The sequence below is a fragment of the Methylobacterium mesophilicum genome (genome assembly GCF_022179445.1).
Taxonomy (GTDB): Bacteria; Pseudomonadota; Alphaproteobacteria; order Rhizobiales; family Beijerinckiaceae; genus Methylobacterium; species Methylobacterium mesophilicum.
This window is the reverse complement of record NZ_BPQU01000014.1, coordinates 100,588-143,628: the sequence shown is the minus strand read 5'-3', so window position 1 is coordinate 143,628 and position 43,041 is coordinate 100,588. Positions and strand designations below refer to the sequence as shown.

Here is a 43,041-nt window from a genome sequence, read left to right as displayed (position 1 = left end):
GTGAATCACGCAAAAGGCAACACCGAAATCCATTCCTTTCAAGCGATCGCCCTGCCCGTCGGGGGCGGGCGGCTTGCGTACAACCCAGCTGTACGCCAGATTTGGCGCATGTCGTTCGACACCATGCACACGTTGCGCCGCGCCCCCGAGGCCACGCCGCTTTTCCCCGAGCTGAGCGTGGTCGTAACCCTGTGTGATACGGTGACGGACGATGGGCTTCCCGTTGCCGCCGGATCGCGTGGAACCATCGTCGAGGTCTATGCCGGTGGCGAGGCCTATGAGGTCGAGTTCGCACGCCCGGTCATCGGCAACGCAACGATTCGGGCCGAAGCTCTCAAGGCAGCCTGACCCGATGCCACTTCCGGGCGGCCGGGTGCCGGTACCCTGTATCCCGGACGCCAAGATCGGCGGCTATCTCCTCGACGTGGGACATGCCGAAGGTGGGCCGAAAGCCGAGTTTTTTCTCGCCCGCGGTTTTGCACGCGAGGATCCCCGTCCCTTCATCGCCGCGCTCCTCGATCACGGACGAAGCGACTATTTTTCCCGTGCAGCCGAAAATAGGTTTGTCACCAAATACATATACGAAGGGGCGATGCAGATGCCTGACGGATCGAGTCATCGAATCAGATCCGTCTGGAAGCTTGTCGACGATGGTGCCTTCATGGCGCTCGTGACCGCATACCCGATCTGAGCTTGAGACTTCGCGGCTGAGCGGACGTCCAACGTTATCTGCGCATCCTTCCAGGACGGACCGCTCAAAAACAGGCCCGCTAGGCTTATGAATCCGTCCGTCTGATCCAGCCGCCCACCCACGCCCGCCGCGACGAAGGCGGCATCGCCCATCGAGGCGGCACGAGCCCCAGAGGACGAAGCCGGCAGCGATTTTTGCGGCACCGCGGGAGCTTCGCCGTTGCCGGCACGTTCACTGGACGCTCCCCGCACCGGCACGTGGCCGTGCGGGTCGCGTTCCGGAGTGTCCATGTCCGATTCCCGACGTCCTGCTTCACAAGCCCGCGCGACCCGCACGCGCATCCAGGAAGGCCAACCCTATCCGCTCGGCGCCACCTGGGACGGGCTGGGCGTCAACTTCGCCCTGTTCTCGGCCCACGCCACCAAGGTCGAACTCTGCCTGTTCGACGACCAGGGCGAGCGCGAGATCGAGCGGATCGAGCTCCCCGAATACACGGACGAGATCTGGCACGGCTACCTGCCGGATGCGCGGCCCGGCACGATCTACGGCTACCGGGTCCACGGCCCCTACGAGCCGAAGGCCGGCCACCGGTTCAACCACAACAAGCTCCTGATCGACCCTTACGCCAAGGGACTGGTGGGCTCGATCACCTGGAACCCGGCCCTGTTCGGCTACCAGATGGAATCGGGCGACGACCTGACCTTCGACGAGCGAGACAGCGCGCCGTTCAACCGCCGCTCGCGGGTGATCGACCCGGCCTTCACCTGGGGCCGGCACCGCAAGCCCAACGTGCCGTGGGAGAAGACGATCTTCTACGAGGCCCACGTGAAGGGCATGACCAAGCTCGACCCGCGGGTGCCCGAGAAGCTGCGCGGCACCTATGCCGGCCTCGGCACGCCCGACGTGCTCGACTACATCAAGAGCCTCGGCGTCACCTCGGTGGAGCTGCTGCCGGTGCATTCCTTCGTGCAGGACGACTACCTGCAGCAGAAGAACCTGGTGAATTACTGGGGCTACAACACGATCTCGTTCTTCACCCCCGCCCGGCGCTACGCGGCGGTGCCGGACTTCGCCTTCTCCGAGTTCAAGGAGATGGTCTCGCGCTTCCACGGCGCCGGCCTCGAGGTGATCCTCGACGTGGTCTACAACCACACCGCCGAGGGCAACGAGAAGGGCCCGACCCTGTCGTTCAAGGGCGTCGACAACGCCTCCTACTACCGGCTGCTGCCGGGCGAGCCGCGCTACTACATCAACGACACCGGCACCGGGAACACCTTCAACCTGTCGCACCCGCGGGTGCTGCAGCTGGTGACCGATTCCCTGCGCTACTGGGCCACCGAGATGCGGGTCGACGGATTCCGGTTCGACCTGGCCACGATCCTCGGCCGCGAGCCCTACGGCTTCGACGAGGGCGGCGGCTTCCTCGACACCTGCCGGCAGGACCCGGTGCTCAACGGCGTCAAGCTGATCGCCGAGCCGTGGGATTGCGGCCCCGGCGGCTATCAGGTCGGCGGCTTCCCACCGGGCTGGGCCGAGTGGAACGACCGGTTCCGCGACGACGTGCGCGCCTATTGGCGGGGCGATCCCGGCCTGCTGCCGGACCTCGCCGCCCGGGTCTCGGGCTCGGCCGACAAGTTCGACAAGCGCGGCCGCAAGCCCTGGGCCTCGGTGAACTTCCTCACCGCCCATGACGGCTTCACCCTGCACGACACGGTGGCCTACAACGAGAAGCACAACGAGGCGAACGGCGAAGGCAACCGCGACGGCCACTCGCACAACCTCTCGTACAATTACGGCGCCGAGGGCCCGACCGAGGACCCGGCGATCCGGGCCGTGCGTCTGCGCCAGATGCGCAACATGCTGGCGACCCTGTTCCTGTCGCGCGGCACCCCGATGCTGCTCGCCGGCGACGAGTTCGCCCGCACCCAGAACGGCAACAACAACGCCTATTGCCAGGACAACGAGGTCTCCTGGCTCGACTGGGGGGCGATCGGCGACGAGGAGCGGGATCTGGCCGAGTTCACCCAGCGCCTGATCATCCTGCGCAACGCCCTGCCGATCCTCAGCCGCGGACGCTTCCTCACCGGGCAGTACGACGAGGAGTTCGGCCTCAAGGACGTGACCTGGCTGCGCCCGGACGGGGGCGAGATGGCCAGCGAGAACTGGTCCGAGGGGGAGGCGAAGGCCTTCGCGGTCCAGCTCGACGGCCGCGCCCAGGCCACCGGCCTGCACCGCCGGGGCGGCGACGCCACGCTGCTGATCATGTTCAACGCCCACCACGACCTGGTGACGTTCACGCTGCCCGAATCGCCCAACGGCATCGCCTGGACCCGGCTGCTCGACACCAACCTGCCCGACAGCCAGGACGTGGAGAGTTTTTCGTTCGGCAAAGGCTACGCCGTGACCGGGCGCTCGCTCCTGATGTTCGTGCTCAAGCCCGAGGACACCCCGGGCGACGACGCCACCGAGATGGAGCGCTCCTACCAGCACGTGATGCAGGCGTTCGAGCGCGCCAACGTGGAGAGCGTGCACTTCCACCTCGACCCGGAGGCGTAAAACACCCGGGCGGGACGGTTTTCGTCCCGCCCGGGCCCCACTGCCTTGCGCCCGGCGGCGCACCCGGCTAACAGCACCCCACCGCGCGGCCCTGGTCGCGCCCGGCGCCGCGGCGCCCGGGCGCCCTGTCCGCGGCCGGAGGGGTGGCCGAGTGGTTGAAGGCGCACGCCTGGAAAGTGTGTATACGGGAAACCGTATCGCGGGTTCGAATCCCGCTCCCTCCGCCAGACTTCAGCCAGCCTGTATTGCTTATTAATCAGAGCGACTTACGCGACCGGCTACAGGTTGTGTCCCTGACTGTGTCCCCCAAAACCATAGATCGCGTCAGGCCGGCTGCCTAGAGCTATTTTTCCACTGTCAAGCCGTTGAACGCAGTTTAGTGCATGACCACCTGTCGAGTCCTTCGACAATGGAGTGCTAGTAGCGCCGACAGGACCGACCATGCTTCCAATCCCCACAGAAGAACTCACCACCTTAGCCGCCACACCGCTTGGCCAGTTGGCTCTCGGCGTCGTCGGCAGCGCAGCCTGGGATGGTATCAAGGGAAGCGCGGCGAAACTCGGTAGCCTGTTCGACCGCGTTGCAGCCCAGCGCCCGGAGTTGAACAGGGCCGCAGCGGACGCGCAGGCGAACGAAGACGTTGAGGCAGCTCGACGCATCGCGCAGGAAGCCACTGAGGCCGTTCTCGTCATGGCCAACGCGGGCACCATCGACATCCAAGGAGCGGAGATCACGGCGCTCCGTTCGGTCGATTTCGATCACATGCAAGGTGTGATCCGGGCCTCCGATTTCGTGGTCCGCAGCGCGGGTATGATTAGCGTGGGCGGTGCGGGCAACGCGACGGGGAGCACCCATCTAGAGGGCGGCAAGTTGGGCTCGTCGCTGCGCACCCGAGGAGCCGGCATCGACATGGGCTCCGGTACTTCGATCAAGATATCCGGGAACGCGGGAATCAAGATCACCTGATGGGCTCGTGAGCCGCTGGAGCACCGCGCCTGAGTGCGGTGTTACCAGTATGTCGCAACATCAGCGGCATACCTTACTCCAGGAGCAGACAACCTCAGCAGGGGGATACAGCAGGCTGTGGTGGAGCCGCTGCGCAATCGTGTGGGGCTCGGGAGGCTGAGGTGCCGCTGACCTTGATCAAACTCGCCTGAGGATCAAACGGAACGGTATCTGGCCCGCGCCGGGGCATGGCCTTCGCCATCGGCAACATGGCCAAGAGACCACAGACTTGGCAGCTCCTCGGTATGCTACGCCTCGACGAAGTCCTACAAAGCTCCCTTGCGCTCTGACATCAGCTCCCAGCTCTGCCGTGTCCGGGCCTGATCCAAATGCCCGGTGATGCGCAGGAAGAAGCCCGCGAGGTGTGGGAGAGCCTATCGGTTTGGCTGGCGCCGGCCGAGTTCAAGGCGATTGTAGAGGACCCTGATCGCACTCGGTCGAGGCCCGATCCCGCGCCCGCTCCCGCTCAGCGGCGTGCCGGCGATCCCGCCGCCGATCGAAGTCGAGGTGTCGCTTATCCCACGAATATCCGGATGACGTCTGCGCAGGCGATGGCCAACAGCAGCACCACCCCCCAGCTCAAGGCGCGGATCTGGCGCTGCGCCTCGGAGGCCTTCGTTTCCAGCGTACCGACGCGCAGTCGCATCCACTGGACCTCCTCTTCGAGGTTCATTTTGAGCTCCATCGCTGGGGTCGCAACGTCCGATGCTGGGCGGCGCGGGCCCGCTGTCCATCCATCCCGGCGGTGCCAGTCTGTCCAGTCCATCATCGGACGCAGGCGCCACGTTGGCGACTCGGTCGGCCGAAGGCTCGCCTAGCTGGGTCGGGCTACGTTTCTCGTAGGGGTACGCGTCTGCTGCGTACCCTCGGCATCCAGGCCCGCCCTTATGCCTAAAGGGGGGGATAGGCTCGGGCGGGCGTGGACGGCCGGAGACCAATCCGACCTCGGAGTGAATGCAAAATGCATGCGACTCCTCGCGAACGCAGCTCGCGCATCCCGTGCGGGCTCACCCCTTCGCGGCACACACCGTGATCGCCGAGGCGCCAGCGAAGGGCCGGCCAGCATCGGCGATCGCCAAGGCCGATCGCCCCTATGCCGAAGCCTCCGCCATTACCGTGTGCGTGGCCAAGGGATAGGCCTGCACGGCCTGCGCTCCAACGCGTGCCGGGCCCTCCGCCCGGCGTTCGACCGCGGCGTCCTCAGGCCCGATCCGATCATGCCGGGATGGGTCGGCAGCGCCTCCGAGCGGATGGCGCACGTCAATTGCGAACACCGGCATTTGACCCGATCATTTGAAAGCCCGCAGATAAATAAATATTCGTTGCCGAAATCGACACATCTATTTAATATCTTCCGAACCGGATGCAGCATTCGGGCGCGTGCAGTGATTCGTCCGGGCCGCTGACACCTTCCGAAGGTGCCCTGTCGGCTGCCGGCGAACGGGCCGCACAGGGAGGTCATCATGCGGCGGAAACACGCTCCATTTGTATCGCTGGTCACACAGGGACCGGTCCTGCTCTGCGCAGCGCTCCTCTGCGCCACGGCCGCGCTGGCCGAGGACATGCCCCGGCAGGGCGAGTTCCGCATCACCTACACGTCGACCACGCCGGTGGCGCCGAAGCCGGTCATGATCGGCAACAACCGCACGGCCTCGGCGACGATCAACATGATGACCGCCGTCAACGAGTCGAACGGGAAGCTCCTGCACAACATGGCCGGCCGCTGCACCTCGGCGCCGACCGTGGACAACGACGCCAAGACCTTCGAGAACCACGGCTATTGCGACTATGTCGATGCCGATGGCGACCACGTCTTCGAGAAGTGGGACTATCCCGTCCAGCCGATGGCCGCGGCCACCGAAGGCACCGGCGAATGGATCGGCGGCACCGGCAAGTTCGCGGGGCTGACAGGCGCCATGAAGATCCGCTCCCGGCGGCTGACCACCCTCACCGAGGGGGCCGTGCAGGTCACCGGCGAGAAGCTCGGCAGCTACAGCTTCCAGAACACCGTCGCGGACGCGAAGTAGGCCGCTACTACGCCGCGACGACCCGCGTCGTGGCCGCCTCCCAATCCGCACCCCAGTCCTGCACCACGTGGCCCGGGGAGACCTCCCGGTACAGCCGCTCCGGCGGCACGTAGTCCGGCGCCCGGATCGGGCTGCGGATCTCGTCGTCCGGCAGGGCGTGGCGGGCCCGGCGGCGGGCCGGGTCGGGGACCGGGACGGCGGCCAGCAGCTTCTTCGTGTAGGGGTGCTGTGGGTCCCCGAACACGGCCGCGCGCGGGCCGATCTCCACGATCTCGCCGAGATACATCACGGCGACCCGGTGGCTGACCCGCTCGACCACGGCCATGTCGTGGGAGATGAACAGGTAGGCCAGCCCCATCTCGGCCTGCAGGTCGAGCATCAGGTTCACCACCTGCGCCTTCACCGAGACGTCGAGCGCCGAGACCGCCTCGTCGGCCACGATCAGGCGGGGGCGCAGAGCCAGCGCCCGGGCGATGCAGATCCGCTGGCGCTGGCCGCCGGAGAACTCGTGCGGGAAGCGCCCGGCGGCCTCGGCCGGCAGGCCGACCCGGGTCAGCAGCGCCTCCGCCCGCGCGCGCGCCTCGCGGCCCGTGGCGAGGCGGTTGATCAGCAGGGGCTCGGCCACCGCGGCGCCGACGCTCATGCGCGGGTCGAGGCTGGCGAACGGGTCCTGGAAGATCATCTGCATCCGCTGGCGGCGCGTGCGCAGGGTTTTGGCATCGAGGCCGATCAGGTCCTCGCCGTCGAGCAGGACCGAGCCGGAGAGCGGCTCGACCAGGCGCAGGATCGAGCGGCCGGTGGTGGACTTGCCGCAGCCGGATTCGCCGACCAGCGCCAGGGTCTCGCCCGCCGCCAGGCTGAACGAGACCCGCTCCACCGCGTGGACGCGGCCGGTCACCCGGCCGAACAGGCCGGAGCGGATCTCGAACCGGGTGGTCAGGTCGCGGACCTCCAGGACCGGGCGCTCGGCCGCCTTGACGGTGTCGGGGGTCTCGGGCGTCGGCTCGGCGACGCCGGTGGCGCGGTCGATCACGGGGAAGCGCATCGGCCGGGCCCGGCCCGCCATGGCGCCGAGCCGCGGCACGGCCGCCAGCAGGGCCCGGGTGTAGGGATCCTCGGGCGCGGAAAAGATCCGTGCGGTGGGGCCGGCCTCCACGGCGCGGCCGCGATACATCACCACCGTGCGGTCGGCGATCTCGGCGACCACGCCCATGTCGTGGGTGATGAACAGGACCGACATGCCCTCCTCGTCCTGGAGGCTCTTGATCAGGTCGAGGATCTGGGCCTGGATCGTCACGTCGAGCGCCGTGGTCGGCTCGTCGGCGATCAGGAGTTTGGGCCGGCAGGCCAGCGCCATGGCGATCATCACCCGCTGGCGCATGCCGCCGGAGAACAGGTGCGGGTATTGATGGATCCGCGACCGGGCGCCCGGGATCCGTACCTTGTCGAGCAGCCGGACCACCTCGGCCTCGGCGGCGGCCCGCGACAGGCCCCGGTGCCGGATCAGCGCCTCGGCGATCTGGAAGCCGACGGTCAGGACCGGGTTCAGGGAGGTCATCGGCTCCTGGAAGATCATGGCGATGGCGTCGCCCCGGACCTGGCGCATCTCGGCCTCGGAGGCGGTGAGCAGCTCCCGGCCCTCGAACCGCACGCTGCCGCCGACGCGGCTGGCGTCCCGGGCGAGCAGCCGCATGATCGACATCGCGGTGACGCTCTTGCCGGAGCCGGATTCGCCCACCAGCGCCACGGTCTCCCGCGGGCCGATATCGAACGCAACGCCGTGCACCACCTCGCGCCAGCGCCCGTCGGAGCGGAAGGCGGCGGTGAGGTCGCGCACCGAGAGGATCGGGTCCGTCACGGGCATTTTTCCTCACCCATCCGCGTTTCAAGCTGCGCCGCGCGTCCCACCCGCACCCTTATCCCATGCGGATGCCAGCACCGTTGCGGGCTGGGACGGGCGGGAGACGACCCGCGCATCTCCCTTCCCCCTCTGCGGGCTACGACGTTCAGACATCGGCACTCATAGGGCGCGACGAACCCCCTCTCCCGCACGGGAGAGGGGACCTGCGCCTGATCCTGCAACCGTTTTGCCCAGCCCGATCTGTGAATCCGGCAGCCTCTGCGGGGGAGGGTGGCCCCCGAAGGGAGGCCGGCCGGTACGAAGTCGCGCAAGAGGGAAGCGACGGGGCAGAACAGGGCTTGGCCCGTCTTGCCAGTCGCGCACTTTGCTGAACCCGGGCTCCCCTCTCCCGACCCCTGCTGACGCAGGGGCCACCCTCCCCCGCAGAGGGGGGAGGGAAGGCGCACGGCGATCTGGCCGCTCTCGAAGCTGCGCCGCCCCACCTCAAAAAACCCGGCGCGGGTCGAGGGCGTCGCGCAGGCCGTCGCCGATGAAGTTGATCGACAGGACCGTCAAAAAGATCGCGCCGCCGGGGAACAGCGCCCAGTGCGGGGCGACGTCGAGATGGTCCTTGGCGTCGAACAGCAGCCGGCCCCAGGTCGGGATGTCCGGGGGGAAGCCCAGCCCCAGGAACGAGAGGGTCGATTCCGCGATGATCGCCGCCGAGACCTCGATGGAGGCGGCCACGATCACCGGCCCGAGCGCGTTCGGCAGGATGTGGCGGCGCACGAGGTGCCCGGTGGTGGCGCCCTGCGAGCGGGCCGCCTCGACGAACTCCTTCTCGCGGAGCGTCAGGAACTGCGCCCGCACCAGCCGGGCGACCGGCATCCAGCGCAGGCCGCCGATCACCGCGACGATCATGAAGAAGACGCCGCCCTGGACCCCGAACACGGCCTTCAGGCTGTCGCGGAACAGGTAGATCACCAGGAGCAGCAGGGGCAGTTGCGGCAGCGACAGGAACAGGTCGGTGAGCCACATCAGGGCCGGGTCGAGCAGGCGGCGCGACATGCCGGCCAGCGCCCCGACCACGACCCCGATCAGGCTCGCCACCGCCATGGCGGCGAAGCCCACCGCGAGCGAGATCCGGCCGCCGTAGATCATCCGGGCGAGCAGGTCCTGGCCGAGGTCGTCGGTGCCGAACGGGTGCGCCCAGGACGGCCCCTGGAGCTGGGCCGAGAAGTCGATGTCGTCGATGGCCAGCGGCCAGATCAGGCCGCCGAACAGCACGCCGCCGACCAGCACCGCCAGCACGGCGACGCTGGCCAGCGCCAGCCGGTGCCGGCGGAAGCGCCGCCAGGTCTCCCGCCCGGGCGAGGCCGGGGCGCGGGCGAGGGGTGGCGCCTCAACGGAGGGCGATGCGAGGGTCGAGCCAGCCATAGAGCAGGTCCGCGACGAGGTTGAACAGGACGACGAGGCCGGCGAACACGAAGGTCACGGCCATCACCACCGGGGTGTCGTTGGCCAGCATCGCGTCGATCAGCAGGGAGCCGATGCCGGGGATCCGGAAGATCTGCTCGGTGACGATGGCGCCGCCGAACACCGCCGGGATCTGGAGGGCGACGAGCGTCACCACCGGGATCAGCGCGTTGCGGGCGATGTGCCGGCGGGTCACCGTGCCCTCGGTCAGCCCCTTGGCCCGGGCCGTGGTGACGTAGTCGAGGCGGGCGACGTCCAGCGCCGAGGCGCGCACGTACCGGGTGTAGGAGGCGGCCTGGAAGAAGCCCAGCACCGCCACCGGCATGATCGCCTGCCGCACGCTCTCCCAGGCCCAGGCCAGCCCGGTGCCGGGCAGGTCGGCCTGGTAGACGAAGGGCAGCCAGCCGAGCTTGATCGAGAACAGCAGGATGAACAGCAGGCCGGTGAAGAAGGTCGGCAGCGAGAAGCCCACGAAGGCCAGGGTGTTGGCGACCTGGTCGGCCAGCGAGTAGGGCCGGCGGGCGGCGTAGAGGCCGACCGGGACCGCCACCAGCAGGGCCAGGACCTGCGAGGACCCGACCACGAACAGGGTGGTCGGCAGCCGCTGCAGGATCAGCGTGTCGACGTTCACCCGGCTGGCGAAGGAGAAGCCCCAGTCGCCGTGCAGCATCGCCCAGAGCCAGCGCAGGTAGCGGGTGAAGATCGGGTCATCGAGCCCGAACTTGAGCCGCAGGGCCGCGCGCACCTCCGGGGGCACGTTCGGGTTGGCGGCGAGTTCGCCGAACGGGTCGCCCGGCGCGAGCGCCAGGACGACGAACAGGATCAGGCTGATCCCGAGCAGGCTCGGGATCGCGATCAAGAGCCTGCGCAGGATGTAGGCGCCCATTGGTGTGCCTCGACTCTCGGCGCGCGTCTCCCGCTCAGGCCTCCCGGCTCCATTCGGGCAGGAACGCCAGGTCGTTGTCCCAGCCGCTGCGCGGCGCCACCAGCTTGGCGGCGGCCCCCGAGACCTCGGCCCGGTGGATGAGCGGCAGGATGTTCTCCGAGACCGCGAGGTCGTTGGCCTTGATCAACAGGGCGGCGCGCTTGACCGGATCGAGCTCGGCCTGGGCGGCCTTGTAGGCCGCGTCGTAATCCGCGTTGCGCCAGCGCGCGATGTTGCGGCCCTGCCACTTGTTCTCCTTGGTGGCGGCCTCCCACGAGACGTACTGGAGCAGCCAGGTCGAGGGGTCGGCCTGGGTCATGCTGATCGCGTACATCTCCATGTCCGCGTAGAAATGCGGGAACGTGTCCGGGTTGGCGGTGTCGGAGGAGAAGAACACCGAGCCGGTGACCGATTTCAGCTCGATCTCGATGCCGGCCTTGGCCGCCGCCTGCTTGATGATCGCCTGGGTCTTCTGGCGCGGGGCGTTGATCGAGGTCTGGAACAGCAGCTTCAGGCGCTTGCCGTCCTTGGCCCGCACGCCGTCCGAGCCCTTCGCCCAGCCGGCCTCGTCGAGGAGCGCGTTGGCCTTGGCCGGATCGAACGCGAAGCTGGTGTTCTTCGAGACGAAGCGCTCCGGGCCGTTGACCGAGTTGGCCGTGGCCCGGCCGGTGCGGCCGTAGATGTAGTCCTGGATCGACTTGCGATCGACCAGGAGGTTCATCGCGTGGCAGACCTTCGGGTCGGAGAAGGCGGGGTGCTTGGTCTTGAGCGAGGAGCGCTCGCCGTCGACCTCGACGTTCGGGTCGGTGGTGTTGAGCAGCAGGAACTCGAGCTTGCCGCCGTAGACGACGTCGACCCGGCCCTTGCCGCCGGTCTCCAGGCGCTTGAGCACCTCGTCCTCGACGAGCAGGTTCCAGGCGTAGTCGTACTCGCCGGTCTGGAGCACCGCGCGCGCCGCCGAGACCGCGTCGCCGCCGCCCTTCATCTCGATCGTGTCGAAATAGGGCCGGTTGGGCAGGTGGTAGTTCGGGTTGCGCTCGCCGCGGACGATGTCGCCGGGCCGGAACTCGAGGAACCGGTACGGGCCGGTGCCCACGGGGGCGAGGTTCTGCGGCGCGTCCCGGGACTTGGCGCCGGCATAGGCGGCGAACAGGTGCTTCGGGATCACCATGCCGACGGTGCCCACGAAGGCATCGCTCCAGTACGGCGTCGGCTTGTCGAACAGGATCCGGATGCTGAGGTCGTCGACCTTCTCGACGGTGCAATCCTTGTAGGAGCCGATCGTCACCGCCGCGGTGGCGGGGTCGCGGGCATAGGCCCAGGTGAACACGAGGTCGTCGGCGGTGAGCGGCTTGCCGTCGTGCCAGGTGACGCCCGGCTTGATCTTCCAGACCACCGAGCGGCCGTCCGCGGCCAGCCCGCCATTCTCCTTGGACGGGATCTCGGCGGCCAGCACCGGCACGAGGTTGCCGTCCGCGTCCCAGGCCGCCAGCGGCTCGTAGAAGATCCGCGAGGCCTCCTGGTCCTTGGTGCCGATGGCGAAATGCGGGTTGATCAGGGTCGGCGCCTGCCACCAGAGCAGGCGCAGCGCACCGCCGCCGCCGGCCTTGGCCGGCTTGTAGCCGGCGCGGATGTCGGCGGCCATCGCCACCCCGTTCCCGGCCAGCATCAGCCCGGCCATCGGCGCGGAGAGGCCGACCGCCAGCATCCGCTGCACGAAGCCGCGCCGTGACAGGTCCCCGGACTTCACCCGCCCGATGAGCCCGCGCAGATCCCGCTCGTCCATGCATCGATCCCTGATTGTCGCCGCGACCCGCACAGCATCCTTCTGGGTGCGGCTTTGGCAAGGCCCTTGGCAAGGGGCGCGCCAGTTACGCTTGGGGCGAAACGTCGTCGCCGGGGCTCGGCAGCCTGGCCCCGGGCCTGCATGACGGGTCGGACACGCAGGGCGCCGCACCCGCTATGGGTGCGCATCGACGCGAGACACGCTCGGAGACGACCCGATGGACAACCGCAACACCGTGTGGCGCCACGTGGACACGCAGAAGGCGCGGCTGATCGCCCTGTCCGAGCGCGTCTGGGGCATGCCGGAGGTCTGCTACACGGAGGAGCGCTCCTGCGCCGAGCACGCGGCGGAGCTGCGCCACCAGGGTTTTCGCGTCACCGAGCAGGTCGCGGGCATCCCCACGGCGGTGATGGGCGAGGCCGGAGAGGGCGGTCCGGTCATCGCCTTCCTGGGCGAGTACGACGCGCTGCCGGGCCTGTCTCAGGAGGCGGGCGTGGCCGAGCACCGGCCCGTCGAGCCGGGCGGCCACGGCCATGGCTGCGGCCACAACCTGCTCGGGGCGGCGGCTCTGTTGGCCGCCACCGCCGTGAAGGACTGGCTCGCCGAGACCGGCACCCCCGGCCGCGTGCGCTATTACGGCTGCCCGGCCGAGGAGGGCGGGGCCGCCAAGGCGTTCATGGTCCGCGCCGGCGCCTTCGCGGATGCCGACATCGCGATCTCCTGGCATCCCGGCAGCTTCTGGGAGGTGGCGCCCCCGGTGGCGCTCGCCAACACACGGGCGGACTTCATCTTCACCGGCCGGACCGCCCACGCGGCGGCCGCGCCGCATCTCGGCCGCTCGGCGCTGGACGCGGTGGAGCTGATGAGCGTCGGCGTGAACTACATGCGCGAGCACATGCCCTCCGACGCACGCGTGCACTACGCCTATCTCGACGCTGGGGGCATCGCCCCCAACGTCGTCCAGGCGAGCGCCCGGGTGCGCTACTCGATCCGGGCGCGGGACCTGCCGGGGATGCTCGCCCTGGTCGAGCGGGTGAAGAAGGTGGCCGAGGGCGCCGCCCTGATGACCGAGACCAGCGTCGAGGTGCGGATCGTCAGCGCCGTCTCGAACCTGCTCGGCAACGACCCGCTGGAGCAGGCGCTCCACGGCGTCATGGAGGACCTCGGGCCGCCCCATTTCGACGCGGCCGACCGGGCCTTCGCCTCCGCGATCCGGGGGACGCTCAGCGACGGCGACATCGATGCCGTGTTCCGCGCCATCGGGCTGCCCCGCACGGAGGCACCGCTCGCCGATTTCCTGGTCCCGCGCGACGCCCCGCGCAACCCGGCGGTGGGCTCCACCGATGTCGGCGACGTGAGCTGGGTGGTGCCGACGGTGCAGGCCCACGCGCCGACCGTGGCGATCGGAACCCCGTTCCACACCTGGCAGGTGGTCGCCCAGGGGCGCAGCCCCGCGGCCCACAAGGCGATGGTCCAGGTCGCCAAGGCGATGGCCGCCACCGGCGCCCTGGCGCTCACCGATCCGGCCCTGCGGGAGGCCGCCAAGGCTGACCTCGCCCGCCGGGTCGGCGCCGCCGGCTACGTCTCGCCCCTGCCGCCGGAGGTGGCGCCGCCGCTGCGGATGTCGGTGGGGTGAGGGCGGTCGCACGTCCTCGATGACGAGTGCGCCGCAGCCGGTGACGCGCACCTCTCCCTCCCCCCTCTGCGGGGGAGGGTGGGCCGGCCGTCAGGCCGGGTCGGGAGAGGGGCAGCGCGACGGTACAGGATGAGGCGATCGTAGCGGCTCTTCCGGACGCGTCGCTCCCCTCTCCCGACCCCCTTCGGGGGCCACCCTCCCCGGCAAAGGGGGGAGGGAGGTCGCGGGGCATGTAAGGCGATGCGCCATCACCGCCTGCCCCCGCATACCGAAACCCGCCCGGAGCAGGTATGACCCGATCCGGGCGGCACGCGCCCCGCACGGCATCACGATGGACGTCACCCCCTCCGAAACGACCTGCGTGGCCATCGTCGGCCTGGGCTATGTCGGGCTGCCGCTCGCCCTGGCGTTCGGGCAGGGCCTGCGCACGATCGGCTACGAGCGCGCGACCGCCAAGGTCGCGGCCTACCGGGACGGGATCGACCCGGCCGGGGAGATCGAGCCGGGGGCGTTCCGGGCGGCCCTGCACCTGTCGATCACCGACGACCCGGCCGGCTTGTCGGAGGCCGACGTGATCGTCGTCACGGTGCCGACGCCGGTGGACGACGCCCAGAGCCCGGATTTCGGCCGGCTCACCGAGGCCTCGGCGCTGGTCGGGCGGCACATGCGGCGCGGGGCGACCGTGGTGTTCGAATCCACGGTCTATCCGGGCGCCACCGAGGAGGTCTGCGTGCCCGTGCTGGAGCGGCATTCCGGCCTGCGCTGGAAAACCGATTTCTGGGTCGGCTACTCGCCGGAGCGGATCAATCCCGGCGACCGGGAGCACAGCCTCGCCCAGGTCGTGAAGATCGTGGCCGGCGACACGCCCGAGACGCTGGACCGGCTCACTGCGCTCTACGGGACGATCATCGAGGCCGGGATCCACGCGACCTCGTCGATCCGGGTGGCGGAGGCCGCCAAGGTCATCGAGAACACCCAGCGCGACCTGAACATCGCGCTGATGAACGAGCTGTCGCAGATCTTCGACAAGCTCGACCTCGACACCCTGGAGGTCCTGCGGGCCGCCGGCACCAAGTGGAACTTTCTGCCGTTCCGCCCGGGGTTGGTGGGCGGCCACTGCATCGGGGTCGACCCCTATTACCTGACCCACAAGGCCGCGATGGTCGGCCACCATCCGCAGGTGATCCTGGCCGGGCGGCGGATCAACGACAGCATGGCGGCCCACGTCGCCCGCAAGACCGTCAAGCTGATCGTCCGGCAGGGTGGCAGCGCCCGGGGCGCCAGGGTCATCGTGCTCGGCCTGACCTTCAAAGAGAATTGCTCGGACCTGCGCAACTCCAAGGTCGCCGACCTGATCCGGGAGCTGGCGGAGTTCGGCTGCGCCGTCTCGGTCCACGATCCCCGCGCGCGCAAGGACGAGGCGAGGACCGAGTACGGCATCGACCTGATCGACTGGGCCGACCTGCCCGACCAGGCCGACGCCGTGGTGGTGGCGGTGCCGCATCGGGACTATGCCGAACGGCCCCCAGAGGAGATCGCCGCCCGGCTCAAGCCCGGGGGCCTGATCGTGGACGTGAAGTCGCTCTACGATCCGGCCGCGTTCCGGGCGCTTGGGCACGAAGTCTGGCGACTGTAGAGATGGGAGCCCGCACGGCCGCCGGCCCTGCGATGATGCGGCGGGAGCGGATCCGCGACATGCACGAGACCAGCACCACCGACGCGCCGGACCCGGATTTCGCCGCCCGGCACGCGCGGTATCCCGAGGCGCAGATCCGAAAGATCCTGACCGACACGCGCACGATCGCGCTGGTCGGCGCCTCCGCGAACCCGGCGCGCCCGAGCTGGATCGTGCTGAAATACCTGCTCGACCGGGGCTACGCGGTCACGCCCGTCAATCCCGGGCTCGCCGGGCAGGACCTGCTCGGGCGGCGGGTGGCCGCCTCGCTGGCCGAGATCCCGGAGCCGATCGACATGGTCGAGATCTTCCGCAACTCCGCCGCCGCCGGCCCGCTGGTGGACGAGGCGCTCGCCCTCGACCCGCTGCCGAAGGTGATCTGGATGCAGCTCGGCGTGCGCGACGACGCCGCCGCCGCCCGGGCCGAGGCGCGCGGCCTCACGGTGATCATGAACCGCTGCCCGAAGATCGAGTACGGCCGGCTCTCGGGGGAGATCGGCTGGACCGGGGTGAACTCCCGCATCCTCACCGCGAAGAAACCGGTTCTGGCGGGCCGGGGCGTCCAGAGGCTCACCATCGCGGAGCGCGGCAAACGCCCGGAGTGAGCGACGCGGTACCATGATACCGCCAATGCGAAGTCATTCCAGAATAAGCCGTTTTCGGGATTTCGATTTTATCGGTTGACGCGCCGGGGATCCCCGGCTATCCACCGGCCGTCGCCGCCGCGTGCTCCCCACGCGGCGGCTCGTTTTTCGGCACCCCGAGGCTGTCCGCGTCCCGATCCGTCGGGGTTCCGGCGCGTCGGAACCCTGGGATCTCACCATGAAGACCACCTCGCTAAAGCCCGCCGAGGTCGACAAGAAGTGGATCGTGATCGACGCGGAGGGCCTCGTCGTCGGCCGCCTCGCCTCGATCGTCGCGATGCGCCTGCGCGGCAAGCACAAGGCCGCCTACACGCCCCACGTCGATTGCGGTGACCACGTGATTGTCGTCAACGCGGACAAGGTGAAGTTCACCGGCCGCAAGTACGTCCAGAAGCGCTACTACTACCACACCGGCTATCCGGGCGGGATCAAGGACCGCACGGCCAAGTTCATCCTCGAAGGGCGCTTCCCCGAGCGCGTGGTCGAGAAGGCCGTCGAGCGCATGCTGCCCCGCGGCCCGCTCTTCCGGCAGATCCTCGGCAACCTCCGCGTCTACAAGGGCGCCGAGCACCCGCACGTGGCCCAGCAGCCGCAGGCGCTCGACGTCGGCGCCCTCAACCGCAAGAACGTGAGCGCTTGATCATGGCGACCCTCCAGTCCCTCGCCGACCTCAACCGGGCGAATACCGGCGCGGACGATTCCGCCAACGAGGCCCCGGTCCACGTCCAGAAGCTGGACGCGCAAGGCCGCGCCTACGCCACCGGCAAGCGCAAGGACGCGGTCGCCCGCGTCTGGATCAAGCCGGGCAACGGCACGGTCACGATCAACAAGCGTCCGGTCGAGGTCTACTTCGCCCGTCCGGTGCTGCGCATGATCCTGCGCCAGCCGCTGGAGATCGCCGGCCGCGTCGACCAGTACGACATCAACGTCACGGTCGCCGGCGGCGGCCTCTCGGGCCAGGCCGGCGCGGTGCGCCACGGCCTCTCGAAGGCGCTGACCTACTACGAGCCGGAGCTGCGCGCCCCGCTCAAGCGCGAAGGCTTCCTCACCCGCGACGCCCGCGTCGTCGAGCGCAAGAAGTACGGCCGCAAGAAGGCCCGCCGCAGCTTCCAGTTCTCGAAGCGCTGATCCGCGGTCTCATCGACGGTTTGGAAGAGGGCGGTTCCTGCGGGAGCCGCCCTTTTTCGTGTTCGGACCTCGCCACGCCGAGCGGGCAGCATCACAGGTCATCGGGCAACGCCGCGATCGCGGCCCGAAGCTTGTCATTGGGCGGCGGGGGGTCTTCGAGCAGAGCGAGGACACGCGCGAAATCGCACTCCGACAGGTACAAAACCTCGGCTGCCTCGGTTACGGCCGCAACCTCCACACCATGCCCCTCGATTACTGACCTAAGTAAAATATACCAGCAATCCGATTGCGCACAAGGGAACAACCGGGTGCGCCGCCTGTTACCCGCCGCCGATCCAGTCCGGGTCGCACCAGGCGAGGCAGCTGAACCACCGTGACCGCGGGCGTCGACAGACACGAGCTGAGGCAGATCATCGCCGGCCTGACCGAGGGCGTGATCCTGGTCGAGCCGGACCAGACGATCACCTGGGCCAACGACGCCGCCCTGGCGATGCACGGGGCCGGCAGCTTGGAGGAGCTGGGCGAGACCGTCGACGCCTACCGCGACCGGTTCTCCGTCCGCTACCGCAACAACCGGCCGCCCGAATCCTACCCGATCGAGCGGGTGGTCCGGGGCGAGACGTTCCACGACGTCATCGTCGAGGTGGTGCGCACCGACCAGCCGGACGTCGCCTTCGTCCATTCCCTGCGCAGCCTGGTCGCCACCGACCGGGCCGGGCAACCGAGCTGCCTCGCGCTGATCCTCCAGAACGTCACGCCGCAATTCGAGGCCGAGGAGCGGTTCGAGAAGACCTTCAACGCCAACCCGGCGCCGGCCGTGATCACCCGGCTGTCCGACCTGCGCCACGTCAAGGTCAATGCCGGCTTCCTGGAGATGACCGGCCACACCCGCGACCAGGTGATCGGGCGCAGCGCCTACGAGGTCGACGTCCTGGCCGGCGCCAAGCAGCGCGAGCTGGCGGTGGCGCGGCTCAATGCCGGCGCGACCATCCCCCAGATGGAGGCCTGCCTGCGGCTGCCGGATGGCGGCACCCGCTTCGTCATCGTGGCCGGCCAGCCGATGGAGATGGGCGACGAGCCGTGCATGCTCTTCACCTTCGCGGACCTGGAGCTGCGCAAGAAGGCCGAGACCTCCCTGCGTCAGAGCGAGGCCCGCTTCGCCACCGCGTTCCGGATGACGCCCGTGCCGACCCTGCTCGCCCGGGCCGACGGCTTCGCCATCACGGCCGTCAACGAGGCCTTCCCGCGGATCTTCGGCTACGGCCAGGACAAGACCGTCGGCCGCTCCGCCGAGGAGCTGGGCCTGTGGATCTCGGACAGCGCCCGGACGAAGTTCGAGGCCACGGTCCGGCGCACCGGCTACGTGCTCGGCCTCGAGACCTGCATGCGGCACGAGGACGGCACCGAGATCGACTGCCTCGTGTCGGCCGAGCGGGTGGTGATCGGCGAGGACGACTACGTCCTGGCGGTGCTCCAGGACATCACCGAGCGCAAGCGCTCCGAGCGCGAGCTGTTCACCGCGATCGAGACCGTGATGGCCGACACCTCGTGGTTCAGCCGCGGCCTGATCGAGAAGCTCGCGGGCCTGCGCCATCCCGGCCGCGACAGCACCGACGAGGGCGTCCAGAGCCTCACGGTCCGGGAGCGCCAGATCCTCGGGCTGGTCTGCGCCGGCCTCTCCGACGAGGCCATCGCCAAGCGGCTGAACCTGTCGCGCAACACCGTGCGCAACCACGCCGCCGCCCTCTACCGCAAGCTCGGGGTCCACAAGCGCACCGAGGTGATCGTCTGGGGCCGGGACAACGGCTTCACCACGCGAGAAGCTAGTACATAAGTCCGATCAAATCAGTATAATTATACCATTGAACCAGCGGTATCAGACCCCACTCTAGTATCGACCGGATCAACGGCGGGTTCGACCATCGAGACCCATCCACGCCGAGCGGCGCCGCGGGGATCCCCGCCGGCGGCCAGGCTCAGCACTCTTCGCAGACGTCCGACGCGAAACCCGGGATCCTGCGCAACGCGTAGTCCGGGTCGAGCGGCGCACGACCACCAAGCCACCAGCCGACCCCCAGACAGGAGAGACATCATGGTTGATACGGATCGCGTGACGGGCGCCGCCAAGGCGTTCGTCGGCAAGGCGCAGGGCGCGGTCGGCGACCTCACCGGCTCGAAGAGCGACTCGGTCGAGGGGCGCTTCCGCGAGGCGCAGGGCTCCGCCGAGAACCTCTACGGCCAGGCCAAGGACACGGTCCGGCAGGTTGCAGACCAGGCTGCCGACTACGCCGAGGACGCCGGCCACTACGCCGAGGACGCCTACGAGCATGCCGGCGACTACGCCCGCCGGGGCACCCGCGCCGTCGCCCGTCAGGTCGAGGAAAGCCCGATCGTGGCGCTGCTGATCGCCGGAGCGGTCGGCTACGGCCTCGCCCTGCTGATGCACACCCGCCGCTGAGGCCGGGCCGCGCGTCCGGGAAGACCCAGATGACGAAGACCAAGACGATGACGACCAAGTCGACGACCAAGCCGACGACCAGGAGTAACCCAGTGGCCACGTCCCCCAACCTCTCGACCGCACCGCTCGCCCATGCGAGCGACTCGCGAACCGTCCTGCTCCACCACGTGTCCTGGGGCGCGATCTTCGCGGGCGCCACCACGGCCCTGGTCGCCCAGGTCATCCTCAACATGCTCGGCGTCGGCATCGGGCTGTCCAGCGTCGGCATGAACGCCGCCGACAACCCGGCCGCCTCGACCCTGTCGATGAGCGCCGGCATCTGGTTCGTCGCCTCGGGCATCGTCGCCTCGCTGATCGGCGGCCTCCTGGCCGGCCGGCTCTCGGGCAAGCCCCTGGCGGGCGCCGCAGGCCTGCACGGCCTGGTGTCCTGGGCGGTGACCACCCTGGTGGTGCTGTACCTGCTGACCTCGGCGGTGGGCGGCCTCGTCGGCGGCGCGTTCAGCGGCGTGACCAGCACCCTGGGCGGGGCCGGCTCGCTCGTCGGCGGCACCGTGCAGACGGCCGCCCAGGCCGCCGCGCCGTCGCTGTCCAAGATCACGAACCCGCTCGACGGGATCGAGAGCACGGTCCGCCAGCAGGCCGCCGGCCAGGATCCGCAGGCCGCCCGTGACGCCGCCGTCGCCGCCGTGAAGGCGCTGTTCACCGGCGACCCGAGCCAGAAGGCCCAGGCCGAGGCCCGCGCCGCCGAGGCGCTGGCCAAGGCCCAGAACATCCCGGTCGACCAGGCCAAGCAGCAGATCCAGGACTACGAGAAGCAGTACGACCAGGCGGTCGCCACCGCCAAGCAGAAGGCCGAGACCGCGGCCGTCGCGGCCAAGTCCGCCGCCACGCAGGGCGCCTTCTACGCCGCCCTGGCGCTGATCCTCGGCGCGCTGGCCGCCTTCTTCGGCGGCCGCCTCGGCGCCCCGAAGGCCGAGACCCTGGTCGGCGCCTACGACGCCCGCCGCGCCTGATCCCCATCGGTCCCCGCCACGCGGCGGGGACCTCCCCTGACCGGCACGAGCCGGCCATCCGCGCAGCAACCCGCAAGGAGACGTTCGATGAGCAGCACCACCGACAAGATCAAGGGCCTGGCCAACGAGGCCGTCGGCAACGTCAAGCAGGCCGCCGGCAACGTGACCGGCAACGACAAGCTCGTGGCCGAGGGCAAGGCCCAGGAGCTCAAGGGCGAAGCGCAGAAGACCGTCGGCGACGCCAAGGACGGCGCCAAGACCCTCGCCGACAAGATCACCGGCAAGCACTGACGTAAGCGCTGCCAAACGCGCGGGGGCGGCCGCCCGGCCGCTTCCGCCCCGAAGGACCGAGACAGGAGCCTCACATGAACCGGGACGGGTTTCGCGGCGCCACGCGCCACCTCAAGGGCCGCGCCAACACCGCGCTCGGCGGGCTGACCGGCGATCCGGCCCGCCAGGTCCGCGGCGCCGTCGATCAGGTCGCCGGCGGGGCGCAATACGCCTACGGCCGCGCCCGGGAGCGCACCGAGGATCTCGTCGAGGAGGGCACCGACCTGGCCCACGAAGCCCGCCGGCGGGGCGAGCGGCTCCTCGACGACGGCAGCCGCTACGCCCGGGACGCCCGGCGCCGCGGCACCCGCTTCGGCCGCGACGCCCTCAGCTACGCGGACGACCACCGCACCACCACCCTTCTCGCCGTCGCCGTCGTCGCCTTCGGCGTCGGCTGGCTCACCCGCTCCCCCCGCTGAACCGTCACGGAGACCCTCGATGATCCGCAAGCTCCTCACCATCTTCGTCCTGCCGAAGCTGATCGCCTATGTCGGCCGCCGCTTCGCCGGCCGGTCCGCCGCGCCGACCCGCCGCCCCCGCTGAGATCCGCACGACGGGCCCCGGCATCCGCCGACCGGGGCCCGCGCTTCCACGATGACGGGCGGATACGCGAGAGGACACGCCAATGAGCAAGGGTTACCCCTCGATGACCGCGCTGCTGGGCCTGCTGGCCGTGGCCGGCTACCAGAACCGCGACAAGCTCGCCGAACTGCTGAAGGGCCACGACCACGGGACCAGCCCGGCGCAGGTGCCGTCCGTGCCGAAAACGGCCCCGACGGGAACCGGGACCTCCGGGACCGGCGGGCTCGAGAATTTCTCCGGCCTCGCGGGCCTGCTGGGCGGCGCCGGGACCGCCGGCGTCGGCGGCCTGATCGCCAGCGGCCTCAGCGAACTCGTCGACCACTTCACCAAGAGCGGTCACGGCGAGACCGCCACCTCGTGGATCAACCACGGCACCAACCGCGACCTCCCCGAGGCCGACCTCGAGCGCGCCATCGGGCCCGAGACCCTGGACCACCTCACCCGTCAGACCGGCCTGAGCCGGGCGGCGCTCCTGGCGCGCCTGTCCCGCGAGCTGCCCTCGGCGATCGACCGCTACTCGCCCGACGGCCGCCTGCCGACCTGAGGCCGGAACACCACGCGCCCGCATCAACCCCGGCTGCCGCGCCGGAGGCGATGCGGGCGCCGCCGTTGACAGGCGTGCGCGCAATGGTCACCTCCAGACCCTGACGGCCAGGCGTGATTCTGGCCTGAGAGGCGGATCATGGCGAGCGAAGCAGCGACGCGGCCCATCGTGTTCATCGATGGCGAGGCCGGCACGACCGGTCTCGGCATCCGCGAGCGCCTGGAGCGCGACGGCCGCGTGACCCTGCGCAGCATCGCGCCCGAGCACCGGAAGGATCCGGAGGCGAAGCGCGCGCTGCTCGCCGAGGTCGATCTCGCGGTCCTGTGCCTGCCGGACGACGCCGCCCGCGAGACGGTGGCGCTGGCCGACAGCCTGCCGGGCGGCGGCCCGCGCATCCTCGACGCCAGCACCGCCCACCGGGTCGCCCCCGGCTGGACCTACGGCTTCCCGGAGATGACCCGGGAGCAGGGCGCCGCGGTCGCCCGCGCCCGGCGCGTGGCCAATCCCGGCTGCTACCCCACCGGCGGGATCGCGCTCCTGCGTCCCCTGGTCGAGGGCGGCCTGATCCCGGCGGATGTCCCGCTCAGCGTCAACGCGGTCAGCGGCTACAGCGGCGGCGGCAAGGGCATGATCGAGGAGTACGAGCGGGGCAGCGCGGCGCCGTTCCTGCTCTACGGCCTCGGCTTCGCCCACAAGCACGTGCCGGAATTGCAGCGCTACAGCGGGCTCACCCGGCGGCCGATCTTCGTGCCGTCGGTGGGCAATTTCCGCCAGGGCATGCTGGTGAGCGTGCCGCTCCACCTCGACGCGCTACCGGGCAAGCCCACGGCCGGCGACCTCGAGGCGGCCCTGCGCGACTGGTACGCCGGCCAGCCGCTGGTTCAGGTGCTGACCGGCGCCGAGACCGGCCAGCACCGCGAGAAGATCACCCCCGAGGATCTCAACGACACCGACCGGCTCGAACTGCGGGTGTTCGGCTCGTCCGAGCACGGCCAGGCCGTGCTGGTGGCGCGCCTCGACAACCTCGGCAAGGGCGCCTCCGGGGCGGCGGTGCAGAATCTCGGGCTGATGCTCGGGCTCGACACCTGATTTTTCGCCGACCTCGGGAATACCCGGGGCGGCCCGGCGGTTCTCATTCCGAGGCGCGGAGCTGCGGGGTGGGCGGCCGATGGCGGCGCAGGACACGGACCCGGCGGGCGGCGGCGCATGACGACGCTCGCCCGCGCGCGCTTCAGCCAGCTCGTCCTGCCCCGGCTCGATGAGGGCTACCGGCTCGCGCATTGGCTCACCGGCAACGCCACCGACGCCGAGGACGTGATGCAGGAGGCCTGCCTGCGCGCCTACCGGGCGATCGAGGCCTTCGCGGAAGGCAACGCCCGGGCGTGGTTCCTGACCATCGTCCGCAACACCGGCTATTCGTGGCTGCAGCGGCACCGGCCCCGGTCGGTGATCTTCGCCGAGGACCTCGCCCCCGAGGCCCGGGCCGCCCTGGATGTCGGGACCGTACATGCCGAGGCGCCGGAGACGCCCGAGGCGGCTCTCATCGCCCATGACGAGGCCGGCCGGCTCGGCCGGGCGATCGAGGGGCTGCCGGTCCCGTTCCGCGAGACGCTGGTGCTGCGGGAGTACCACGGCCTGAGCTACCGGGAGATCGCCGAGGTGACGGGCGCGCCGATCGGGACCGTGATGTCGCGGCTCGGGCGGGCGCGCCAGCACCTGCTCGAACGGCTCGCGAAGGACGGGCGATGACCGGCGACGACGAAACCCTCCTGCTGCTGAGCGCCTACGCCGACGGCGAGCTGTCGCCCGGCGAGGTGCTGGCCATGGAGCGCCGCCTCGCGGCCGAGCCGGACCTGCGCGCGCTGGCCGAGCGCCTGCGCGGTCTCTCGGGTGCCGTGCGGACCACGCTGGCGGAGGTGCCGACCCCCGGGACCCTGCGCGGACGGATCGTCCAGCAGGTCGGGTTCGCCGATCCGGAGCCCCGCCGCGCCTGGTTCGGGTCCTGGCCGGCGCTCGCCGCGACGCTGGTGGCGGGCCTCGCCATCGGCGCGTCGATCGGGGGCGGCCTCGTCCCGCTCGGGACCGCAGAAGCGCCCGCCCCGGCGGCCGAGGCCGTGCTCGCCGGCCATCTGCGGGGTCTCGCCGCGCCGCAGCCCTTCGATATCGCCTCCGCGGACGGGCACGTGGTCAAGCCGTGGTTCAACGGCCGCACGACCATCGCACCCGACGCCCCCGACCTGGCCGATCGGGGCTACCCCCTGGTCGGCGGCCGGGTCGACATCGTCGACGGCAAGCCGGTGCCGACCCTGGTCTACCGCCACGACCGGCACGTGATCAGCGTCACGGTGGTCCCGGCGACCGACGGCGCGCCGGCCGGCGAGGAGCGCCGCGACGGGACGTTCATCGAGCGGTGGGAGGCCGGCGATCTCAGCTACTGGGCGGTGTCGGACCTCAATGCCCGGGACCTGCGCGGCTTCGTCGAACTGTACCGCACCCGGACCGCCCGGCCGCGCTGACGAAATTTGCCCGGCCCGGGAATAAAGGCGTTGGAACTCGGGTTCTTCACCCCGTCATCCGCATCGATCCGACGGGGGCCGCGCGTGATTGCCATCTCCGACCGAGACACGCGCCCGGCCTGCGGGTTCGGCGCCCCGCGAGCCGCCCCCGACCCTGTCCCGGTGGAGGCCGCGCTCCACCTCCTGATCGAGCATTTCGAGCAGGGCGTGGCGGTGACCGACCGGTCCGGACGCGCGCTCTTCCTGAACCACGCCGCGCAGGGCCTGATCCGCAGAGGCCTGCTGCGCCTCCAGAACGGATGCCTGTGCAGCGGATCGCCCGAGCACGGCGCGGCGATCGGCCGGCTCATCGCCCGCTGCGCGGTCGGCACCGGCTGCTCCCTCCGCCTCGCAGGCGAGACCGGCACCCTCCTGATCGCCGCCTGCGCGATCCCCGGCAACGCCGTGCTCCTGCGCGTCATCGACCCCGCCTCCGCCCCGCTGCCGGACCCGAGTGTGCTGCAGGCGCAGTTCGGCTTCACCCCCGCCGAGGCGGCACTCGCCACCGACATCATGGCCGGGCACGACCTCGCGGCGAGCGCGGCCCGGCGCCGGATCACCCTGCACACGGCGCGCGCGCATCTGCGCCGTCTGTTCGAGAAGACCGGCACCAACCGGCAGGCCGAGCTGATGCGCCTGCTCCTGCTGTGTCCGCTTCCCATCCCGGCCACCGCGGAGGCAAATCCGCAGCCAAATCGATTCTCGACGCAGCATCGCTCAAATGAGTGATGCGCGAACCGTAGAATAAAACGACGCTCCCATTCGTCAAATATCGACACCACATCAATATTCACAGCGAGGGAGAGCGCGATATGCTCGTCTCGATCTTGAGATCCATTCGGGTCCGGCGCGCGGCTGCGCGGACCTACCGCGTCCTCTCGGCGCTCGACGACGATGCGCTGCGCGATGTCGGCTTGGACCGGCGTACCCTGCGCGCGTTCTGCGACGCCGGCTGCAGCCACCCGGAAGCACCCGGTACAAGAACAAGTCGGGCGCTAGTTGTGATGCAGTCTGCAATACTCAGACCGAACCTTGGCTGACAACTCCTTACGCGACAAGCGGTACAGCAACCTACAATATTGGGAGCTCGGCCCGATCGATCGAACGCCGAGCTTTCACTCGCAGTCGCTGCTTACCATTGAACGACGCTAGATATTAGATTTTACCTCGAACCCATTTGCGAACCGATCCCACAGATCATCAGGCATCGCTGAAGCGTTCCATTGAGCGAGCGTGCCCTGATTATCGAGATAATAAAATGTCCGATCGGCAACGTTAATTGCAATTCCGCGCGGACGGAGGTTTCCGGGATCGGGAGCGGATCCAGGCTCTGTTCCCCTATAAAAGCGAACAAGCGTCATCTGCTCACCGAGGTTAGTTAACCACGAACTCATTGGATATCCTCGTCAATCCGTATGAGAAGTTTCGGACAGTCCACATCCCAAACATTGATATAGCGCTCGACTGCCCCGCATTTTTGCCGACAAAAGCGAAATGTTACAGCAATTCAGTGCGCCACGTAACATTCGATCGAATTATTCTGGCTGGCACGCCTGCGGCCATGACATTGGCTGGAAACGTCCCGCGAACCAGCGAATGCGCACCGATAAAAGATCCATCACCGATCGTCGTGCCCTTTAGAACGGTCGATCGCGCGCCGATCCACACGCGATGGCCAAGCATAATCGGACGCGCATGATTGATTCGGGCGCCGGTCTCCAGATCTATTACCGAATGCATATCGCTAACAGAAACAGTGACCTCGTCCGCGATAAGACAGTTATGGCCGAAAGTAATTTCCGCAGCCTCGTGCGTAGATATCTGAGCGTTACCAACAAACGATGTAAACTCCGCTACGATTAGTTTTGTTGGAGCGACAATATGCATTCTAGCCTTTGCTAAGCGCACATAATCACCGATATGAACTACTGCATCCGATCCACAATGCAGGTGAATATCATCACTACTGGAGTTCTTGCCAATAATCACATGACAATTATCACGCTCGAAAAAAATCGTTCCATTTTGGCTCTCGAGAAAATCGTCCGACGTATCGATCTGATTATTGCGGCCAAGGTCAACGATCTTGATTGGCATGCTCGTTCGATCTCATCTTACAGAACCAGGGTTTAGCCACATTGACGACGCTGTCCCGAGGAACCGTGTGCTCGCCTCTATCGACGGCCGCCCCAATATCGCATCCATTCGAGAGCCTTGTCCATCCGACACCGCCCCCCGGATCTCCGAGCCATCACCCCTCGACCCGTATAGCAAGCTATCGTAAAGCTCCCCCCTCGGCGAGCCGAAGGCTCGGATGGGACGTTTACGCGGATGCAGACCAACCCACGACAGCGCTCGCGTTTGTCGCTAAGAGATCCACACTTGCCCTCCCTCAGAACCTAGGTCTCTGAGTGCCTTATCAGGCCTAGATCTAAAGGCATGGAACGAACGTTGATGTCCGTGGGACCCATTTACCGTCAAGATTTGATCGACCTTATGCAGGGGGGCTCGTGGCTGGCCGTCAACCAAGATGGCACCTTGCAGTCAGAAATATGCGCCACCACTTGCTGGCTGCAGATCGACCTCGGCCTTCGTTTTCCGATCCATTCTATTCAAATAAATCTGCCGAACTGGATCGCTACACAGCCGGCACTCAACGGTGATGTCGCATTCTCGGACGACGGTGAGACGTGGTCGCAGCCAGATGTTGTTCCGCAGTCCGAGGATCAGGTTGGTGCGCTGTCGCTCCGCCTTGTTCCAGGCGAGACAAGTTGGACACGCTATATCCGGCTGGCGATCGCTAAGTTAGAGCGGACCGCCAGAAGTATTGTTCACGTCTGGTGTGAGCGCGCCAGTTTTGATCTTATCGCCCTACGCAAGCTGCTCGACGCCGATTTTGACATTGTATCTGAACGCCCAGGTCTCGATGTTTATAGGGGCTACAGGCTAATCAGCGGCCCAAATCAAAAAGGCTTGTCACTCGTCGGTATCGATCTGTACGAAAACGGCGCTTTCGGGAATTTTATAATTCAATGTTTATTAGCCGTCGGCATCTGCCGCGCACTTAATCTCAAATACATTAAACTTTCGATCATGGACAGGAGCGAAGTCCTTAATTTGACGCAACAACGCGAAATCGGAGGCATCACCTTCATACCACCGACAGATGCACTTCCAGATGATGGCTATTTTTTATCTGGTATGTTTTTCGACGTTAAAGTTCAAAAATTATCGCTTGATCTTGAGCAAAAACAATCTCGCCACATTATAACGAATTATATTCGCCCATTGTTTAATCGCTTGCCAGTTAGATTTATTGAGAAACCAATCGACCAACTATTAATCCATATCCGCTCCGGGGATATTTTCAGCACGTGGGTCGCGCCTCATTACCCCCAGCCACCCCTGGCCTTCTACAAAATTGTAATCCAGCGCCTCCTGGCAGACGGACGGATATCCTCAATTAAGATGGTTTTCGAAAACCGTCTTAATCCGGTCATCACAGCGCTGGAGTCGTATATTTCCGAGATCAATATTCCACTGACAACACAGAGCGGGACGCTGGCCGATGACGTCGCGGCGTTGGCGAATGGACGCTATTTGGTGTTTGGGCTCGGCACATTCGGCCCGGGGGTGTGCCACCTCTCCGAACACGTGGAAGAGGTATTCTTCTTCGCATCTGGGTGGCCTCAGCATTTTCAGGGCATTCCGACGATCGGAAAGATCGTCGAAGTTATCGACATTGCCGGCGAATATACCAAGGTCGGAGAGTGGGATAATTCACCGGAGCGTCGCAGACTAATGATTGACTATCCAATCGAGAACCTCGCGTTTGACGATCGGATGTAATTTACGATCAACAATCGACAACCTTCGGACGGGTGTGGCGGACAGCTGGATCATAGGCGCGCCAAGAACGCTTCTTTACGGCTGCTGTCAGCCATAAGAGAAATGTCGGTTCTCAGTTCAGCCAAAATCGTTTCTTGGTTGACCGCGCCGCGGAACAAATTCCACCCGACGATGTGGCGCGAAACCGTAAATACATCGACGCTAGCCTCGAAGAGTAGCGACCGTAGCATCTGATGAGGCTCGAGGCGTTTTCTGCGAAGCTTGTTTTCAGGGTTCTCATCGTAAAAGATCTGTCGCGTGTAAGCCTCAATTTCAGAAATCCGATTCGCTGCGGATCTGTCCGCCAGAATAAAACGGTCGCCGACGCCCTCTACAACTTGTGCATAAGCATCCTGATCTACAACAGACCAGTTCACCCGACCCCTCATCTGCTGGAAGATGGAGGCAAGCGACCCGGAAACGTTACATAAGTCCGGCCTGATGAATAAGACGTGTGTTGGGGTCGATCGTGAACGATCAAGCTTCGCCAAAATCTGACCCACTGAACCGATTCTGGCTATCATTCTACCCTGATTCATTAACATTTTATTGCCATCGGACGCGTCCGATATCACTTGACCCAGCGCCCGCATGTAGGACGCCTCAGAGCGAACGTCGAAATAAGTTTCTCCTGGAAAATGGAGTGCAATCTCCCTTTCATCAATGAGATCCTTCGTCTGCTTCTGATCGAGGATCTTGCTCGCGACGCGAGGACAATGCACCTTGACGTCAGAGATCGTGCAGCAGCCAAGGCTTTTCAGCAGTTCAATGATTTCTGCTGAAAGGAACCCACCGATAGTATCGATATGATCGTCTGGCAGAAATACCTTACCTCCAGTCTCATGCCACGTGGAAACTGCGAATGTGATGTCGACCTCAGGGGCATGGGTGGAGAAATCATTCAGGATCCAGTCGCGAAGACCCGGCAGAGTAGCCTCGGGAAATCGCATTTGTCCGAACAATGCAACCAGCAGATACGGCTTCGATGGAAGGTCTCTTGTTGAAGGGGAGAACTCTCGATCTTGGAGAGCCAATCGAGTTCCGATTTCTATCTTTTCCAGCTCGGCATCCCGCCAGGCCCAAATTAGGGCTGAGTATTCACGATTGATTGGAGCAATGCGGTGGGGGGGAGGCGAGGCGGCAGACAAAGGTTGGGGCGAGAGTTTACCCTTGATGTATAAGGGGTGGAGATACGCTTTCGGTAGATCTGAATGATTTTTTTCCAACATCTCTGCTTGGGCGTTAAATCCGAATGATACCAAGAAAAAATAGGCGATCGCAAAGCCCTCGACTGAAGTCTTGAATCTCGCTTTCTCAACCACAGCTGCCAAGGACGAGAGATCGTTGAGGCGATTAAACCTATCAAACACTATATATAAAACAGTATAAATGATGTTCGGATCGGGCTCGATTTCTATATAATTTCTTACGCCGTCTTTGTCGAACGGCTTGCAGACGTTCAGCTTCTCCATCACCAATTTTATGAAGAGTATGCGCCAGATGTCCACCAGAACACCGTCATGATTTATTCGATCGAAATCCACGCGCTGAAAACGTTGAAGATCAAACCCGGCCGAAGATGTTTTATGCTCGTAGAACAGTCGCATGAGGCTTAAGTCGTCGCGCAGATCCATTTCGAGCGTCATGCGGTCAAGCAAGTGATTGATCGCATGATCATTTGTATTAGGGTAGAGGTTCACACGAAAGGTCAGTGTGAAAATATTTTGGTCTTGCGGGAATACGCCATATAGGAAGGCGAGCCTCTCAAGCTCAATCCTCGTCGGTTGTATTCCCGCTCTTAGGGCAAAGGTCCGGCATAGAGCGCGCGTAATCTTTTCGGTGGGCCGGCTGGGCATGTAACTCATACAAGCCCGAACAATTCGATGGCCAAAAACCTTTTTCGTCAAACCGGCATAATCGTACAAAGCTTTCGCAATCCATTGCGTTACATAGCTTTGGTGGGGGCTAGCGCTCGAAGGAACCCTGTCAGTCATTTCATCTCGTCACTGGCTTCAGCAGCGTTGGGGTTTACAACACGCAATCGCTGCGATCCAGGATGATGCGCGATGGGTCCGCCGGCCTAGTTAGAGTTCGCCCCGACTCGGGACGAAGCTTGCGCGCTTGGCGATCGTCAAATGAGGCGGCGCTGGACGAACCGCACCGTCCATGCCCTGGCGATTTGGGTAGCGCCTCCTCGGTGTTTAGTGCTTCGAGTCTAACGCTTGATGCACGCGTTTGGCGGCTTGGATGATGCAATCCGGGTCTGCGGTCCAGACGAAGAGTTTTGGGTTGCCGTTGCTCTCGGCGATGAAGCGTTTGATGGCGGCCTGAACCTCGACGAGAGAGCCAAACACACCCTGTCGCAGCCGTCAGTTTGCAATTTTGGCAAAGAAGCCCTCGACGGCATTGAGCCAGGAGGCGGAGGTGGGGGCGAAGTAGAAGGTCCGGCGCGGGTGGCGGTCGAGCCAGGCGCGGACCTTCGGGTGCTTGTGGACGGCATAGTTGTCCAAGATCGCGTGGACGACCTTTCCAGCGGGGACCGCCGCCTCGACCGCGTCTCGACAAGCGGATGAACTCCTGCTGCCGGTGGCGCTGCATGCACCGGCCGATCACCTTGCCCTCCAGAACGTCCAGAGCGGCAAACAATGGTCGTGGTGTCGTCGCGCTTGTAGTCGTGGGTGCGCGTCGTGGGCGGACCCGGCTTCATCGGCAACGGGTCCTGCGTTCGGGCGAGCGCCTGGATCTTCGACTTCTCGTCGACCGAGAGGATGACGGCATGAGCGGGCGGATCGACGTAGAGCCCGGCGACGTCGCGCAATTTGGCGGCGAAGGTCGGGTCGGTGGAGAGCTTGAACTGCTGGACCCGATGCGGCTGTAGGCCGTGCCCCCGCCAGATCCGCTGCACCGACGAGACGCTGATGGATACGGCCTTGCTCATGGCGGCGGCCGTCCAATGCGTGGTCTCGCCGGGTGGTTCTCCTTGCGTCAGAGCCACCACGCGCGCCGCCACCTCCGGCCTCAGCGGCAGGATGCGCGCCGGCCGTGTCTTTTCCGGAAGGAGGCCGTCGACGCCTTCCCGCGCGAAGCGGTCCTGCCAGCGCCAGACCACCGTCTTGGACACGCCAGCCTCACGCATGAATCGCGTGCGTCCCGAGCCCATTGGCACTCAGCAGCGCGACGCGGGCGCGCCAGACGTGCTTCTGCGACGTATCTCGGTCCGCCACGAGGGCTTCGAGCCGAAGGCCATCCGAGACGGGAAGCGTGAAGGAGATGCCGCTGCGCATCCCGCTAGACTCGCAGGACACAGCCCAAACCGAAACCCGGGGCGGACTCAACCGTCAGGTGTTGACCACTAGCCGCCCCTTGGATGGACGTGCTAGCCGATCGGTTCATCCCTATGCCTGCCTTTGAAGTTCGTTCAAAAAACTCGGCGGTAATCCGTTCCGGGACCACGGAGCCGGATCAGCCGCCTGAGTCACCTTGAGCCGCGCCGGCAGATCGCTTATGGGTCCCGTAACACTCATGCCTCCGCCGGCCGCATCATGCTCGATATCGTTATACCGATGGCTGGACGAGGCAGCCGGTTCTCGTCCGTTGGTTATACTCAGCCCAAGCCGCTAATTCCGATCTATGAAACCCCTATGATCAAAGTGGTCATCGACAACCTGCGTCCGACGCGGGCTCATCGCTTCATCTTCATCTGTCAACGCGAACACGTGGAAGAGTACGGCTTAAAGCAGAAACTGACCGCTTGGGCGCCGAACGCTGAACTTGTCGAGATTGATGGCATTACCGAGGGCGCGGCCTGCACCGTCCTCCTCGCAGAGCGGCATATTTCAAATAATCCTCTGATGATCGCTAATAGCGATCAGTTCGTCGACTGCTCGATTGAAGACTACCTTAGCAGGACCGATGCCCCCCAGGTCGACGGTCTCATCATGACTATGACGGCGCATGATCCGAAATGGTCATTCGTAGGTTTAGATGGCACGGGTTGGGTGACCCGCGTTGTCGAGAAGCAGCCAATTTCCGATGAGGCTACCGTCGGAATATACAATTTTCGGCGGGGCCTGGATTTCGTCAGAGCGGCAAAACGCATGATCGCTGCCGATAAACGCGTCAATGGTGAGTTTTACGTCGCTCCTGTCTACGAAGAGTTGATAGAAGCTGGCGCTCGGATTGGCTTCATGAATATCGGACGGGAGGCCGACGGGATGTACGGCCTAGGCACCCCAAGCGATCTAGACTTGTTCCTGAGCTTGCCAATCTCGCGGAAAGCCGCCGCCGCATGAGGATCATCAGCCATCGCGGCTGGTGGCATCAGCCGGTTGAGAAAAATTCCACCCTGGCGTTTCAGCGCTCGATCGCCGCCGGCTTCGGGACCGAGACCGACGTCCGCGATAGGTCCGGCGGTCTTGTCGTATCGCACGACCCCCCTGAGGGCGACGCTCTACCCTGGGGGGAGCTGCTCGACCTATTCTCTGGGACGGGCCTACAGCTCGCCGTCAACATCAAGGCCGACGGTCTCGCGCTTTCTCTCGCAAAAGCGTTCGAAAGTAGGGACATCTCCTGGTTCGCGTTCGACATGTCCATTCCGGAGATGATCAGGTACGCGGGCGCTGGCCTACCGTTCTACACGCGCCATAGCGACGTCGAACCGGAGCCGATCCTGTACAGGGAGGCACTCGGGGTCTGGCTCGACGGTTTCCGCGCTGACTGGTTCGGGAAGCACGTAATCGAGAGGCATCTCGCGGCTGGCAAGGCCGTCTGCGTTGTATCTCCTGAGCTGCACGGGCGCGATCCGCGCAACGTTTGGGATTGGTTGCTGGAGATGCCAGGCGCCATCACTCTATGCACGGATTATCCCGGACGCGCCAGACTGATGCTTAGCTGATGATCAAGGCTATTATATTCGATATGGACGGTGTCCTGATCGACGCTCGGGATTGGCATTACGAAGCACTAAATCGTGCCCTCCGCTTATTCGGAATGGAGATCAGTCGGGCAGATCATCTAACGACATTCGATGGTCTACCGACACGGCGGAAGCTTGAAATGCTTACGGCTACAGAGAATTTACCTGGCGGCCTGCACGGGTTTCTCAACAAGCTGAAGCAGTCTTATACGTTAGAGATTATCAGTACGCGGTGCCGGCCGACCTTTGCCCACGAGTTCGCGCTCGCTCGCCTCAAAGCGCGCGGCGTCAAACTCGCCGTGGCTTCAAATTCGGTCCGAGATTCTGTCACAATGATGATGAACCGCGCTAACCTCAGCGTGCACCTGGATCTGATGCTGTCGAACGAAGACGTGTCGAAGGCGAAGCCAGATCCCGAGATCTACCGGACCGCCATGGAGCGCCTCGGCGTATTGCCTGAAGAGACCCTTATCCTGGAGGACAACGAGCACGGCATTCGGGCGGCCCGGCAATCGGGGGCTCACCTGCTCGTGGTCCAGACGCCAGCCGACGTCACACTAGCGAATGTAGACCAGCGGATTGCAGAGATCGAAGCAGCGGCGCCATGAACATCCTCATTCTCGCCGCGGGCGCAAGCGCGCAGACGGAGGACGATCCCTATCCGGTCTGGCTGTCCGAGATTGATGGCCAGCTGATGTTGGAGCGGCAGATCAATGCGCTCGCACCGCTTAATCCCAACCGCTACATCGTCTGCGTCCGCGCCGGCGACAATGCGCGGCATCATGTCCAAGACATCGTCCGCCTGATCTCGCCGAATGCAGACATCCTCGAGATCAAGCGACCGACTGCAGGCGCCGGTTGCACTGCACTGCTGGCAATCGATAGGATCCGGGCAGACGAAGAGCTGGTTATCTTGAACGCGACGGATCAGATCAATGTCGATTTTGTCGATATCGTCGAGCAATTTCGTGGGAGTTCTGCCGATGGTGGGCTGCTCACCTTCGAGTCTTTGCACCCTCGCTACTCGTTCGTGCGCCTTGACGAGGAAAGCCGGGTCATCGAGATTGCGGAGAAGCGGCCGATTAGTCGACAGGCCAACGCCGGGTTCTACTGGCTGCGCAAGGCGGGAGATTTCTTCGACGCCCTGCAGACGATGGTCTTGAAAGATGCGCACGTGAACGGCCTGTTCTACGTGGCACCGGCGCTAAACGAGCTCATCCTTCAGCAGAAAACAATTCGGACAATCAGACTGTCGAAGGATGCCTACATGCCAATCAAGTCAGCGCGGCAACTTAACAACTACGAGCATTTGACCGAAGGTGGATCCACATCATGAAACATCACCGTCTCGCGGACATGAAGGGTGGCTGGTTCATGGGGGATTTTGTTCCTTGTGCCGAGCGCAACACAGACGCTGAGGTTGGGTTAAAGCGGTATCCGGCGGGTGCGCGGGAGGACAAGCATTTTCATAAGGTTGCGACCGAGCTGACGCTTGTGGTGTCCGGAACGGTTCGAATGTTCGATCAAGTTTGGCACGCCGGTGACATCATCACAGCGGAACCAGGCGACGCCACCGCCTTCGAGGCGCTGTCTGACGCGGTCACGGTTGTAGTAAAAACGCCGTCCGTTCCGTCCGACAAGTACCTTCCTTAAATTCTCGCCTATCTACCCTCCGCATTCCCGAGACCGACCGCTCGTATTTCGAGGCCTTGCCCGCGAAAGCTGCCGCGAGCGCATTTGTGTTTCGCGACGAGCAAGCTGCAGCCGCTCCCCTTGCGTGCGGCAGTCGATTGCCGTGATGTTGCCGAATATACGACAGTCGGGGCAAGCCTTGAGCCGGTTTACAGGAGATCAAGTTGGTTAGGAATGCCGAAGCGCCCGAGGCACTCTGCGTCAACGCCTATGCAATGCATCGTGCAGAGGTGTTGATGAGGCAGCGGCGGACGCTGCGCGGGCGCCGCAAGACGCTGGTCAGCTTTGCCACAAAATATCATTACGTGGAGAGTCAGCGCCGACTGGTAGCAGCAGCTGCAGCCACAGGGGATTTCGATACGATTGAGAGCTGGTCACCCGACCGATTGCGCCAGACGGCTTACTATCGGATGCACGAAGATATTCTAGACCGGTCCCGGGGCGCCGGGAATTGGGCCTGGAAGCCCTACATTATCGCAGAGGCGGTCTCGCACAGTTGCGACGGCGACTTCATCGTGTTCACCGATACTGGCATGCAGGCGATCGACGCCGATCCCCTGCCGCCGGTCACGCCGCTCCTGGCCTGGCTCGCCGGGTCCGGACGCCGGGTCGCGGTCGGCGTACTCCACGGCAAGCCGCAGCGGGCCTGGACCAAGCGTGACTGCTTCGTGCTCATGGACTGCGACACGGAGCGCTACTGGAATGCCGACCAGATCCAGGCAACTTGGGTCGCGTTTATGGTCAGCCCTGAGACCCGCCACCTCGTCACCGAATGGTTGCGCTATGCCGGCGACGAACGGATCGTCACCGACATCCCCAACCGGATGGACCTGCCGGATTTGGATGGCTTCGTCGACCACCGCTTCGACCAGAGCATCCTGTCGAACCTGATCTACAAGCTCGACTTGGAGATCCCACCCCTCCGGGAGGCCTCGAAGAAGATCAAAACTCTGATCGGGGAGTTGGAGACGGACACGCTGGTATCGGCGCGGCCGTCCGAGAATATTGCGCTCGGCAAGACCTGGCGCGCCAGCTCCGCCTCACATTGGTCCGGCACGGCGGGGATCTACGGTGAGCATACGACCGGCGACACGTCGTTCTTCTTCCATACGGGCCTCGACCAGAATCCATGGTTCGTGCTGGACCTCGGCGCGGTCGAGAGCGTCTCCGAGATCCGTATCTACAACCGCTGGGGGCAGCCCAGCGAACGGGCGCAGCTGATGCGCGTCTGGCTTGGCGAGACCGAGCAGGATTATCGCCTCGTCTTCGATGCGGTCGACGCCTATTGCCATCCCGGACTCCCCCTCCATCTGCGCTTCGATAACGCTCGCTTCCGTTACCTCAAGGTCGATCTCGTCGAGGAGCAGTACCTGCACCTCGCCGGCATTGAGGTTTTCGCGGCGCACTGAAGCCCATTTAGATCGCAACGGCATGAGCACCCAGAACAAGCCACTGTTCCCGTTCGGTCCCATTATTTTTATCGGCGATTCTGTGACTGCGGGGTGGACTTCCCACAACCCGAATCTATTCACGGGACCTATGGCGGTCGGCCGCGGAATTGCCGGGCAGTCCACTCGAGACGCTGCCCGCCGCCTCCGTTCGGAAATCGCTCTCTACGGTGGAAAGGGTTTGCACCTGATCTGCGGCCGCGACGACATCCTGGACCGCGATCGAGCGCCAACGCTAGACGGGATCGTAGCCAACATTGTCGCGATTCTAGATGATACGCGCGACCTCTACGTGCGGACCTGGGTCGGTTCGATCCCCCCGGTGGACCCCGATGCACCCGCGGTGGCCGGATTGCCGCTCGCGCTGATCAAAGGGGTGAACGCGTGGCTTCGCGATCACCTGCATGAGTACGGCGCTCACTTCATTGACTACGATCCCATCTTGGCCACCGAGACGGGAGTGCTCAAGCCCGGCTTCAGTGACGACGGTGTCCAGCTGAATGCTGCCGGCTACGCTACCCTAGAAGAGGCGACGCTGGCGGTTCTAACCGTTCCTGACCTGGAGCCAATCTGGCCGCCTCCGGAAAGCGAGGATGCTGCGCGGCGGCGCAAATTCCTGCACCATTTCGGTTACCTCGACTCGAACACGCGGTATCCCAGCACCTTCATCCAGTTCGCCGGCAAGCCAGGAGCGAGCCATTACGGCGTGCCTTTCGATGCCCACGGATTCTTGAATGCGGCTCCAATCGTGGAACGCAAACCGAGCAGCGAAACCCGGATCCTCGTGGTCGGCGACTCGACCACGATAGACGGTGGCGACATCGTCAACACCCTGCCGGGGCGGATCGAACGGATCTTGCGGGCAAACGGTCTCGCCAGCGCGAAGGTCTACAATTTCGGGGTGATGTCCAGTTGTCTCACGCAAATGACGCACCTGATCTGGTCGCGTCTGGTAAATTACAACCCGGACGCAATCATCGTTGTCAGTGGTAGCACCGACCTCTTCCAGCCCTGGACCTACGATCCGCGGCCTGGCTACCCATACAATGCCTTCATCACCGAGCGGCTCTACGACCATTTCTTTGACACGCACGATCCCCGTGCGCGCGAAGATGGCCTATCCTACGACGCGCTGATCAGTCTTATCTACGGGGAGCTGAAACGGTTGCGGGCGGAGGTGGGCTGGCAGACGCCCGGTTGGGAGGACGCGGTGATCCACCACTACCAGCTCGCCGCGCACCGCTTGACCAAGCTATCCCACGACCACGCCGTGCCGATCTTGAGCGTCCTGCAGCCCACGGTGCTGCGCAAGCGCCACCTCACCGAGGTGGAGCGAAGCGTCGCTTCGGGATCATTTCTGGCCTATCTCGATCGCCAATACAGCAAACTGGAAGCGTTCACCGCCGAACTCGCTGCGCGACGGCCGTATCGCAGCACCTTCATGGCACTCGACCTCAGCAGCATCTTTCGCGATCGGGAAGAGGGGACCTTCTACGACATCGTCCACTACGACGATCCGGCCCGCGAGATCGTCGCCGCGCGGCTCGCCGCTGAGGTGGCGAAGGTGCTCGACCGGCCCCGCACGCCGTTCCAGCAGGTGTGGCACTGGCTGGACGGAAGGCGATAGGCCGCCTTACCCCCTGCAGCGTCGTCCGCTTCACCGGGTGCGTAAAGATGACCAACAACCATGGCACGAGCTCGTGTTCAACCTCGATCGAGAGCAGCACTTCGAGGTGGAGTGCGTAAGGAAGGGTGAGGCGGAAGCCGCAGCGGGCATCCTCCATGGTGGTCGGCCTGTCGCCCAGGACCGCCGCAATCACGTCGGGCCGGTGGACGCCCACGGTATCCGCTCAAACGCGCCGCCGACCTCGGCGACGAGCGTCGCCTTGGCCCGGCTCGCCGAGACCACCCAGCCGGACAGCACCACCTGCCCGTCCTGGATCTCGGCCCAGACCCGGTCCGGGGGCGTTTCAAGGTTCGCCCGGGCGAAGGAATCCGGCAATTCGCCGTCGAGCTCGGCGATCGTGCAGCCGACCTCGTAATTCTCGAAGCAGCGCCCTTTTCCGAAGATCTGGGCGAACTGCTTCTGGTACTGAGCGATCCGGGCCTTCCTGATGTCCTCGGGCAGGCCTGACCAATGGAGCAAGCCGCGGAGGCGTGCGAACTTCATTGAACCTGTCGAGCCGTTGCAGGAAGTGACCGACCTGTTAAGCGGGCGTTAATATTTTGCTTGGACACATATTTACTGCATCCGCAGTCATACTAATCGGAATAGAAGAGCCGGTGCCAAGTGGTCGCCGTCCAGAGTGTGTAGGAGTTGAGCCTCTCGCACCAGTTTTGCGCGTTCTGAGCCACTCAAAGCACAGCCTTAAGTGATTGATTTACCTTGGCCCGAGCCCAGGATTGTGGAAAGACGACGTGCAGCCATCAGCATCCGCCGCCTCGAAGCCTTCTCCGGTGAGCTTTTTGTTGGTCGTGCGCGGCTGCCGGGGCGCTGTGATCGGGCTGTTCCTGTTCAGCGCTCTGATTAACGTCCTTTACCTTACCGGCTCGTTCTACATGCTCCAGGTTTACGACCGGGTCCTCCCGAGCCGGAGCGTGCCGACCCTGATCGCCCTTTCGGCTTTGGCCGCTGTTCTCTATGGGAGTCAAGCGGCGCTCGACTTTTGCCGCCAGCGCGTGCTCGCGCGCATGGCTCGGTCGTTGGATGAACATTTAAGCCCGCGGGTGTTCACCCTTGTAACCCGTCTGCCCTTGATGGGGCGGGGGGGAGGCGCGGGCCTGCAGCCCTTGCGCGATCTTGATCAGGTGCGGAGCTTCCTCGCCGGAGGCGGGCCGCTAGCCTTTTTTGATCTGCCTTGGATGCCGTTCTATTTGGCGATCTGCTTCCTGTTCCATCCTTTGATCGGCCTTGCCGCTTCGGCGGGAGCCCTTGTGCTGGTACTATTGACGATCTGCACCGAAGCGTTCACTCGCAGGCCCGTCAAGGCTGCGGCCCTGCATGGGGCAACGCGCATGGGCCTTGCGGAAGCGAGCCGGCGCAACGCCGAGGTCGTCGCCGCCATGGGCATGGGCGGGCGCTTGAGCGCGCGCTGGAGTGCGGTCAACCAGCAGCATCTGGATGCACACGAACGTGCAGGCGACGTTGCGGGTGGGCTCGGTGGCGCGTCCAAGGTGGCGCGTATGGCCTTGCAATCAGGCGTGCTCGGTCTTGGGGCTTATCTTGTCATCCATGGCGAGGCGAGCAGCGGCATCATCATCGCGGGCTCGATCCTGTCCGCCCGCGCTCTGGCGCCGGTTGAGCTGGCGATCGCGCACTGGAAGGCGTTTGCCGGCGCTCGTCAAAGCTGGGCGCGTTTGCGCGAACTTTTCGCGGCCGTTCCCGAGACCGCCGAGCCGCTGCCCTTGCGCCCGCCCGCGTCGACGCTGTCGGTCGAGGCGCTCAGCGTGGTGCCACCCGGCGATCAGCGGCTTGTCGTCAGGGACCTGTCATTTGCCCTGCGAAGCGGCAGCGCGCTGGGCGTCATCGGCCCGAGCGCGTCGGGCAAATCGTCGCTGGCGCGAGCGTTAGTGGGCGTGTGGCGGCCGGCGCGCGGCAGCGTGCGGCTCGACGGAGCGGCGCTGGATCAATGGTCGCCCGAAGCTTTGGGTCGGCATGTCGGCTATCTGCCGCAGGATATCGAACTGTTTGACGGCACGATCGGGCAGAACATCGCCCGATTTGAACCCGACGCCGATCCTGAGACGATCATCCGGGCCGCCGAGCAGGCGGGGGTGCATCAGCTGATTGTGCGTCTCTTACAGGGCTACGACACGCGTGTCGGCGAGGGCGGCATGGCGCTGTCGGGCGGACAACGACAGCGCATTGGCCTAGCTCGGGCCCTGTATGGCGATCCGTTCCTTGTGGTGCTGGACGAGCCCAACTCAAACCTAGACAGCGAAGGCGAACAAGCGCTGACGCAGGCGATCGCGAATGTGCGGGCGCGCAATGGGATTGCGGTGATCGTAGCGCATCGGCCGAGCGCCTTGGCGGCCGTCGACCAGGTGCTTGTGATGGGCGGCGGCGAAGCCAAGGCGTTGGGACCCAAGGAGCAGATCATGCGTCCGGCCGCGCAGGCGGTGGTGCCGGCGGGCATGCCGGCGCCGGGTGGGCCTGTGCGTCCCGCAGCCGCAGCGGCCGGAGCGGTCTGATCAACATGCAACCCAACAGCAGAACCTATCGCTCGATGCACCGCTCGCTGATGGGCGGGGCGGCGGTCGCCGGCCTTTTAACTTTTGGTATCGGGGGCTGGGCGGCGACTGCGGAACTGTCCGGTGCCGTGATCGCGCCGGGATCGCTGGTTGTGGACTCGAACGTGAAGAAGGTTCAGCACCCGACCGGCGGCGTGGTGAGTGAAATCAAGGTGCGCGAGGGGGATCCCGTCAAAGCCGGCGACGTGGTGGTGCGCCTCGACGACACGCAAACCCGCGCCAATCTGACGATTGTCACAAAAAGTTTAGACGAACTCGCGGCCAAGCAGGCCCGCGACGAAGCCGAGCAGGACGGAACCGAGCGGATCGTGTTTCCGGCCGATCTTTTGGCACGAACAAAGGATCCCGAGGTGGCCCGGGTGGTCCAGGGCGAGCAAAAGCTATTTGGAATCCGCCGTGCGGCACGGGACGGTCAGAGCGCGCAGTTCAAGGAGCGCATCGCTCAGCTCCGCGAACAAATCTCGGGTCTCACCGACCAGCTAGCGGCCAAGAAGCGCGAACTCGCGCTCGTGTTCGAGGAGCTGAAGGGCGTTCGCGAGCTTTGGCAGAAGAATCTGATCTCAATCGGGCGGATGACGGCTCTGGAACGCGATGCGGCTCGGATCGAGGGTGAGCGGGGCACGCTTATGTCCAGCATCGCTCAAACCAAAGGCAGGATCAGCGAAACTGAGCTCCAGGTCCTGCAGATCGACCAGGACCTACGAACGGAGGTCGGCAAGGACCTGGCCGAGATCCGGGCCAAAACCTCGGAGCTGATTGAAAAAAAGGTCGCGGCCGAAGACCAGCTCAAGCGCGTGGACATTCGCGCGCCCCAGAGCGGAAAGGTGCACCAGCTCAACGTTCACACCGTGGGGGGCGTCATCACGCCAGGGGCTGAGCCAATCATGCTGATCGTGCCAGAGGCGGATGCGCTAACGGTTGAAGCCAAGATCCAGCCGCAAGACATCGACCAGGTGCGGATCGGGCAGAAGGCGGTGCTCCGCTTCTCCGCTTTCAACCAGCGCACCACGCCAGAGTTGACCGGCGAAGTGAGCCGGGTGTCGGCCGATGTCAGCCAGGACGCCAAGTCGGGAGCGGCGTTCTACACGATCCGCATGAGCGTTCCGGCGTCGGAACTCGACCGTCTCAAAGGACTGAAGCTTGTGCCCGGCATGCCGGTTGAGAGCTTCATCCAAACCGGTGACCGCACCGCCATCTCATACCTGACCAAGCCGTTGCAGGATCAGGTCGCGAAAGCGTGGCGGGAGAAATGAGCGCCTCGGCGGGGCTCGATGATTCAGGCCGGGATGAGTAGAGCCCGCACAAGAACAACCGGGCCGAGAACTCCCACCAGGCGGTGAGGCACGAACGGAAGATGCAACGTTTCAGATCGGCTCGATCAGCCCAGCGTTTTTTTCTCATCATCGCGGTTTCACGTCCCCTCTCGGCGCAACGAGCGACCGCACGCTCGACCTGATCGGCTCAGCCGCAGACGCGATTACCCCACCCACGGTGCGTTCCGGGCTGCATAGTCATGAACTACGCACGGTCCCGGTGCATCCTAAAATCGGACGAGAGGCGAGGCGTTCCGACCATGGCGGCCCTGCCTCTACAGAGCCGCCCAGCTTGGTTGCCGCTTACACTAGGTGGAAGTCGGACGCAGTCAATTGAGCCTTGGTGACACCCTGTAGCGTCACCGAGTTGTTGGCGTCCAGAACAATGGTGACGTTTCCGTTCACGTCAGCGGCGTGGCTCAGGATGTCCGCTGGGCTGGAGAACACGGTGTGATCAAACCACAGCCCGTCCTGCTTGACGTCGAACCCTGAAATCACGTCCTTGCCGAAGTTGGCGTGGAACACGAAGTTGTCCACGCCCGCGCTGGCCACGAATTTGTCAGTGCCGGTCGAGCCTACATCGATCGCGTTTGGAATGCTTGCAACTCCGATCTGGCCGTCGTTGTTCAGATCCTGTGCGAAGCTCTTTTCCAGCCGGAGCAG

The 43,041-nt window shown here is 65.4% G+C and carries 39 protein-coding genes, 1 tRNA gene and 4 pseudogenes; 33 read left to right on the top strand and 11 right to left on the bottom strand.

Annotation, left to right across the window (positions count from 1 at the left end; all coding sequences use genetic code 11):
* The 5 genes from MFF40_RS15810 to MFF40_RS15790 all read left to right on the top strand — a co-directional run.
* On the top strand, window positions 1-348 hold a 348-nt coding region (locus MFF40_RS15810; protein ID WP_238261270.1), incomplete at its 5' end, for a DUF4926 domain-containing protein.
* Between the two features lie 4 nt (window positions 349-352).
* The gene (locus tag MFF40_RS15805; protein ID WP_147856250.1) at window positions 353-691 is read left to right on the top strand and encodes a DUF6883 domain-containing protein; all 339 of its coding nucleotides are present in this window, start codon (window positions 353-355) and stop codon (window positions 689-691) included.
* Between the two features lie 288 nt (window positions 692-979).
* Window positions 980-3,247, top strand: coding sequence for a glycogen debranching protein GlgX (gene glgX / locus MFF40_RS15800; protein ID WP_147856251.1), 2,268 nt, complete (start codon window positions 980-982; stop codon window positions 3,245-3,247).
* 137 nt (window positions 3,248-3,384) lie between these two features.
* Window positions 3,385-3,474: transfer RNA gene (locus tag MFF40_RS15795), tRNA-Ser, on the top strand.
* A gap of 214 nt (window positions 3,475-3,688) precedes the next feature.
* Window positions 3,689-4,213, top strand: a complete 525-nt coding sequence (locus tag MFF40_RS15790; protein WP_238261268.1) for a hypothetical protein — start codon at window positions 3,689-3,691, stop codon at window positions 4,211-4,213.
* Between the two features lie 553 nt (window positions 4,214-4,766).
* Here the strand turns inward: MFF40_RS15790 and MFF40_RS15785 are convergent.
* On the bottom strand, window positions 4,767-4,925 hold the full coding sequence (locus tag MFF40_RS15785) for a hypothetical protein (RefSeq protein WP_187277881.1): 159 nt from the start codon (window positions 4,923-4,925) through the stop codon (window positions 4,767-4,769).
* Window positions 4,926-5,715: 790 nt separating this feature from the next.
* Between MFF40_RS15785 and MFF40_RS15780 the strand changes: the two genes are divergently transcribed.
* The gene (locus MFF40_RS15780) at window positions 5,716-6,279 is read left to right on the top strand and encodes a hypothetical protein (RefSeq protein ID WP_147856808.1); all 564 of its coding nucleotides are present in this window, start codon (window positions 5,716-5,718) and stop codon (window positions 6,277-6,279) included.
* Between the two features lie 7 nt (window positions 6,280-6,286).
* Here MFF40_RS15780 and MFF40_RS15775 read toward each other — a convergent pair whose 3' ends face one another.
* From MFF40_RS15775 to MFF40_RS15760, 4 genes are all read right to left on the bottom strand, one after another.
* Window positions 6,287-8,143, bottom strand: coding sequence for an ABC transporter ATP-binding protein (locus tag MFF40_RS15775; protein WP_238261266.1), 1,857 nt, complete (start codon window positions 8,141-8,143; stop codon window positions 6,287-6,289).
* 480 nt (window positions 8,144-8,623) lie between these two features.
* Window positions 8,624-9,556: an ABC transporter permease gene (locus MFF40_RS15770; RefSeq protein ID WP_147855768.1), complete on the bottom strand. Its 933-nt coding sequence runs from the start codon at window positions 9,554-9,556 to the stop codon at window positions 8,624-8,626.
* Window positions 9,522-10,481, bottom strand: a complete 960-nt coding sequence (locus MFF40_RS15765; RefSeq protein ID WP_147855769.1) for an ABC transporter permease — start codon at window positions 10,479-10,481, stop codon at window positions 9,522-9,524. Before MFF40_RS15765 ends, MFF40_RS15770 begins: the two co-directional genes overlap by 35 nt.
* Before the next feature lie 34 nt (window positions 10,482-10,515).
* Complete coding sequence (locus tag MFF40_RS15760; RefSeq protein ID WP_147855770.1) at window positions 10,516-12,306, bottom strand: peptide ABC transporter substrate-binding protein; 1,791 nt, start codon at window positions 12,304-12,306, stop codon at window positions 10,516-10,518.
* Window positions 12,307-12,523: 217 nt separating this feature from the next.
* On the opposite strand from MFF40_RS15760, the gene MFF40_RS15755 reads away from it, so the two are divergent.
* The 5 genes from MFF40_RS15755 (at window position 12,524) to rpsI (ending at window position 17,389) form a co-directional block, all read left to right on the top strand.
* Window positions 12,524-13,942, top strand: coding sequence for a M20 family metallopeptidase (locus tag MFF40_RS15755; protein ID WP_238261263.1), 1,419 nt, complete (start codon window positions 12,524-12,526; stop codon window positions 13,940-13,942).
* Between the two features lie 331 nt (window positions 13,943-14,273).
* Window positions 14,274-15,578, top strand: coding sequence for a nucleotide sugar dehydrogenase (locus MFF40_RS15750; protein WP_238261261.1), 1,305 nt, complete (start codon window positions 14,274-14,276; stop codon window positions 15,576-15,578).
* Between the two features lie 59 nt (window positions 15,579-15,637).
* Complete coding sequence (locus MFF40_RS15745; protein WP_187277803.1) at window positions 15,638-16,222, top strand: CoA-binding protein; 585 nt, start codon at window positions 15,638-15,640, stop codon at window positions 16,220-16,222.
* Between the two features lie 217 nt (window positions 16,223-16,439).
* Window positions 16,440-16,901 (top strand): 50S ribosomal protein L13, encoded by a 462-nt coding sequence (gene rplM / locus MFF40_RS15740; RefSeq protein ID WP_147855873.1) that lies wholly within the window; start codon window positions 16,440-16,442, stop codon window positions 16,899-16,901.
* 2 nt (window positions 16,902-16,903) lie between these two features.
* Complete coding sequence (gene rpsI / locus MFF40_RS15735; protein ID WP_147855872.1) at window positions 16,904-17,389, top strand: 30S ribosomal protein S9; 486 nt, start codon at window positions 16,904-16,906, stop codon at window positions 17,387-17,389.
* A gap of 91 nt (window positions 17,390-17,480) precedes the next feature.
* Here rpsI and MFF40_RS15730 read toward each other — a convergent pair.
* A pseudogene (locus MFF40_RS15730) lies at window positions 17,481-17,624 on the bottom strand (type II toxin -antitoxin system TacA 1-like antitoxin); the annotation flags it as partial.
* A gap of 138 nt (window positions 17,625-17,762) precedes the next feature.
* Here MFF40_RS15730 and MFF40_RS15725 point away from each other — a divergent pair.
* From MFF40_RS15725 to MFF40_RS15675, 11 genes are all read left to right on the top strand, one after another.
* On the top strand, window positions 17,763-19,223 hold the full coding sequence (locus tag MFF40_RS15725) for a helix-turn-helix transcriptional regulator (RefSeq protein ID WP_238261259.1): 1,461 nt from the start codon (window positions 17,763-17,765) through the stop codon (window positions 19,221-19,223).
* Window positions 19,224-19,481: 258 nt separating this feature from the next.
* A complete protein-coding gene (locus MFF40_RS15720; RefSeq protein WP_238261257.1) occupies window positions 19,482-19,847 on the top strand; it encodes a CsbD family protein in 366 nt (121 codons plus the stop codon).
* A 92-nt stretch (window positions 19,848-19,939) separates the two neighbouring features.
* Window positions 19,940-20,860 (top strand): PhnA-like protein, encoded by a 921-nt coding sequence (locus MFF40_RS15715; protein ID WP_238261255.1) that lies wholly within the window; start codon window positions 19,940-19,942, stop codon window positions 20,858-20,860.
* Between the two features lie 87 nt (window positions 20,861-20,947).
* The gene (locus MFF40_RS15710; RefSeq protein WP_147858018.1) at window positions 20,948-21,151 is read left to right on the top strand and encodes a CsbD family protein; all 204 of its coding nucleotides are present in this window, start codon (window positions 20,948-20,950) and stop codon (window positions 21,149-21,151) included.
* Window positions 21,152-21,225: 74 nt separating this feature from the next.
* Window positions 21,226-21,609 carry a CsbD family protein gene (locus tag MFF40_RS15705; protein WP_238261253.1) on the top strand — a complete coding sequence of 128 codons (384 nt, stop codon included), beginning with the start codon at window positions 21,226-21,228 and terminating at the stop codon, window positions 21,607-21,609.
* 206 nt (window positions 21,610-21,815) lie between these two features.
* Entirely contained in the window at window positions 21,816-22,316 is a 501-nt protein-coding gene (locus MFF40_RS15700; RefSeq protein ID WP_147857294.1) for a YidB family protein, read from the top strand.
* A 138-nt stretch (window positions 22,317-22,454) separates the two neighbouring features.
* A complete protein-coding gene (gene argC / locus MFF40_RS15695; protein WP_238261251.1) occupies window positions 22,455-23,405 on the top strand; it encodes an N-acetyl-gamma-glutamyl-phosphate reductase in 951 nt (316 codons plus the stop codon).
* Window positions 23,406-23,522: 117 nt separating this feature from the next.
* Window positions 23,523-24,065, top strand: a complete 543-nt coding sequence (locus MFF40_RS15690; protein WP_238261249.1) for a sigma-70 family RNA polymerase sigma factor — start codon at window positions 23,523-23,525, stop codon at window positions 24,063-24,065.
* Window positions 24,062-24,832, top strand: a complete 771-nt coding sequence (locus tag MFF40_RS15685) for an anti-sigma factor family protein (protein ID WP_238261247.1) — start codon at window positions 24,062-24,064, stop codon at window positions 24,830-24,832. Before MFF40_RS15690 ends, MFF40_RS15685 begins: the two co-directional genes overlap by 4 nt.
* Before the next feature lie 84 nt (window positions 24,833-24,916).
* Complete coding sequence (locus MFF40_RS15680) at window positions 24,917-25,600, top strand: helix-turn-helix transcriptional regulator (protein ID WP_238261246.1); 684 nt, start codon at window positions 24,917-24,919, stop codon at window positions 25,598-25,600.
* 83 nt (window positions 25,601-25,683) lie between these two features.
* The gene (locus tag MFF40_RS15675) at window positions 25,684-25,911 is read left to right on the top strand and encodes a YjiS-like domain-containing protein (protein WP_238261244.1); all 228 of its coding nucleotides are present in this window, start codon (window positions 25,684-25,686) and stop codon (window positions 25,909-25,911) included.
* A 457-nt stretch (window positions 25,912-26,368) separates the two neighbouring features.
* On the opposite strand, the gene MFF40_RS15670 is transcribed toward MFF40_RS15675, so the two are convergent.
* Window positions 26,369-26,968 (bottom strand): acyltransferase, encoded by a 600-nt coding sequence (locus tag MFF40_RS15670; protein WP_238261243.1) that lies wholly within the window; start codon window positions 26,966-26,968, stop codon window positions 26,369-26,371.
* A gap of 357 nt (window positions 26,969-27,325) precedes the next feature.
* Here MFF40_RS15670 and MFF40_RS15665 point away from each other — a divergent pair, with 357 nt between their 5' ends.
* Window positions 27,326-28,720, top strand: coding sequence for a discoidin domain-containing protein (locus MFF40_RS15665; protein ID WP_238261242.1), 1,395 nt, complete (start codon window positions 27,326-27,328; stop codon window positions 28,718-28,720).
* A gap of 50 nt (window positions 28,721-28,770) precedes the next feature.
* Here MFF40_RS15665 and MFF40_RS15660 read toward each other — a convergent pair whose 3' ends face one another.
* Window positions 28,771-30,753, bottom strand: coding sequence for a hypothetical protein (locus MFF40_RS15660; RefSeq protein WP_238261241.1), 1,983 nt, complete (start codon window positions 30,751-30,753; stop codon window positions 28,771-28,773).
* A gap of 207 nt (window positions 30,754-30,960) precedes the next feature.
* Window positions 30,961-32,043 (bottom strand): annotated as a pseudogene (locus MFF40_RS15655) (IS630 family transposase).
* Window positions 32,044-32,301: 258 nt separating this feature from the next.
* Between MFF40_RS15655 and MFF40_RS15650 the strand changes: the two are divergent.
* The 7 genes from MFF40_RS15650 (at window position 32,302) to MFF40_RS15620 (ending at window position 38,441) form a co-directional block, all read left to right on the top strand.
* Entirely contained in the window at window positions 32,302-33,051 is a 750-nt protein-coding gene (locus MFF40_RS15650) for a glycosyltransferase family 2 protein (RefSeq protein WP_238261240.1), read from the top strand.
* Complete coding sequence (locus tag MFF40_RS15645) at window positions 33,048-33,653, top strand: PI-PLC domain-containing protein (protein WP_238261239.1); 606 nt, start codon at window positions 33,048-33,050, stop codon at window positions 33,651-33,653. Before MFF40_RS15650 ends, MFF40_RS15645 begins: the two co-directional genes overlap by 4 nt.
* Complete coding sequence (locus MFF40_RS15640; protein ID WP_238261238.1) at window positions 33,653-34,282, top strand: HAD family hydrolase; 630 nt, start codon at window positions 33,653-33,655, stop codon at window positions 34,280-34,282. The genes MFF40_RS15645 and MFF40_RS15640 overlap by 1 nt, the downstream gene beginning before the upstream one ends.
* Window positions 34,279-35,010 (top strand): glycosyltransferase family 2 protein, encoded by a 732-nt coding sequence (locus MFF40_RS15635; RefSeq protein ID WP_238261237.1) that lies wholly within the window; start codon window positions 34,279-34,281, stop codon window positions 35,008-35,010. Before MFF40_RS15640 ends, MFF40_RS15635 begins: the two co-directional genes overlap by 4 nt.
* A complete protein-coding gene (locus tag MFF40_RS15630; RefSeq protein ID WP_238261236.1) occupies window positions 35,007-35,327 on the top strand; it encodes a cupin domain-containing protein in 321 nt (106 codons plus the stop codon). Before MFF40_RS15635 ends, MFF40_RS15630 begins: the two co-directional genes overlap by 4 nt.
* A 275-nt stretch (window positions 35,328-35,602) precedes the next feature.
* Complete coding sequence (locus MFF40_RS15625; protein WP_238261234.1) at window positions 35,603-36,775, top strand: hypothetical protein; 1,173 nt, start codon at window positions 35,603-35,605, stop codon at window positions 36,773-36,775.
* A gap of 22 nt (window positions 36,776-36,797) precedes the next feature.
* Window positions 36,798-38,441 (top strand): SGNH/GDSL hydrolase family protein, encoded by a 1,644-nt coding sequence (locus tag MFF40_RS15620; RefSeq protein ID WP_238261232.1) that lies wholly within the window; start codon window positions 36,798-36,800, stop codon window positions 38,439-38,441.
* Between the two features lie 189 nt (window positions 38,442-38,630).
* Here MFF40_RS15620 and MFF40_RS15615 read toward each other — a convergent pair whose 3' ends face one another.
* Complete coding sequence (locus MFF40_RS15615) at window positions 38,631-38,984, bottom strand: BON domain-containing protein (protein ID WP_238261230.1); 354 nt, start codon at window positions 38,982-38,984, stop codon at window positions 38,631-38,633.
* 287 nt (window positions 38,985-39,271) lie between these two features.
* Between MFF40_RS15615 and MFF40_RS15610 the strand changes: the two genes are divergently transcribed.
* The 3 genes and pseudogenes from MFF40_RS15610 to MFF40_RS15600 form a co-directional block, all read left to right on the top strand.
* Window positions 39,272-41,005 carry a type I secretion system permease/ATPase gene (locus MFF40_RS15610; RefSeq protein ID WP_238261283.1) on the top strand — a complete coding sequence of 578 codons (1,734 nt, stop codon included), beginning with the start codon at window positions 39,272-39,274 and terminating at the stop codon, window positions 41,003-41,005.
* A gap of 5 nt (window positions 41,006-41,010) precedes the next feature.
* Window positions 41,011-42,318, top strand: coding sequence for an HlyD family type I secretion periplasmic adaptor subunit (locus MFF40_RS15605; protein WP_378995333.1), 1,308 nt, complete (start codon window positions 41,011-41,013; stop codon window positions 42,316-42,318).
* Window positions 42,319-42,371: 53 nt separating this feature from the next.
* Window positions 42,372-42,467, top strand: a pseudogene (locus tag MFF40_RS15600) (IS6 family transposase); the annotation flags it as partial.
* A gap of 214 nt (window positions 42,468-42,681) precedes the next feature.
* On the opposite strand, the pseudogene MFF40_RS15595 reads toward MFF40_RS15600, so the two are convergent.
* A pseudogene (locus MFF40_RS15595) lies at window positions 42,682-43,041 on the bottom strand (peptidase M10); the annotation flags it as partial.

Coding starts and splice junctions, on each gene's coding strand:
- MFF40_RS15805 (WP_147856250.1), top strand. CDS start 353: ATGCCACTTCCGGGCGGCCGGGTGCCGGTACCCTGTATCCCGGACGCC.
- glgX (WP_147856251.1), top strand. CDS start 980: ATGTCCGATTCCCGACGTCCTGCTTCACAAGCCCGCGCGACCCGCACG.
- MFF40_RS15790 (WP_238261268.1), top strand. CDS start 3,689: ATGCTTCCAATCCCCACAGAAGAACTCACCACCTTAGCCGCCACACCG.
- MFF40_RS15785 (WP_187277881.1), bottom strand. CDS start 4,925: ATGAACCTCGAAGAGGAGGTCCAGTGGATGCGACTGCGCGTCGGTACG.
- MFF40_RS15780 (WP_147856808.1), top strand. CDS start 5,716: ATGCGGCGGAAACACGCTCCATTTGTATCGCTGGTCACACAGGGACCG.
- MFF40_RS15775 (WP_238261266.1), bottom strand. CDS start 8,143: ATGCCCGTGACGGACCCGATCCTCTCGGTGCGCGACCTCACCGCCGCC.
- MFF40_RS15770 (WP_147855768.1), bottom strand. CDS start 9,556: ATGGCTGGCTCGACCCTCGCATCGCCCTCCGTTGAGGCGCCACCCCTC.
- MFF40_RS15765 (WP_147855769.1), bottom strand. CDS start 10,481: ATGGGCGCCTACATCCTGCGCAGGCTCTTGATCGCGATCCCGAGCCTG.
- MFF40_RS15760 (WP_147855770.1), bottom strand. CDS start 12,306: ATGGACGAGCGGGATCTGCGCGGGCTCATCGGGCGGGTGAAGTCCGGG.
- MFF40_RS15755 (WP_238261263.1), top strand. CDS start 12,524: ATGGACAACCGCAACACCGTGTGGCGCCACGTGGACACGCAGAAGGCG.
- MFF40_RS15750 (WP_238261261.1), top strand. CDS start 14,274: ATGGACGTCACCCCCTCCGAAACGACCTGCGTGGCCATCGTCGGCCTG.
- MFF40_RS15745 (WP_187277803.1), top strand. CDS start 15,638: ATGCACGAGACCAGCACCACCGACGCGCCGGACCCGGATTTCGCCGCC.
- rplM (WP_147855873.1), top strand. CDS start 16,440: ATGAAGACCACCTCGCTAAAGCCCGCCGAGGTCGACAAGAAGTGGATC.
- rpsI (WP_147855872.1), top strand. CDS start 16,904: ATGGCGACCCTCCAGTCCCTCGCCGACCTCAACCGGGCGAATACCGGC.
- MFF40_RS15720 (WP_238261257.1), top strand. CDS start 19,482: ATGGTTGATACGGATCGCGTGACGGGCGCCGCCAAGGCGTTCGTCGGC.
- MFF40_RS15710 (WP_147858018.1), top strand. CDS start 20,948: ATGAGCAGCACCACCGACAAGATCAAGGGCCTGGCCAACGAGGCCGTC.
- MFF40_RS15705 (WP_238261253.1), top strand. CDS start 21,226: ATGAACCGGGACGGGTTTCGCGGCGCCACGCGCCACCTCAAGGGCCGC.
- MFF40_RS15700 (WP_147857294.1), top strand. CDS start 21,816: ATGAGCAAGGGTTACCCCTCGATGACCGCGCTGCTGGGCCTGCTGGCC.
- argC (WP_238261251.1), top strand. CDS start 22,455: ATGGCGAGCGAAGCAGCGACGCGGCCCATCGTGTTCATCGATGGCGAG.
- MFF40_RS15690 (WP_238261249.1), top strand. CDS start 23,523: ATGACGACGCTCGCCCGCGCGCGCTTCAGCCAGCTCGTCCTGCCCCGG.
- MFF40_RS15685 (WP_238261247.1), top strand. CDS start 24,062: ATGACCGGCGACGACGAAACCCTCCTGCTGCTGAGCGCCTACGCCGAC.
- MFF40_RS15675 (WP_238261244.1), top strand. CDS start 25,684: ATGCTCGTCTCGATCTTGAGATCCATTCGGGTCCGGCGCGCGGCTGCG.
- MFF40_RS15670 (WP_238261243.1), bottom strand. CDS start 26,968: ATGCCAATCAAGATCGTTGACCTTGGCCGCAATAATCAGATCGATACG.
- MFF40_RS15665 (WP_238261242.1), top strand. CDS start 27,326: ATGTCCGTGGGACCCATTTACCGTCAAGATTTGATCGACCTTATGCAG.
- MFF40_RS15660 (WP_238261241.1), bottom strand. CDS start 30,753: ATGACTGACAGGGTTCCTTCGAGCGCTAGCCCCCACCAAAGCTATGTA.
- MFF40_RS15650 (WP_238261240.1), top strand. CDS start 32,302: ATGCTCGATATCGTTATACCGATGGCTGGACGAGGCAGCCGGTTCTCG.
- MFF40_RS15645 (WP_238261239.1), top strand. CDS start 33,048: ATGAGGATCATCAGCCATCGCGGCTGGTGGCATCAGCCGGTTGAGAAA.
- MFF40_RS15640 (WP_238261238.1), top strand. CDS start 33,653: ATGATCAAGGCTATTATATTCGATATGGACGGTGTCCTGATCGACGCT.
- MFF40_RS15635 (WP_238261237.1), top strand. CDS start 34,279: ATGAACATCCTCATTCTCGCCGCGGGCGCAAGCGCGCAGACGGAGGAC.
- MFF40_RS15630 (WP_238261236.1), top strand. CDS start 35,007: ATGAAACATCACCGTCTCGCGGACATGAAGGGTGGCTGGTTCATGGGG.
- MFF40_RS15625 (WP_238261234.1), top strand. CDS start 35,603: ATGAGGCAGCGGCGGACGCTGCGCGGGCGCCGCAAGACGCTGGTCAGC.
- MFF40_RS15620 (WP_238261232.1), top strand. CDS start 36,798: ATGAGCACCCAGAACAAGCCACTGTTCCCGTTCGGTCCCATTATTTTT.
- MFF40_RS15615 (WP_238261230.1), bottom strand. CDS start 38,984: ATGAAGTTCGCACGCCTCCGCGGCTTGCTCCATTGGTCAGGCCTGCCC.
- MFF40_RS15605 (WP_378995333.1), top strand. CDS start 41,011: ATGCAACCCAACAGCAGAACCTATCGCTCGATGCACCGCTCGCTGATG.